This window comes from Paenibacillus sp. MAEPY2, assembly GCF_000499205.1.
Lineage (GTDB): Bacteria > Bacillota > Bacilli > Paenibacillales > Paenibacillaceae > Paenibacillus > Paenibacillus vandeheii.
The window spans coordinates 57,672-115,342 of the sequence record NZ_AWUK01000011.1 but is presented as its reverse complement, the minus strand read 5'-3'; the positions used below and the strand labels follow the sequence as shown (position 1 = coordinate 115,342).

The 57,671-nt window shown below is 42.8% G+C and carries 52 protein-coding genes (1 of these 52 only partly in view); 18 read left to right on the top strand and 34 right to left on the bottom strand.

From position 1 onward, the window contains the following. A protein-coding gene (locus P364_RS0110020) for an aldo/keto reductase (protein WP_024630000.1) crosses the window boundary here: on the bottom strand, positions 1 to 604 show its 5' portion. The gene continues 80 nt to the left of window position 1, outside the view; the window shows 604 of its 684 coding nt (coding positions 1-604); the start codon lies at positions 602 to 604; its stop codon lies off the left edge, out of view. Between the two features lie 354 nt (positions 605 to 958). Next, the gene (locus tag P364_RS0110015; protein WP_024629999.1) at positions 959 to 1,246 is read right to left on the bottom strand and encodes a winged helix-turn-helix domain-containing protein; all 288 of its coding nucleotides are present in this window, start codon (positions 1,244 to 1,246) and stop codon (positions 959 to 961) included. Between the two features lie 367 nt (positions 1,247 to 1,613). Between P364_RS0110015 and P364_RS0110010 the strand changes: the two genes are divergently transcribed. Next, positions 1,614 to 2,684 (top strand): SDR family oxidoreductase, encoded by a 1,071-nt coding sequence (locus P364_RS0110010; RefSeq protein WP_024629998.1) that lies wholly within the window; start codon positions 1,614 to 1,616, stop codon positions 2,682 to 2,684. 60 nt (positions 2,685 to 2,744) lie between these two features. Here P364_RS0110010 and P364_RS0110005 read toward each other — a convergent pair whose 3' ends face one another. Next, positions 2,745 to 3,116, bottom strand: coding sequence for a winged helix-turn-helix transcriptional regulator (locus P364_RS0110005; RefSeq protein WP_024629997.1), 372 nt, complete (start codon positions 3,114 to 3,116; stop codon positions 2,745 to 2,747). Between the two features lie 418 nt (positions 3,117 to 3,534). On the opposite strand from P364_RS0110005, the gene P364_RS0110000 reads away from it, so the two are divergent. Beyond that, positions 3,535 to 4,164, top strand: coding sequence for a LysE family translocator (locus P364_RS0110000; protein ID WP_024629996.1), 630 nt, complete (start codon positions 3,535 to 3,537; stop codon positions 4,162 to 4,164). 770 nt (positions 4,165 to 4,934) lie between these two features. Here the strand turns inward: P364_RS0110000 and P364_RS0109990 are convergent. After that, positions 4,935 to 5,204, bottom strand: coding sequence for a WGxxGxxG family protein (locus tag P364_RS0109990; protein WP_024629995.1), 270 nt, complete (start codon positions 5,202 to 5,204; stop codon positions 4,935 to 4,937). A 174-nt stretch (positions 5,205 to 5,378) separates the two neighbouring features. On the opposite strand from P364_RS0109990, the gene P364_RS0109985 reads away from it, so the two are divergent. Next, on the top strand, positions 5,379 to 6,224 hold the full coding sequence (locus P364_RS0109985; protein WP_024629994.1) for an MBL fold metallo-hydrolase: 846 nt from the start codon (positions 5,379 to 5,381) through the stop codon (positions 6,222 to 6,224). 198 nt (positions 6,225 to 6,422) lie between these two features. Here the strand turns inward: P364_RS0109985 and P364_RS0109980 are convergent, their stop codons facing one another. The 3 genes from P364_RS0109980 to P364_RS0109970 all read right to left on the bottom strand — a co-directional run bounded on the left by P364_RS0109980 (position 6,423) and on the right by P364_RS0109970 (position 8,667). Further along, the gene (locus tag P364_RS0109980) at positions 6,423 to 7,262 is read right to left on the bottom strand and encodes a manganese catalase family protein (protein ID WP_024629993.1); all 840 of its coding nucleotides are present in this window, start codon (positions 7,260 to 7,262) and stop codon (positions 6,423 to 6,425) included. A gap of 155 nt (positions 7,263 to 7,417) precedes the next feature. After that, complete coding sequence (locus tag P364_RS0109975) at positions 7,418 to 7,936, bottom strand: DUF3231 family protein (RefSeq protein ID WP_024629992.1); 519 nt, start codon at positions 7,934 to 7,936, stop codon at positions 7,418 to 7,420. 185 nt (positions 7,937 to 8,121) lie between these two features. Beyond that, positions 8,122 to 8,667, bottom strand: coding sequence for a helix-turn-helix domain-containing protein (locus tag P364_RS0109970; RefSeq protein ID WP_024629991.1), 546 nt, complete (start codon positions 8,665 to 8,667; stop codon positions 8,122 to 8,124). Between the two features lie 245 nt (positions 8,668 to 8,912). On the opposite strand from P364_RS0109970, the gene P364_RS0109965 reads away from it, so the two are divergent. Continuing rightward, positions 8,913 to 9,815 carry an MBL fold metallo-hydrolase gene (locus P364_RS0109965; protein WP_236642099.1) on the top strand — a complete coding sequence of 301 codons (903 nt, stop codon included), beginning with the start codon at positions 8,913 to 8,915 and terminating at the stop codon, positions 9,813 to 9,815. Between the two features lie 169 nt (positions 9,816 to 9,984). Next, positions 9,985 to 10,842, top strand: coding sequence for an alpha/beta hydrolase (locus P364_RS0109960; RefSeq protein ID WP_236642100.1), 858 nt, complete (start codon positions 9,985 to 9,987; stop codon positions 10,840 to 10,842). Between the two features lie 70 nt (positions 10,843 to 10,912). Here the strand turns inward: P364_RS0109960 and P364_RS0109955 are convergent, their stop codons facing one another. From P364_RS0109955 to P364_RS0109915, 8 genes are all read right to left on the bottom strand, one after another. Beyond that, the gene (locus P364_RS0109955; RefSeq protein ID WP_024629988.1) at positions 10,913 to 11,680 is read right to left on the bottom strand and encodes an SDR family oxidoreductase; all 768 of its coding nucleotides are present in this window, start codon (positions 11,678 to 11,680) and stop codon (positions 10,913 to 10,915) included. Between the two features lie 89 nt (positions 11,681 to 11,769). Further along, positions 11,770 to 13,251, bottom strand: coding sequence for a DHA2 family efflux MFS transporter permease subunit (locus P364_RS0109950; protein WP_024629987.1), 1,482 nt, complete (start codon positions 13,249 to 13,251; stop codon positions 11,770 to 11,772). 39 nt (positions 13,252 to 13,290) lie between these two features. Next, complete coding sequence (locus P364_RS0109945) at positions 13,291 to 13,941, bottom strand: TetR/AcrR family transcriptional regulator (RefSeq protein ID WP_024629986.1); 651 nt, start codon at positions 13,939 to 13,941, stop codon at positions 13,291 to 13,293. Between the two features lie 567 nt (positions 13,942 to 14,508). Next, entirely contained in the window at positions 14,509 to 15,348 is an 840-nt protein-coding gene (locus P364_RS0109940) for a methyl-accepting chemotaxis protein (RefSeq protein WP_024629985.1), read from the bottom strand. 365 nt (positions 15,349 to 15,713) lie between these two features. Beyond that, on the bottom strand, positions 15,714 to 17,453 hold the full coding sequence (locus P364_RS0109935; RefSeq protein ID WP_024629984.1) for an ABC-F family ATP-binding cassette domain-containing protein: 1,740 nt from the start codon (positions 17,451 to 17,453) through the stop codon (positions 15,714 to 15,716). 426 nt (positions 17,454 to 17,879) lie between these two features. Continuing rightward, the gene (locus P364_RS0109925) at positions 17,880 to 18,455 is read right to left on the bottom strand and encodes a dihydrofolate reductase family protein (RefSeq protein WP_024629983.1); all 576 of its coding nucleotides are present in this window, start codon (positions 18,453 to 18,455) and stop codon (positions 17,880 to 17,882) included. Between the two features lie 186 nt (positions 18,456 to 18,641). After that, positions 18,642 to 18,977: an immunity 53 family protein gene (locus tag P364_RS0109920; RefSeq protein WP_236642101.1), complete on the bottom strand. Its 336-nt coding sequence runs from the start codon at positions 18,975 to 18,977 to the stop codon at positions 18,642 to 18,644. A gap of 168 nt (positions 18,978 to 19,145) precedes the next feature. After that, entirely contained in the window at positions 19,146 to 19,787 is a 642-nt protein-coding gene (locus P364_RS0109915) for a hypothetical protein (protein WP_024629981.1), read from the bottom strand. A 301-nt stretch (positions 19,788 to 20,088) separates the two neighbouring features. On the opposite strand from P364_RS0109915, the gene P364_RS35210 reads away from it, so the two are divergent. After that, positions 20,089 to 23,115 carry an FG-GAP-like repeat-containing protein gene (locus P364_RS35210; RefSeq protein WP_024629980.1) on the top strand — a complete coding sequence of 1,009 codons (3,027 nt, stop codon included), beginning with the start codon at positions 20,089 to 20,091 and terminating at the stop codon, positions 23,113 to 23,115. A gap of 192 nt (positions 23,116 to 23,307) precedes the next feature. On the opposite strand, the gene P364_RS0109905 is transcribed toward P364_RS35210, so the two are convergent. Beyond that, on the bottom strand, positions 23,308 to 23,790 hold the full coding sequence (locus P364_RS0109905) for an HIT family protein (RefSeq protein WP_236642103.1): 483 nt from the start codon (positions 23,788 to 23,790) through the stop codon (positions 23,308 to 23,310). 337 nt (positions 23,791 to 24,127) lie between these two features. Continuing rightward, a complete protein-coding gene (gene gap, locus P364_RS0109900; protein WP_024629978.1) occupies positions 24,128 to 25,129 on the bottom strand; it encodes a type I glyceraldehyde-3-phosphate dehydrogenase in 1,002 nt (333 codons plus the stop codon). A gap of 107 nt (positions 25,130 to 25,236) precedes the next feature. Between gap and P364_RS0109895 the strand changes: the two genes are divergently transcribed. After that, on the top strand, positions 25,237 to 26,091 hold the full coding sequence (locus P364_RS0109895) for a helix-turn-helix domain-containing protein (protein ID WP_024629977.1): 855 nt from the start codon (positions 25,237 to 25,239) through the stop codon (positions 26,089 to 26,091). A 447-nt stretch (positions 26,092 to 26,538) separates the two neighbouring features. Here P364_RS0109895 and P364_RS38175 read toward each other — a convergent pair whose 3' ends face one another. From P364_RS38175 to P364_RS0109885, 3 genes are read right to left on the bottom strand one after another with little or no spacing between them, the layout of a single operon-like run. Continuing rightward, positions 26,539 to 27,081 (bottom strand): alpha/beta fold hydrolase, encoded by a 543-nt coding sequence (locus P364_RS38175; protein WP_236642104.1) that lies wholly within the window; start codon positions 27,079 to 27,081, stop codon positions 26,539 to 26,541. Beyond that, positions 27,078 to 27,443 carry an alpha/beta fold hydrolase gene (locus tag P364_RS38170; protein ID WP_236642105.1) on the bottom strand — a complete coding sequence of 122 codons (366 nt, stop codon included), beginning with the start codon at positions 27,441 to 27,443 and terminating at the stop codon, positions 27,078 to 27,080. The genes P364_RS38175 and P364_RS38170 overlap by 4 nt, the downstream gene beginning before the upstream one ends. A 28-nt stretch (positions 27,444 to 27,471) precedes the next feature. After that, the gene (locus tag P364_RS0109885; RefSeq protein ID WP_029880882.1) at positions 27,472 to 28,068 is read right to left on the bottom strand and encodes a DUF2239 family protein; all 597 of its coding nucleotides are present in this window, start codon (positions 28,066 to 28,068) and stop codon (positions 27,472 to 27,474) included. A 499-nt stretch (positions 28,069 to 28,567) separates the two neighbouring features. Between P364_RS0109885 and P364_RS0109875 the strand changes: the two genes are divergently transcribed. Beyond that, the gene (locus P364_RS0109875) at positions 28,568 to 30,331 is read left to right on the top strand and encodes a methyl-accepting chemotaxis protein (protein ID WP_024629975.1); all 1,764 of its coding nucleotides are present in this window, start codon (positions 28,568 to 28,570) and stop codon (positions 30,329 to 30,331) included. A gap of 357 nt (positions 30,332 to 30,688) precedes the next feature. On the opposite strand, the gene P364_RS0109870 is transcribed toward P364_RS0109875, so the two are convergent. The 5 genes from P364_RS0109870 to P364_RS0109850 form a co-directional block, all read right to left on the bottom strand. Beyond that, positions 30,689 to 32,191: an alpha/beta hydrolase family protein gene (locus P364_RS0109870; protein WP_024629974.1), complete on the bottom strand. Its 1,503-nt coding sequence runs from the start codon at positions 32,189 to 32,191 to the stop codon at positions 30,689 to 30,691. Positions 32,192 to 32,540: 349 nt separating this feature from the next. After that, on the bottom strand, positions 32,541 to 33,113 hold the full coding sequence (locus P364_RS0109865) for a hypothetical protein (protein ID WP_152532691.1): 573 nt from the start codon (positions 33,111 to 33,113) through the stop codon (positions 32,541 to 32,543). 263 nt (positions 33,114 to 33,376) lie between these two features. Continuing rightward, entirely contained in the window at positions 33,377 to 33,937 is a 561-nt protein-coding gene (locus P364_RS0109860) for a class I SAM-dependent methyltransferase (protein ID WP_024629972.1), read from the bottom strand. A gap of 184 nt (positions 33,938 to 34,121) precedes the next feature. Then, a complete protein-coding gene (locus tag P364_RS0109855) occupies positions 34,122 to 35,099 on the bottom strand; it encodes an aldo/keto reductase (RefSeq protein ID WP_024629971.1) in 978 nt (325 codons plus the stop codon). Between the two features lie 100 nt (positions 35,100 to 35,199). Then, positions 35,200 to 36,183, bottom strand: coding sequence for an aldo/keto reductase (locus P364_RS0109850; protein WP_024629970.1), 984 nt, complete (start codon positions 36,181 to 36,183; stop codon positions 35,200 to 35,202). A gap of 181 nt (positions 36,184 to 36,364) precedes the next feature. On the opposite strand from P364_RS0109850, the gene P364_RS0109845 reads away from it, so the two are divergent. Continuing rightward, positions 36,365 to 37,246 (top strand): LysR family transcriptional regulator, encoded by an 882-nt coding sequence (locus P364_RS0109845; protein ID WP_024629969.1) that lies wholly within the window; start codon positions 36,365 to 36,367, stop codon positions 37,244 to 37,246. Between the two features lie 167 nt (positions 37,247 to 37,413). Here P364_RS0109845 and P364_RS0109840 read toward each other — a convergent pair whose 3' ends face one another. From P364_RS0109840 to P364_RS0109815, 6 genes are all read right to left on the bottom strand, one after another. Further along, positions 37,414 to 38,490: a sensor histidine kinase gene (locus tag P364_RS0109840; RefSeq protein WP_024629968.1), complete on the bottom strand. Its 1,077-nt coding sequence runs from the start codon at positions 38,488 to 38,490 to the stop codon at positions 37,414 to 37,416. Further along, the gene (locus P364_RS0109835; RefSeq protein WP_024629967.1) at positions 38,471 to 39,166 is read right to left on the bottom strand and encodes a response regulator transcription factor; all 696 of its coding nucleotides are present in this window, start codon (positions 39,164 to 39,166) and stop codon (positions 38,471 to 38,473) included. Before P364_RS0109835 ends, P364_RS0109840 begins: the two co-directional genes overlap by 20 nt. 21 nt (positions 39,167 to 39,187) lie before the next feature. Continuing rightward, positions 39,188 to 39,766 carry a peroxiredoxin family protein gene (locus P364_RS0109830; protein ID WP_024629966.1) on the bottom strand — a complete coding sequence of 193 codons (579 nt, stop codon included), beginning with the start codon at positions 39,764 to 39,766 and terminating at the stop codon, positions 39,188 to 39,190. A gap of 21 nt (positions 39,767 to 39,787) precedes the next feature. Next, complete coding sequence (locus P364_RS0109825; protein WP_024629965.1) at positions 39,788 to 40,501, bottom strand: cytochrome c biogenesis CcdA family protein; 714 nt, start codon at positions 40,499 to 40,501, stop codon at positions 39,788 to 39,790. A gap of 48 nt (positions 40,502 to 40,549) precedes the next feature. Next, complete coding sequence (locus P364_RS0109820; RefSeq protein WP_152532690.1) at positions 40,550 to 41,245, bottom strand: hypothetical protein; 696 nt, start codon at positions 41,243 to 41,245, stop codon at positions 40,550 to 40,552. Between the two features lie 332 nt (positions 41,246 to 41,577). Beyond that, the gene (locus P364_RS0109815; RefSeq protein WP_024629963.1) at positions 41,578 to 43,701 is read right to left on the bottom strand and encodes a 5'-nucleotidase C-terminal domain-containing protein; all 2,124 of its coding nucleotides are present in this window, start codon (positions 43,699 to 43,701) and stop codon (positions 41,578 to 41,580) included. Positions 43,702 to 43,985: 284 nt separating this feature from the next. On the opposite strand from P364_RS0109815, the gene P364_RS0109810 reads away from it, so the two are divergent. The 5 genes from P364_RS0109810 (at position 43,986) to P364_RS0109790 (ending at position 49,093) form a co-directional block, all read left to right on the top strand. Continuing rightward, on the top strand, positions 43,986 to 44,555 hold the full coding sequence (locus P364_RS0109810; RefSeq protein ID WP_024629962.1) for a TetR/AcrR family transcriptional regulator: 570 nt from the start codon (positions 43,986 to 43,988) through the stop codon (positions 44,553 to 44,555). A gap of 7 nt (positions 44,556 to 44,562) precedes the next feature. Further along, a complete protein-coding gene (gene map / locus P364_RS0109805; protein ID WP_024629961.1) occupies positions 44,563 to 45,309 on the top strand; it encodes a type I methionyl aminopeptidase in 747 nt (248 codons plus the stop codon). Between the two features lie 291 nt (positions 45,310 to 45,600). Next, positions 45,601 to 47,205: an extracellular solute-binding protein gene (locus tag P364_RS0109800; RefSeq protein ID WP_024629960.1), complete on the top strand. Its 1,605-nt coding sequence runs from the start codon at positions 45,601 to 45,603 to the stop codon at positions 47,203 to 47,205. A 91-nt stretch (positions 47,206 to 47,296) separates the two neighbouring features. Further along, complete coding sequence (locus tag P364_RS0109795) at positions 47,297 to 48,187, top strand: ABC transporter permease (protein WP_024629959.1); 891 nt, start codon at positions 47,297 to 47,299, stop codon at positions 48,185 to 48,187. A gap of 15 nt (positions 48,188 to 48,202) precedes the next feature. After that, entirely contained in the window at positions 48,203 to 49,093 is an 891-nt protein-coding gene (locus tag P364_RS0109790; protein ID WP_024629958.1) for a carbohydrate ABC transporter permease, read from the top strand. A 70-nt stretch (positions 49,094 to 49,163) separates the two neighbouring features. Here the strand turns inward: P364_RS0109790 and P364_RS0109785 are convergent, their stop codons facing one another. Both P364_RS0109785 and P364_RS0109780 read right to left on the bottom strand, forming a co-directional pair. Next, positions 49,164 to 50,909: a cache domain-containing sensor histidine kinase gene (locus P364_RS0109785; RefSeq protein ID WP_024629957.1), complete on the bottom strand. Its 1,746-nt coding sequence runs from the start codon at positions 50,907 to 50,909 to the stop codon at positions 49,164 to 49,166. 22 nt (positions 50,910 to 50,931) lie between these two features. Continuing rightward, a complete protein-coding gene (locus P364_RS0109780; RefSeq protein WP_024629956.1) occupies positions 50,932 to 52,557 on the bottom strand; it encodes a helix-turn-helix domain-containing protein in 1,626 nt (541 codons plus the stop codon). 244 nt (positions 52,558 to 52,801) lie between these two features. Here P364_RS0109780 and P364_RS0109775 point away from each other — a divergent pair, with 244 nt between their 5' ends. The 3 genes from P364_RS0109775 to P364_RS0109765 all read left to right on the top strand — a co-directional run bounded on the left by P364_RS0109775 (position 52,802) and on the right by P364_RS0109765 (position 55,533). Then, positions 52,802 to 53,683 (top strand): AraC family transcriptional regulator, encoded by an 882-nt coding sequence (locus P364_RS0109775; protein WP_024629955.1) that lies wholly within the window; start codon positions 52,802 to 52,804, stop codon positions 53,681 to 53,683. Positions 53,684 to 53,792: 109 nt separating this feature from the next. After that, on the top strand, positions 53,793 to 55,073 hold the full coding sequence (locus tag P364_RS0109770) for a glycoside hydrolase family 27 protein (RefSeq protein WP_024629954.1): 1,281 nt from the start codon (positions 53,793 to 53,795) through the stop codon (positions 55,071 to 55,073). 241 nt (positions 55,074 to 55,314) lie between these two features. Further along, positions 55,315 to 55,533, top strand: a complete 219-nt coding sequence (locus P364_RS0109765) for a hypothetical protein (protein ID WP_236642106.1) — start codon at positions 55,315 to 55,317, stop codon at positions 55,531 to 55,533. A gap of 191 nt (positions 55,534 to 55,724) precedes the next feature. Here P364_RS0109765 and P364_RS0109760 read toward each other — a convergent pair whose 3' ends face one another. Next, positions 55,725 to 56,624, bottom strand: coding sequence for an AraC family transcriptional regulator (locus tag P364_RS0109760; protein WP_024629952.1), 900 nt, complete (start codon positions 56,622 to 56,624; stop codon positions 55,725 to 55,727). Positions 56,625 to 56,788: 164 nt separating this feature from the next. On the opposite strand from P364_RS0109760, the gene P364_RS0109755 reads away from it, so the two are divergent. Continuing rightward, positions 56,789 to 57,547, top strand: a complete 759-nt coding sequence (locus tag P364_RS0109755) for an SDR family oxidoreductase (RefSeq protein WP_024629951.1) — start codon at positions 56,789 to 56,791, stop codon at positions 57,545 to 57,547. Positions 57,548 to 57,671: the final 124 nt, after the last annotated feature.

Genomic DNA, 57,671 nt, shown 5'->3' with positions numbered 1-57,671 from the left:
ATCTTCGTCGCACCGGCTCCGAATCACGTTTCACTAAGTTATACAAGTTTTGCACGGAAGCGATCGGCGTGATTTTCTCCGCTGCTTTCAATTGGTCCACTGTGACTTCGCGGAGACCAATATGCCGTATTTTTCCTTCATCCTTTAAAACTGCAAGCTCACCAACCTGTTCTTCGAGGGGTACTTTGGGATCGATCCGATGCAGCTGCATAAGGTCGATACGCTCAATACCAAGATGACGCAGGCTTAGTTCCACCTGTTGTCGTATGTATTCGGGACGTCCGACCGGAAGCCATTCGTCCGGTCCGGGACGCGTGAGACCCGCTTTTGTGGCAATTACAAGATCCTCCTCATATGGATGAAGAGCCTTTTTAATTAATGGTTCAGCAACGAAAGGGCCATAGGAATCGGCGGTATCGATAAATGTGACGCCAAGCTCAACCGCTCGCCGCAGAACGCGCAGTGCACTTTCCGGATCTGCGGGTTCTCCCCATACGCCAGGCCCTGTCAATTGCATGGTTCCATATCCTAAACGATTGACCTGAAGATCCTTTCCTATTTGTATGCTGCCAGAAGCGGATGCCTTAATTTGTTGCTCTGACATTTTAATTCCTCCCTTTTTGAGATCTTTTCCTTCTTAGGTATTACGGATTCTTGCAAGATCCGGAGAACCCTATCCATATTGAACACCCGCGACCCTGCTATTAACCTTTGGAAATCATCATCCGTACTCCTTGAAACGTGCCGGAGAAGTTTAAATTTTGTCCAACAATCTCATAACACTTAGATACTTGTAAAAGTATCTCATTGATATTTGTTATTGTCAAGTTGTCTCTCAAACTTAATTTCGATTAACAATATATCGCTTGTAGACGTCCTCAAACGAACGCAAAAAACCCTCATGTTCCATGAGGGGGTCCAGATGAATATTTAAATTGAATTCAATTGGTATGTTTGTTCAATTCGCATCAATTTTCGAGAGTCTATCCAGATAGGTGCGAAGAGTATCGGATTGTAGAACGAGATTTTTAAATTTGCCTTCGCGTATGACATGGATTAACCCTGCCGTCTCCAACTCTTTAATATGGTGAGACATGGTCGGTGCGCTTACGTTATGGTTGGTTTGGAGTACACTGCAGGCAAGGGGGGCTTTCGAAGCGCCGATTTCTTTAAGCATCTGGTAACGTCTCGGCTCGGCAAGAGCACGGGAAATTAACGTAAACTGATGATCTGATAATTCAGTCATGAAAACTCCGCTCCTTTCTTGTGATTTCATCTGCTAAAAGATTGACACAATTATAGCACATTTCAAACTCTCAAAAAATCGATGGCGGTAACTTTACCCTCAAAGGCGGAATGAGATATTTGTGACGGAGCGATTCAGTTGGCTGCCCTATTAATTTTATTAAACTAGCGTTTCCCGTTAGCTTAATGAAATTGCAGCGAAGAATTTTACATTATGTAGCTCGTGTAGGATGTTCATGGGTACGCTCCAGCACCTACTACCTGCACATATATTACTTTTGAGTTCCTATATCACTTTGAGGTGCGTACTTCTCATCTCTCTTATTCTCAGCCACAATAATGAGCAGAAGAGAAAGGAGAAATGTCCATTGAAAACCGAACAATCTGTTCCCCATTACACTGCACTTGTCATAGGTGCTGCAGGTGTTATTGGAGGAAATCTTATTGATTATCTCATGACACTCCCGGAATGGAATATCATTGGTGTATCGCGTCGCGGAGGGAAAGATACTCCTAGATTACGTTATATATCGGCCGATTTACTAAGCGAAGCGGATACCAAGGCGAAACTGTCTGATCTAACGTCGGTTACTCATATTTTTTATGCCGCTTATCAGGATCGTCCAACCTGGGCAGAACTGGTGCAGCCCAACCTTGCGATGCTTGTCAATGTAGTAAATACCATCGAACCGATCGCACCAAACCTTCAACATATCAGTCTAATGCAGGGCTATAAGGTTTACGGTGCACATCTGGGTCCATTTAAAACACCCGCAAGAGAAACCGATGCTCATCATATGCCTCCTGAATTCAATGTCGATCAGCAGCAGTTTCTCGAAAATCGACAGCCCAAAAGCAACTGGACCTGGTCAGCCCTGCGCCCGTCTGTTGTATGTGGATTTGCACTCGGTAATCCAATGAACTTAGCTATGGTAATTGGAATATATGCTTCTATCTCTAAGGAGCTTGGTTTAGCGCTTCGCTTTCCGGGCAGGCCGGGAGCTTTTCATTCCCTTCTTGAAATGACAGATGCATCATTACTCGCTCGTGCGACAGTCTGGGCGGCAACCGATCCGCGCTGTGCCAACCAGGCGTTCAATATTACCAACGGTGATCTGTTTCGCTGGAATGAACTTTGGCCCAAAATCGCTGCTTTTTTTGAATTGGAAACGGCACCTCCACTCCCCCTCTCACTTGCAACAACGATGGCAGATAAAGAACCACTTTGGAATTCAATGATTGAAAAGTATGGTTTAATGAATACTCCCTATGGAGCTGTCTCTTCTTGGGCATTCGGTGACTTCGTCTTCTCTTGGGACTATGACTTTTTCGCAGATGGTTCCAAAGCTCGCCGTTTCGGATTTTACGAATTTGTTGAAACTGAAAGTATGTTTATGAATATATTTAAAGACCTACGTGAGCGCAAGATCATCCCTTAAAAGAATTATAATGCATAATAAGCCAATTCCTAATAATCAGGAATTGGCTTATTATGTTCTTCAAAGGTTAGAAGTCGGTGGTTTGAACAGGATTTTCCCTCGATCCCCATAAACCTTTTCTACATGTGTATCCCCCCATCTGCACATCAGATGAAGAATCTCTTTAAGACTCCACCCATATTCCGTTAACTCATACTCCACCTTTGGCGGAACTTGGTTATGGGAAATACGTAAGATGATCCCTGCCTCCATCAATTCATTTAGTTGCTGTGTTAACATCTTCTGTGTAATGGCAGGTATCAGCTTCATCAATTCCCCATTACGTTTTTTACCAAAGGTAAGATGGAATAAAATAACCGGCTTCCACTTGCCTCCAATCACTTCAAGAAGAGCTTCAACTGCCGTGTTATAAACTCTGATTGGTTCATGCATATCACATCCAGCCTCACTTCCAAAATAAATTAAAGTACAGGTACCCTTTGTTACATCATATAAAAAGTATTATATTAATGGTAAAAATCGGTGTCCTCCTGTAATTGTAATCTCCTTTATTCTATCACCCATTCGACTAATCTGTCCGTTAGCTTAAGCCACTAAAATAGCGACTTCAATCGGAATATGATTTTGTCCCTCGACAATTTAATTATCCCTTCAAAAAATAATCATTGCGAATCGTTCAGATAACGTTATATTCACAAAGTGAGTGAAGCCGGAACGTTTTTTCCTTTTATTTAGTCTATATCTCCGCTAAATTTCCTCCGGTTGTGTAATACTAAAATGTTATACATCCATCTTGTAATTATGATAACCTACCTTAGACATTATAGCTTCTATAGGGAGGCACACGACATTGATTAGTCTAGGAACATTAATTGCTTTTGGATTTGTATCACTGGGGATGGTCTGTTCTCCCGGCCCTAATATGATTTACCTGATCTCACGTTCCATTGCGCAAGGGCGTAAGGCCGGCATTATATCTTTGTTGGGGGTTATGCTGGGATTTGGCGTTTATCTCATTGCATCTATGCTGGGGCTAATCGCCATATTCAATACCGTTCCGATTATCTATACGGCAATGAAGTGGGCAGGAGCGGCATATTTGTTTTGGCTCGCGTGGAAGATGATTAAGCCTGGCTCTACGACTATACTGGAACCGACTGCTCTCCCAATGGAGAAGCCCAAAAAACTATTTCTGATGGGCTTCATCACCAATTTGCTTAATCCCAAAATCGCGGTATTGTATATTTCACTTTTACCTCAGTTTCAGAATCCTGAAAAAGGCTCGTTACTTGCACAAGGTGCAATTCTGGGCTTAACGCAAATTCTAATCAGTTTTACAGTGAACCTCCTTATTGTTCTTACAGCAAGCAAGATCGCCAGTTGGTTCGGAAAGCGCCCGACATGGCTTAAGGCACAGCGCTGGATCATGTCCGGTGTACTCGCTGGACTTGCCGTTAAGCTGGCTGTTCAGCGACGATAAATGACCTGTTTTGATTAGAATCTAACAGGCAACATAGTGGAGTGAAATAAAGGGTACAAAAACCTAGCTCTTCAGCTAGATTTCTGTACCCTTTGTGTGTTTTTTTACTTGCTTTACTATTACCATGAGTTGCTTTTTTTTATTGCTTTTCCAGCAACCTTTTTAGCAGCAGCTTTGACTACTTTTTTAAAGACTTCCTTTACAACGAAGACGATAACAAATAGTGTAAATGAATTATTATCATCGTCATCCACAAATGTAATAGGATTATTTAGTCCGTAGCTGTATCCATTTCGATTCAGCTGGTGACCTTGGCTTGGGACAAGACTTGTATTAATAAAATAAAACAGCCGCTAAAATAGCGACTTCAATGGGAATATGTTCTTGTCCCTCAACAATTTGGCCATAACGCTCCAGAAACCACCATCAGTATCGTTACTGGTATGTGATTCATTAATCAACACTTGTACCATCGTAATCTCCTATGTAACGAGGTCTAACGCCGTCGGGACCCCACTTTTTAACTGGTCGAGACTCAACCGTCTTTTGTGTATTCCTAATGAAACTTGTTACTTTAGATCCTCGCCAATTTTATGAAAGTTAGTCTAAAAGTGAACTATAGATTTTGAAAGGCTCGACTCATTCACTATCCTCCAAAAAGGCCCCATCCGTTTTCTGATGGGGCTCTTTTTGTTAAACAGATCAATCAACTTTCAACAATTATATTACATACGGAATTTAAACTTATTGTACTTGAAGTGAATTACTAATTATCGGTCTGAATGGTCAGGTACTCTTTTACGCATTCCAGCTAAACCTAATAATCCAAGCAAACCTAGCCATCCCCAGTCCATACGTTTACCGTCATCTGTTGAATTTGCTCTTACGGTATTTGGGTTATAATTGTTGCTGTTGTAATGGTATGTGTTATTGTCTCTTCCATCAACAGCAGCTTCATTCACATCGTGAGCAGATGCGGGAACAGCTAAAGTAGCCATCAATAATACTGAAACTACAGCAGTTGTTAATTGTTTTTTCATAAGACCAACCTCCTTTGATTGTGATGAGATTAAGTTCTCCCTAAAACCAAGACATTATTCCATGAATGATTATGGATCTGTAGTCATTATTTTGATGCCCTTATTTGTTGGAAATCAGCCTTTTTGGGAAAACTACCGCAAGGTTACTCAATCATGTTGAGGAGGATGCACCCAATGAAACAAGAAATGAATTACGGAACAGATTACAAACCTGTTCCTCTAACTTCAATGGGAAATGGGGTTGGGATTGAAGTATTGCCCGATTTATTTTGCTGCACTATTCAAATCGTCAATATCTGTTTAGTGGGTTACCCTGAATCTAACGAGTTCGTTTTAGTTGATGCAGGAATGCCAAAGTCAGCAGATGAAATTATCTCTGTTATTGAGACGCGTTTTGGTGTAAATAGCAAACCCCAAGCGGTCATTTTGACCCACGGACACTTTGATCATGTCGGCGGGTTAATAGAACTTGTCAAGAAGTGGGGAGTTCCCGTTTATGCACATCCACTGGAGATGCCATTCCTCACGGGGAAAAAGAGCTACCCTGAACCAGACCCTACGGTTGAAGGTGGTTTAGTAGCAAAGATGTCCGGTTCATTCCCAAATGATCCGATAAACCTTGGGAGCAGCATACATGCGTTACCTTCTGACGGAACTGTCCCTCACATGCCAGGGTTTACATGGATTCATACCCCAGGACATTCTCCGGGTCATGTTTCGTATTTCCGGAAGCGGGACGGAGCATTAATTGCAGGTGATGCGTTCACTACTGTGAAGCAAGAATATATGTATAAAGTAATCACCCAGGAGTTGGAGATCAGTGGCCCCCCTCGCTATTTAACAACAGATTGGAGAGCTGCAAAGGAATCTGTTCTTAAACTCAAGGAATTAAAGCCAGTCAGCGCTGTAACAGGTCACGGGTTGCCGATATCCGGTGAATTACTGACAGCAAGCCTGGAAAAACTGGTTAATGAATTTGATCAAATAGCCATCCCGGATTATGGAAAGTACGTTAATTAAACTTCCTCTTAGGATACAATTACAATAATCGCGACTCCCAGAGTGCCCCTGACCGTTCAGAATATTTCTAAACACCATAAGTATACTTATAAAAAAGTAAAACCTTAGAGAATACTGCATGTGCAATATCTCTAAGGTTTTTCTCTTTTAGTTATTTGGTACAGCGTGAGATTACTCTATTTTAAAGCTGTTACACTATTATTTATCAGAAGTTTTTCCATTCAAATCATGGTGAAGTTCTGTCGCCGGGATGACAGGCTCGTAAATTTGTCCTTTTGGAACAGGTTTGGAGATATACACGAAGTCTCCGGTTCCATCGGGTGCACTCCCTGTGGCCCATAAACCTTCACCTGATTCAGTTCCCTCAGAGAGATTCCAGAACTCATAAGCTTCAGGTTGGGATTCCTGTTCTGCCTCAGGTGGGAATGAAGCTGGTACAACGACTCCGTTCTTCTCCTCCAGTTCTTGGATCGCGGCCATCCATTGATATTGATGGTAACGGTCACGTGCCAACATTTTACGGAAAGTTGCACGGACCCCTTCATCGGTAGTCATATGATAGAGTCTAGCCACTTGAAGTCGACCCTGACTTTCGGCATGCAGGTTGGATCTCATATCTGCAAGAAGGTTACCACTTGCCACAATGTATGAACCGTTCCAAGGTACTCCGTTAGAGTTAGTAGGTAAACCACCCAGACCGCTTACAAGTAAGTGTTGGGGATTGATACCACCCATTATGGCTGCTGTAACGGGATCTTCAGCTGCTTTTTGTTGCTCAGCAGGGGTTGCCCCATCCAGCAACTGGCTAATCAATGCACAGAGCATTTCGACATGGCCGATCTCTTCCGTACCGATATCCATGAGCATATCTTTATATTTTTCTTCGCCCCGACAGTTAAACCCTTGAAAAAGATACTGCATCATAACGGTCATTTCCCCGAACTGTCCACCTAGCACCTCTTGGACTTGGCGTGCAAATACGGGATCCGGGCGATCTACTTTTACCTCAAATTGTAACTCTTTCTGGTGTCGAAACATATGAATCCCTCCATTAAGTAGTTGATCAATTTCAAAATGTATTTAACCTTCTCAAATGATTTTAAACAAGCGATTATAGCAAAAAGACCAAGAATGGAGGTCCCTCCATTCTTGGTCTCTGAATACAATCTAATCGTTTAGTAAAACATATTTACTTATGATTCGTCAGATTCGGGTCTTTTGATTTGAAGAGGTGGAGGCACTAGCCATCCTTTCTCTTTGTTCATTTGCAGTATTCTAACGCCTAGTGCCGTCTTGGTTACATGATATTTGGCAAATAATGCACCGATATCTTCTCGGATAGATTGCCCAATGACTTGACTCGCTGCAACTAGCCCTAATGAAGTATCGGCTGCCAGTTTTGCTGCAATTTCAGGATCCGTGAATCTAGCGCCAGCCGGAATATCATCCAATTTCACCGGAGGTCGTTCTGGCAACATTGGGGCAGGTGCAATGCCATTTTCGGTTAACAGGGTATCACATTCTTTAATTTCAAGTTTGGCTTGATCCAGCAGATCATCCAGAAGTTTCTTAAGATCCTTGTCACCTGCATGATTCAAGAATGCTTGATAACAGGAAACGGCTCCTTTGGCAACCATGGAGCATTGCCATACACTAAAAATTTCTCCATAATGCAGTGGTTCATTTTTGGGATTGCCACTCAAAATGCCCATCTTCAATTCTCCTCCTAATACGATGTCGTTACCCAGTTATGTTTCACCAAATCCAATCATTATATTCTTGTGAGTAACCAAACATTGGTTAAGGATTTCCGCTTCCGTATATGCCGGATATTCCTAATGAGCATAGTTCGGGGTTGCATGATTTAAACAATTAAATTAAGCGCTTTAATTTGAACTTAAAATGTTGGAGGCGTCGATACGGCAATGACCAGGGTCTCTCCTCGCCATACATTCTTATAGCTATGCGGCGTCCTAGCATCGTAATAAATACTATCTCCCTCTTCTAGCGTATATCTATCATTCCCAAGCATAAACTCCAAGCACCCCGACTGGACATACAGAAATTCCTCTCCTTCGCTGTGTCCTACACCAACATCACCAGAAGTGGCACCCTCTTCAAGAACCCCCCATATGGGTCCCATCTTATTTCTACTTCCCTCGCTAAGGGAATACCACGTAATACGTGATCCTTCAGAATGTACCAATGGTTTACGTTCGTTTTTTCTCACAACGATGCTTTGCTCTTTCTCTCCAAATAGATCAGTAAAATTAACATTCAACGCATTGGCAATCCTTTTTAGAACACTGATCGACGGATTCGCTTTGTCCCGTTCAATTTCGCTGAGAAAAGATAATGAAATGGAGCCTGCCTTTGCCACTTCTTTAAGTGTTAATTTCTGATTTTTGCGGGTATTTCTAATGACCTCGCCCATAGAATTCATCTTATATTTCTCCTACATATTCATTTTTTTCGCTGTCAGCGAAATTTACATTTGATAATAATCAAAATATTGAGTAATAGCAAGCTTTCTTACAAAGGTTTAATTTCGGTGTAAAAACGTTGATTTACCAGCATTATTGAACTAAGCTTTTAACAAAGCAGATGTGCAATTATCATCCCGGGACATTTACACATTATTCTTTTCCATATAGCATTTCATTTCCAGCGAAATTTTAAAGGAAGGCGATGAACCATATGACTAAGCTTCCTAAGATTTACACCGTAGGTGAATCTACTGTTACCCGAGTCACGGAAATGGTAATCAGTGGCGTTCCACCAGAAATTTATTTCCCAGGTACATGGGATCCCTCTTTTTTGGAAGCGAACAAAGAATCCTTCTCAGAAGGCTTGATTGATGAAAACTCTCAACTTATCGTTAGTATTGGCACCTGGGTCGTGAAAACACCCCAACATACAATTCTTATTGATACAGCGACAGGTAATGATAAAAACCTGCCACTGAATCCGGATCTTGCTAATCTGCATCTACCTTATCTCGAACGACTTCAAGAGGCAGATGTTACTCCAGAAGAAGTCGATTATGTGTTACTAACTCATTTGCATGTGGATCATGTCGGTTGGAATACAAAGCTGGTTAACGGAAAATGGGTACCGACATTCCCAAATGCAACGTACGTATTTCCTATTAAAGAACAAGAATATTACTCCAGCGAAGCGAGCCATAACAAAGAAAATGAAGCGAACTTCAACGTTTACGAAGAGAGTGTACTTCCTGTCATTGAGGCAGGCCTGACGGAAACAATCGGTCCAGAAGGCGGAAAATTTCTAGATATATTTACATTCATTCCGACTCCAGGTCACAGTATTGGTCAAATGTCCATTCGTCTTTCATCAGGTGATGAGGAAGCCTTGTTCGGGGCCGATATCATGCATCATCCCTTCCAAGTCATGAGGCCAGATTGGAATTCTATGTACTGTGAATTTGGTGATCAGGCTCGAATCTCGCGCCTCTGGGCTTTGGAATACATCGCCGATCGTCCAATTATTTATTTCAGTACGCATTTCCCAGAGAGTTCAGCCGGTTACGTCACTAGAAGCGAAGATAGCTTCAACTGGCATTTTATCTAATACAAGAAAGTGAGGGGAAAATATGATGTCTAACCATACATTCAACAAATCTATCTCCATTGTTTCTGAGATATTTAACATTGCTAGCGATACGCCGGGGATTGAGCTATCGGTCCTTAATAAACGTCCTGCATCTATGACTGTCTTCTCTAATGAGAAGACGATCGTCATGGTCCATGGTGCTACTTATCCAATTGGTAGCTTATATGATGTGGAGCTAGACGGTTTTACCTTCCTTGATTACCTCGCTAGTCACGGCTATGACGTCTATGGGGTAGATGTTCGTGGCTATGGTGGATCCACAAGACCGCCAGAAATGGATCAACCTGCCGATCAGAATCCTCCGCTTGTCCGTACAGAAACCGGCGTTCGTGACTTTGGCTCGGCTGTGGACTTCGTCCTGAAGCACCGCAATCTATCGAAGGTCAATGTACTTGGGATGTCTTGGGGCGGCACAGTGGCTGGAGCATATACAAGCCTTAATAACAACAAAGTGAACAAGTTAACTCTTATTGCCCCTCAATGGCTAAGCAATAAACCAATCCCTATTGATACTGGCGGCTCGCTTGGCTCTTATCGCCTTGTGCCAGCAAGGACTACTAAAGAACGCTGGTTAAGTGCTGCTCCTGAAGGGAAACGTGACACCTTGCTCCCTGACGGTTGGTTTGAGAAATGGGTTGTAGCAACACTGGCTTCCGATCCTAATAGCAAGAACGTACATCCTGAGCATATCCGCGCTACCAACGGGCCCATTCTAGACATACGTGAATATTGGACGGTTGGCAAAGCCTTCTACGAACCTAAAGATATCACCGTACCTGTACTCCTCATTCATGCGGAGTGGGATATTGATGTACCGTTAGATTTGGCTCAAAACTTCTTTACTTCCTTAACCGGAGCTGCATATCGCCGTTGGGTGGAAATCGGAGAAGGAACTCACATGGTATTGCTCGAGAAAAATAGAGTTCAGGCGTTCCAAGCCGTTCAATCTTTTCTAGACGAGAATTACACACCAGCGGGTCAATAAACAAAGCAAGCAGTTGCCAAGTGACAGCTGCTTGCTTTTGTATGAGGAATAATCTATGGATGTCTCAATGTTACAATTTATCGAGCATGTCTTTCATGAGATTGTACATTCTTGTACCCGTCTCGTCAATTTCATCTCTAGACATGCGCATCGCCTTTGCAGAAGTACCGTAACCAATTTCTTTCTGACCTTCTTCCAGTCCTTTGAATATCCCGTCAGCAAAAGCATCTAACGGTACTCCCTGCGAGTGTAAGCCCGCCCCTCCCAGATCTGTGTTCACTGCTGGAGGAACCACTTCAATCACTTCTATAGATGAATCTGTAAGCTGGTGTCTCAGACTCATAGTAAAGGAATGAATCGCTGCTTTGGTAGCTGAGTAAACCGGAGCAAACATCGCTGGCGTAAAAGCCAAGCCCGATGTTACATTAATGATCGTTGCTTTTTCTTTCTCAGCAAACAATGGTGCAAACAACATGGAAAGATGGATAGTAGCTTCCATATTAGTTCTAATTTCTTTACTGAAATAAGACCAATTGTCCTTTGCGTCTGCTTTTAAAATACTAAAGCGTTGTTGAATTCCTGCATTGTTCACTAATACATTGACTTCAGGATGATTAGTAGTTATCCATTCGTATAAATCTAACCGTTCGGATTCATTCGCCAAATCACATGCTCGAGTAATAACGTTTGGCAAGCTTTCTTTGGCTTTTTGTAAAGCTTCCTCACGCCGACCGCAAATAATGACTTGATTCCCCTGATTAATAAATCGTTCTGCAAAAGCCAGCCCGATTCCAGAACCCCCACCAGTAATAAGAATTGTGTTTCCCGAAAGTCTCATATATCTTCCACTCCTTCTAAATTAGAATCCAGATAAAATTACCCAAAGCACTTGATCCGTTATTTCTAATTCTGCCTTGTATTTAATCATTAATGCATCATAACTGAGGGATCTGTCTTGTTGTCTCCTTCCGTTGAAGCTTGCTTAGGTTTGCGTAGTAACAAGGCTAACAGTATTCCAGCCACCGCGATACAAGCAACTAAAAAGAATGTATCACCGAAGCCGTCGACTACTGCTTTAAGAGGGTTTGTTCCTTTACTCGCAGCACTAGCGTGCTCGGAGGTTCGCGACGTCAAATACGTTGTCAATACCGTAACAGCAAAGGAAACGACAATTTGCTGCGCAGCGGTCGTAAGCGAGGTTACTCGACTGACCAATTCGCGCGGACTTGCATTCATAACGTGAGTATTCAATGGCATCATATTAAAGCCCATTCCCAAACCCATGAGTCCCAAAGCGGTTAGAATCACCGGTTTACCTGTGTCTACCGTGACACCAGAAAGGATAAACATAGCTACGGATATAGAAGCAAGCCCAAACATCGCTAATGGCCTCGCGCCGAGTTTATCGAATAGTTTGCCGCTAATTGGCATACTGAGTCCTGCTAACAATGCCTGCGGTAGCAACATGATCCCGGTCTCGAGTGGAGTGTACCCTTTCACGTTTTGCAGATAGAGTGGCACCAAGACCATGACACCGAACATAGCGAACATAACCACCCATAAGAGCAAGATGCCGCGAGTGAAATCCGAAGAACGAAAAACACGTAATTCAAGCAGCGGTTGCTTTTGCACTAATGCGGAGATGATAAACAGGATTAAGGCAACGCCGCCAACAATCAGGCCTGTTAACGTAGAGACAGAAGTCCAGCTATTTCCACTTTCACTTATTCCGTATGCGAGCATTGCAAAAGCAATCGGTGCCAAAATCATGCCCATCCAATCCAGATGAGGCAATTTCTCATTCAGTTTCGATTTCGGTATGAGGAACACAATCAGAATAGTGGCCAATATACCGACAGGGAGGTTAATTAGGAAAATCCAGTGCCAGCTTTGGTACTCCACTAAGTAACCAGATAAGATCGGTCCTAGAGCCGGCCCCAACAGAATAGGAATCCCCAGAAATCCCATGACCGACCCACGTTTTTCCGGAGGTGCCAGACTAAAGACCATTGCCATGCCTACAGGAGCCACCATTCCTCCTCCCAAACCTTGGAGAACGCGGTATAAGATGAGTTCGGACGGAGTTTGCGCGATTGCGCATAATGCAGACCCTATTGTAAATAGAACGATGCTAATTAAAAAGACTCGTTTGGCTCCAATTCGATCCGAAAGCCATCCTGCAAGAGGAATAACGGCAGACATGGCGAGCGTATAACCTGTGATCGTCCACTTTATCGTGGGTAAATCCGTATTCAGATCCTTCACGAGGTTTGGGATGGCAACATTCATGGCAGTGCTATCTAGAATAACCATGATCATACCCGCAATAATGGCCAATAATTGCGGGATGATTGCTCGCAGTGAGAAGGACTCGGACGAACCGATGTTTATTTTTTCAACATTCCCCACAGATCATACCTCCTTCATTTGGTTTCATACTACCTTATATTAGTTTGCTGATGCATTCTTTCGAAAGCCTTCCATCATCATGCGTAGAGCATCTTCGATTTCATTCTCACTAAGGGAAGATTTATTCAATAATACGAAATGAGATGCAAATAACCCGCCGATATACGTCATGAACGTTATCCGGATCCGTTCCGTAGGGATATCAATTAGTTCTCCCCGTTGTTTGGCCGAATCGATTAGCGAAGATAGTCTAGGCGTTACAACCTCTGAAATGTAAGGAAGCAGATCACTTTTTAATTCCTCATTATAAAAGAGCTCTTTAACGAGAATTTGAAAAATTTCCTTATTTTCCGAAATGAATTCGTTACGATTCTTAAGGAAAGCTCTTAAGAAGGATTCAAAGGTTATCTCGGCACTGAATTGGCTAACAACTTTATCAATTTTGGAGGGGAATATTTCTTTCAAATTAGGAACAATTAGAGACAATAATAATTTATCTTTTGTTCCGTAATTTTTAAAAATACTCGCTTCCGACACCTCTGCTGCTTTAGCGATTTCTGCGGTGGAAGTGTTGGAATAACCCTTCTCTGCGAATAATCGAATCGCTTCTTCTACAATCCTTCTTTGTTTAAGAGTTTGCTCTCCTTTGTGCAATGTTTGGAATTCCTTAAACAAATTATTGTCAGTCAACGTATTACCTCCTTTCCCTATAATTCTGTCGAATCGCTAGTGAGTGAGTGGTTACTCACTTTGAATTAGTTATAACACCTGCCTATAACACTGTCAACCACAAAGTGAGTAATTACTGGGAATTTTATCCTCCATCTCCTTTAATATGAGTTAAGCATATACCTTAGGTCAGACCTAAGGTCAAGTCATGATAAATAAAAAAGAAATTGAATCGCTTTTCTCGAAGTATATGCTTGTCTAACTTCCAACAAAAGAGTGTATCTATATATCAAAGAAAAGCCACAAAATCAGCGCGGCTTATATCACCTTTGTTTGTTAACCACCACACACAATAAAAAATAACCCGTTGATTTAGTCCAACGGGCTTTAAAAACTCAATTTGTTTACATATTTATCAACTGATCTTTGAAACTGTATATTCTCTTTATCTGGGGTGCTCATAATAAAAATTGTAATCTTCTGAGATGTAAAAGAAACCATGGATTGAACTTCTTCTTTGATACGTTCATCCTGATACGGACAATTGCATCTAGATACAACATTTGACCAGGAACTGTCCTATTATACTTAAAAATTTCTCGAAGCTTCCAGTAAGCGATTCGACAAATCATTTAGACTGGCTAGTGTCTCTTCAATTTCCTTGAATTCCACAGACTGACGCAGCACCGTCGCATCGACCGTCGAGGTCTTGGAGAGAATCGTCTCTACCTTCTCCCTCATGCGGCCGATACGCTCTTCGGCTTGCTGTACCGCGTTCACACTATCGCCGGCCAGCTTGCGCACTTCATTGGCTACAACCTGGAACGTTCTACCTGCGTTGCCTGCACGTGACGCTTCAATACCAGCATTAAGCCCAATGATGTTCGTCTGCGTGGCAATCCTTTTTACCACATCGGTAATCTTCGTTGTCTCCAGAACTTCTTTCTTCGTTTGATCCGCTGAGTTGCTCATCGATTCCTGTGCTTCCCGAAGCTCTTTGGACGTTTCCAGCAAATTGTTTATACTTGCCGTAATTTGTGTATTGGCCGAGACGAGCAGTTCTGCCAAGTCAGACAGCTTGGACTGCCTAGCCAAGCTAACTCCGAACGCAATCGCGCCGACCACCTCATCGTTCTCATTGATTACAGGAATGGCAATTGTGCGCGATGGGATGCCAAACACTTCTTTTGGAATAGACTTGATGGCCATTTGTCTGGTTGTCATCGCAATTTCAATACCTTGACCTTTGGAGATTAGTGAACCGGGTTTTACATCCAATGGATTGCTACGGTCTGGCGAATAAAATATTAATTTCTCTTTGTCAGAGATAGCTAGCGCAATATCTTCTTTCTGGCAAAGCTCAGCAAAAAACGGCGCAGCTTTGAAAATACTCTCCAATAATTCAGAGCGACTTGCTGTGAGTTCCAATTAAACCTCTCCTCTGTACGCATAATAACTCCACTTTATGTACTCAAATAATATTGTACCTTTAAAATGTTATTTCATTGTTAAGCGCATTTTGTATACTTTACATACATATCGTTCTTCCGAGGGCCAATACATAAGACACGACGATCAAAATCGTTTACGAATGGATGATCTTAGTATCTGTATTTTCTTCACGAAGTTGGTACTGATATTTCCCTTTTGGCAAGAGCTATCAAGAAATCAATGCAGTAAAAAGACACTGATATATTATTCATCAGTGTCTTTTTATTGATACTTTTCTATCAACATCATGTTTCATCGTTGACTCAAACTAATTCACTTTAGCCCTTTTCGCTCTAACTAATTTAAAGCAACTTAATTATCTCTTCTAGCTCATCCACTAATACTTTTGCTAATTCAAAATTAGTATCTTTTAAAGCCAATTCTATTTTCATTTCAACTGATTTTTTTTGTTGTTCCGTTTCTAAATAGTCTCTATTAAAGTGACTCGCATAAATCATCTCTCTAAATTCTTCCATACTCATTTTTCTAATCGTTTTATCGTCAATGATTAAAACATAATCCATACCATTTACAACAGAATAGAAATCATGAGAAATCATGAGAATCGCACCTTTATAGTCCTCAATGGCTTTCTCCAGTGCTATTTGTGTATAGGTGTCTAAATGGCTTGTCGGTTCATCAAGAAGCAATACGTTTGCTTTGCTGGCAGAAATTTTAGCCAATTGAAGCAGGTTTTTTTCTCCACCAGATAAAGATTCTATCTTTTGATCAAGGATTTCTCCTTCAAAGCCATAGTTTGAAATATACGATCTGATCTCATCATACGTTTTAAACCCGGCATCGATAAATTCATCAAGTATCGTATTGGAATCCTCTAGCGTTTCGCCTTGAAGCTGAGACAAATAAGCCACTTTAACATCAGAATTGATTTCAATGGAATCATGATTATTTTTAAAGATTTCCCGAAGCAAAGTCGTTTTACCGGTACCGTTTGGGCCGATAATAGCTACTTTATCTGTAGATTTGATCTCAAAGTTAACATTTTCCAAAAGCAGCTCATCAAAGGAAACACTATAATCATGGACATTTACTACAACGGTGTCTTCCATTTCATGATCGATACCAAAGGTAATATCCGGCTGCTTAATATCAACAAATGGCGCTTTGATTCTACGGGCTTCCAATCTTTCTTGAAACCTAACTCTGGCTTTTAACGCTCTGCCTCTGGAGGCTTCCGAATTATACGTGGCGATCTCTCTAAGATTGTCGATGATGTGATCGTATCTCTCAATTTCTTCAGCTTCAGCAACCGCGATTTCTTGCAGCTCGATCTTAGTCTGAAGCAGCGAGAAGTTATAATCAATATATCGCCCATCAAACTCTTGGATCTCCGTGTTTTCAAGGTGTATAATTTTGTTGAAACAATGATTCAATAGATATCGGTTGTGCGTAACAACTAGCAGCATTCCCTTGTGGGAATTAATAAGTTTTTTAAGCGCATTTAGGTTCTCAAAGTCCAAAAATACATCGGGTTCGTCCATAATCATTAAGTCTGGACGATTAAGCATTTCCTTCATCACTTGAATAAGTTTAAATTCCCCACCACTCACGTCGGATATACTAAGATCTTTGAGCTTCATGAGGTTGGCCAAGTTTAGTTGCTTATTAATGGTGTTTTCGAAATTATCCCCATCCATCGAATCGAATGCGTCTAAAGCGAATTGAACCTTTTCCAGCAACGAATCCATATCTGATGTGGTTTCCATTTCAGCATAAATCGATGTAATTTCATCTTGTATCTTAATAAATTCTTCTCCGATATATTCAAAGACGGTCATTTCTTTCGTTTGGTCAACTTGCAAGAACTGACTGACATACCCGATTCTGCAATCCGGGTCTATCTCTAACTTGCCCTCGAACAAATATCTTTCCGGATCCATCAATATATCGATCAGTGTACTTTTCCCACTGCCACTTGTTCCTATAAAAGCGCAATGTTGTCCCTCTTCAAGGGTAAATGAGATGTCTTTATATAGTTCCTTTTGCGGAAATGAGAAGGATATGTTATCAACTTTTATCATAGTGTTACCTTTCTTTAAAACTAAAATGGTGACTATTTTTGAATGTCTTGTCGAACACAGACTTTTAGAGTAACACTGTTTACCCCCAAGTACAATCCATTTCTAGCCCTTACCCTCCCTTCGAGATTCTAATACTTTTTTCGAATGGTGGCTTGTTGGACGATTTTCAGAATCAACCATTGCTTACGACAATGAAGATCCATCAAAAACGATGGGAGAAAAAGCAACCTGGACGTTTATCCACTCCCATGAAAATACATCAAACAAAATCATGATGCTGTTCGAATCATTCCTGGAAATGCAGGAAAATGAACAAAAAAAGTGTATCCTGCCGCAATAGGGAGGCTACACTTTTTATTTGTGTAACATGTTAACCTTTGTATTTATCATTCAACATTTTTTGCGTTATCTACTTTTGAAGACAGGTCATCTAACCGTCTGGTAAACGAGGCCTATGGCTCCAGAATCAAATGTCTTGTTTTCGATAAGTTTAAGATTGATCTTCTCTTTGAGACCTTGGAATAACGGCAACCCGCTGCCGATCAGGACGGGAGAAATCGTAATTTTATACTCATCTATTAAATCAAGCTGCATTAGGTAGTGTGCGAGCCTAGGACTGCCGAGGATGACCATATCCTTGCCTGGTTGCTGTTTGAGCTTCTTGATCTCTACCTCGACATCTTCTTTCACCAGTCTGGAATTGTTCCATTCGACATTCTCCAGCGTCGTGGAAAAAACGATTTTGGCTGTCTTTTCAATCCACTCGGAGTGATTCAGTTCATGCTGCGAAGCTGATGGGTTCGAAGGCACAGATGGCCAGTAGCTGTACATCATCTGATAAGTCCCGCGTCCCCAAATGACTGTGTCGGCAGTACTCAGAATTTCTTGCGCGTGTTTCTCCAAATCAGCATCGTAGGAAACCCAGCCAATGTCCATTTCACCGTTTGGCCCTTCTACAAAACCGTCAAGCGATGCGTGCAAAAATAGAACTAGTTTCCTCATTTTCAGTTCTCCTTTGTTCATAGGGTCACTACATTAACTACATTATAGAACATTTCAGCTTGTGGTTTCTTATGGATTGCTAATAACACATGGAGTATTTTACGAACCCAGAAAAATCCTTACTTTAAATTCTACAAAACTGCCCGTTAACTTGTTCCCTACCAATAAAAAGACCTTGAAAGGCATTTAGCCATTCAAGGTCTCATCCTCTTCAGTTACTGCATAATTCTCCAAACTCGAAGCCCAAGTTTTAAAGGAATCTAGTATCTCTTCTAAATTTGTTGCTCCCCCTGCACCGTGAAACACTCCATCTCTCACGATACAATAGAACCAATCTTCTTCATTTCTCTCTTCTTCAATTGATTCAAACAGCACATCTTCTAAATAAGTATCTGTCAAGTCAATTTCGACAGACCAACCGGGATTATCCACAGTATCAATTTTCACACCGTATGAATGCTCCCAATCACCATTACAGTTTTCAAGATACCAGTTCTGAAGCCATTTTAATGTGTTCATCATATCTACCTCTTTTTCGGAATTCCCTCAGATCTATAGACAAGCCAAACCACTTTTCCATAGCTAATCTATCCACAAATTTCTCCATCATTCATTAATAAAATATTGATTGATCATGATGAAGATACTGTTACTCCATTATAACGAGAATACAATCCGCGACTGTGTCCATTATCGTGCTTGTTGCTCGTTTGTATAATACCTTTCATATTCTTTAGTCAGCATGTAACGCTCGACACCTTTGGAGGCATTCAACGCTTCCTTAGCGTGCTGGATAGCCTGATCGCGACGATTCAATTGGCGTTCTATTTCAGCAAGAAGTGCGGATCGCATCCATTGTCTTCTAATTGATTTCAGGTGCTCCCTTGCTTGTTCACTCTTCTCTTCCTCCAACAGTAAAAACGTCTCGTAATATGTAAGGTAATCGGATCTGCGCATTTTGAGTACCGCTTGCCGAACGGCAGTTATGTCCTTGCAATAAACGCCGTAAGCTGCCTGATATATCGCTTGCCTCGATTTTTTTGTTGTCTGATTTCTAAGTTTCTCCATCGTGATCTCGACTTCATCATCCAGTCTGTTGGCAGTCACATAATAAATATAAATATAGGGTGTATGATGATTTTTACGCAAAAAAGCTTCCACACGGTCCATCCGGGTTTCCCAAGCCATGGGGTAGATAACGAGAATCGTAAACGCAATAAGTGTGGCGACAAGCACAGTGCCCACTATAAGAAAAACAGATTGTTCGTTCCACAACATCACAAGCACAAATACAAATACAACGGAATAAAACGCAACATACCACTTGCTCATTCTCATCTTTCATTCCTTTCAGCATCTAAATCATGAAGTATCCATCACTAGGCTCACCTCCTTTATCACTCTGTCCATTACCCCGTAAGTGTATCAAGTTTGTCTCATTCTTTGTAATACAGATTCTAGGCTTAACGAAACCTTGATATAATGTTAACTTGCGTATGGGCTTCCCCATTCAATTGTAGCGAGGTGTTGATGTTTGAAAACCTAGCAGATTACTCTCTTGTTGTTGCTTCTGTACCATACTGACTTAGTGAATGATAGATTATAGAATTTATATACTAGAGAGGAACCTTTTATGAGAAAGAAGATACTCGCATTAACGGCCGCCAGTTTTGCTTTGGCCATATCCATTGCTCCATTTCAAGCCTTGGCTGCAGGTTCGAAGTTTCAATCTGTTTCCCCCTCGTATACTTTTCCGGGAAGTGTTCTGTTTAACTCCTCCTTTGCTGATTTGAATGGCGACGGTAAAACAGATGCCGTCTATGGGGATATTTCTCAAAATCGCCTTATCATCTTATTAGGCAATGGAGACGGAACATTCGGAGATACTCATGAATTAACAAATGGACTCAACAACCCGAGAGGGATCGTAGTGGAGGACTTTAATTTAGATGGTCATCCTGATCTGGCGGTAGTCAATTATGCTTCCGATACCGTCACTATCTTTAACGGTCGTGGAGACGGAAGTTTCGAATCTCCCATATCGTACCCAACGGGCAACGGACCAGTGAGTCTAACTGCGGCGGATTTGAACGGTGATGGTCAAATGGATCTGGCGATCGCTAACAACGACTCAAATCAGATCAGACTCTTTTTCGGCAACGGAGAGGGGACCTTCCAATCTTCAACACTCATTTCATCCGGAAACCATCCTCATCATATCCTTTCTGCTGACTTTAATCTTGATGGCCGACCTGATCTGGCAGTAGCTAACAATGGCTCAGAGAATGTTAGTATTTTTCTTAATAGCGGAGATGGTACGTTTATAAGGAAGGACTATGGTCTGCCAGGAAGTATGCCGACCAAGCTGATATCCAGAGACTTTAATGGAGATGGTGTCATCGATCTCGCTGCTGCAGACAACGGTCTGGATGGGGTATTCGTTTTAATCGGCGGTGCAGGAGGCGACTTCTCCCCTCCCTGTATATATCCGTCCGGTAACTTCCCGTTTGACATCACTGCTGGTGATTATGATGGAGATGGATCGCTTGACCTGGCCGTTTATAACCAGATGCCCTCCATATCAACCTCTATTTTGAACGGTGCCGGTGATGGTACGTTTTTCACAAAGGAAGACTTCCCGTTTTATGGTTTTTTAAATTCAGGGGATTGGAACGGGGACGGCTTAGATGACATCGCATATGCCAGCACGAATACCATCCATTTCTTGAACAGTCGCGCAGAAGGCGAACTTGGCTTTGATAATCCGTCATACTCCGTGAATAAGCATAAAGGTCAAGCTACAGTCACGGTGAGTCGTAGCGGGAGTAGTTACGGTCAGACGAAAGTACGGCTCAGGACCGTTGAAGGCACAGCGATTGCTGGCATTGATTTTACTTCAGTGGATGACGTGATCGAGTTTAATGCTGGGGAGATCTCCAAGTCTTATAAGATCCAGATTTTAGATAATAACTCATATTCCGGAGATCGTTCTTTTTCAGTAACTCTCTCCAATCCGACAAATGAAGCAACGCTTGGCAATCAAACGATCGCAACGGTAACGATTAATGAAGATAAATCCCCACCTGATGTGACGGCTCCCCACGTTGATCCAACAAAATTTTACGCTATAGATAACTACAGTGGCACACCGGATCAACTCGTTGGCTATGCAGGCGCAATCGACGAAGTTGGTGCAACTGTCCGGGCATACCCTTGGAACGATTTGGACAACGACGATGTTGTCGATGAGAAGGAGCTGTCCCCCCCAATCTTACTTGGGATGAGCAAAGCTGACGGTTCTGTGACTGCTACTGATATTGGCGATCTCTCTCCCGGTGATTACAAGTTTATCGTAACTGCAACAGATGATACTAACAATGAGTCGCCTCGTTCTGCTTCAGCTGCCGTGACGGTGACGCTAACTAATGGATTGGCACCGGATGTAACAATACCTGAATGGCCGGTGTATGCCAAGCTCACTGCTTCCAGTGTTACTAAAAACAGTGTAAGACTCCACTGGCCGGCTGCTTCAGATGATCGTGGTATTGACCATTATGAATTGACGCGAAATGGTGCTCCGATAGCAAAAGTTGGTGTTACAGAAGTGAACTATGAGGACAGTGGGTTAACCGCTGACATGACCTATACCTTCGCTATCCTCGCTGTAGACACTACCGGAAACAGAAGTCCAGCCTTGTCAGTAAACGTGAAAACCTTAGGCGAATCGACGCCATCAACGCCATCAACACCATCTTCACCAGTAGCCACGTCGAAACCGACAATGCCTGTCGTCTCGTTAATGGAAACCCGACTGAACAAGCTAGAGTTAGTCACAGGAACGAAAGCGCTCAGTCTGTCGCCAGTCTTCGATCCGAATGTTTTTGAGTACCAAGTCAAGACAACTGAGCCACAACTGAAAATAAATGCTGCAAGCTCTTCACCAAATGCTAGCATCTTTATCAAAGGTAAGGATGCAGAGGCAGACGGCAGCTTTTCTCTGAGATTAAATGAAGGCAAAAGCAAAATCGACCTTGTCGTGCAAGCTGAAAATGGATCAGTTTCTACGTACAGTCTATTCATTACTTACGAAGCTAAGACTTCTGACCTCACCTTTAAGGACATAAAGGGACATTGGGCGAACAAGAATATTGAGCAAGCTATGGCTCTCGGCATCGTGAAGGGGGATCAGCACGGAAACTTTCATCCTGATCGTACGATTACGCGTGCTGAATGGACCGTGATGCTGATTCGGACTCTTTCGATTGGTAATGACATTCAATTTTCTCCCCCTGAATATGATAGTTCTACCTTCGTTGACAGTGATAGCATCGCGTATTGGGCCAAGGAGTCAGTTGCTCAGGCTGTGGCTAGTGGCATCATTTCGGGATACAAAGATGGAACACTTCGGCTAACGAATCCCATTAGCCGCGCAGAGAGTGTCGTAATGCTCGGGCGGGCCATGAAATGGCAGACTGATTTGGATTTCGACTTGTCATACACTGACAATGCCAGCATCCCGAATTGGGCTAAACCGTATGCAGCCATAGCTCAGGAGAATCGTGTCATGACAGGAACAGACAGCAACCGCTTTGCTCCAAAAGCACAGCTCACTCGTGCTGAAGCTGCAACACTTCTCATCCGGCTTTCGGCGCTTCTATAAACCTAAAAGACGTCTTTTATCATTTTGAAGGATGATAAAGACGTCTTTTTATTGCAGCTGGATAGGTTAATATATTATTCGCTCCTATACGCTATACTTTCACCTCGGCTTCCTTCTTGGAAACAGACTGAACAAGCAACCGCTGCATGCTGTCCGGCGTCCCTTCATCGTTCCAATTTGATGCTACTGACCTTAAATGTTTTCCTTTATCCAAGAACGCAACTTATCAGCATAGAAAGAGCGTTCATCTGGATCGGACTGAGAACCCTTTGACATATAAAGTTGATCATCCACATATCTGGGGTAAACATGGAGATGATAATGCCACACGTCTTGATTGCCAGCAGGTTCATTATGTTGCCGCGTAGAAATCCCATCACATCCATATGTATTTTTCATTGCAAATGCTGCAAGCTGAGCCGCGCGGTGAATTTCAACAGCGTAATCCCCAGGAAGTTCAAAGATGTTCTCGAAATGTTGATTGGAAACAACAAGAACATGTCCTTTATTGTTTGGCCACCATTTGCTTGCTATAAATGCCGTTACCTTTTCATTCTGATAGATGATATCCTTTTGTTTGGTTCCCTGGTTAGGTCGCTCGATACCCCAAATACGACAAAATGGACATTCGTATCCTTCTGGCTTATGTGAAAACGATGCAGTCATCTTACTCATTCAACTCCTTTCATATTTTTCCAACCAGCTATTAGACGCAGGCAACTTCTGATCGTTGCGTTATTTTGCCCGTTAGCTTAATGAATTAGCGGATGAAAATTGATTAGCTACATGATTAATCGGTAATGGGAGCATGTACTCGTACCTCGGCATATTATCTCCTTCGTTCGGGTTACCAATCATGAATGGTGGAGCAAAAATAGATTGTCTCAACTCCTTCCACTACTTACATAATTAAAAGAGCCAAACCGTTAAGTACAGTTTGGCTCTTTTAATAAGATTACTCGGTATAGATATATTGATTCCGCTGCTGTTTTTATGAGATTTTGCAGTTCCATTACAATTCTGCTAGATATTTGGCGGTGCGAATCATTTGGCTGGTAAAGGAGTTTTCGTTATCGTACCACGCAGCTATTTTCACCAGGGTATCTGTCCCTAGTTCCGTTACCTTTGTTTGTGTAGCATCAAATAAGCTACCATAAGTCATGCCGATAATATCGGATGAAACAAGTTCTTCCTCTGTATATCCGTATTGCTCCGATTGGGACTGCTCCATTTTCTTGTTAACCTGCTCCGCAGTTACGGAACCACCCACGACTGCTGTTAATTCTGTCAAGGAGCCAGCCATAACCGGCACTCTTTGAGATATACCATCCAGTTTTCCATCCAAGGATGGAATTACAAGCCCTATAGCTTTTGCTGCCCCGGTTGACGTAGGGATAATGTTGCCGGCTGCAGAGCGCGCCCGGCGCAAGTCGCCTTTGGCGTGAGGGCCATCAAGGGTATTCTGGTCGTTTGTATAAGCATGTATCGTCGTCATAAAACCTTTTTTAATCGGTTTCAGTTCGTTCAGGTAATAGACCATTGGAGCCAGACAGTTCGTGGTACAAGATGCGGCCGAAACAATAGTATCCTCTTTAGTTAACGTGTGTTCATTAACACCATATACAATAGTAGGAACATCGTTGTCAGCTACGGTTGAGATGACCACTTTTTTTGCACCCGCCTCAATATGAGCTGTAGATGCTTTTTTTGAAGCAAACAAGCCTGTACATTCCAGTACCACATCAATTTTCAATTCTTTCCATGGGAGTTTACCGGGATCTCTTTCAGCATAAATCGGAATAGACACGCCGTTTACAATTATACTGTTATCGTTGTACTCAATTTTCTCATTATAACGCCCCTGCGTTGTGTCGTGCTTTAGTAAATGCGCAAGCATCTTCGGACTCGTCAGGTCATTAATGGCGGCAATCCGATACCCTTCCTCACCAAAAAGCTGCCGAAGGGCAAGCCTACCAATTCTACCGAAACCATTTATTGCAATGTTAATTCCCACTATAACAACCACCTTTCTTCATCTTAGGTCATATTATATCCCTGGAATCTTTGTGTTACACTGTTATAAGTGAATAGATTGACTATACTATCTGTTAGGAGAGCGCTATGCCGCAAATTGACCGCCACAAAGACAGAACGGTAAATATTGAGTTTGTTGCCGCCGAGGATTTGGAGTGTCTTCCCTATCCCGAACGACTTACATTAATCTTTGTTACATCCGGTAGCATCAACGGTATACTCAACGAACGACCAATAGCAGTTTCAGCACCTGCCGTTCTGTGTTTGTCCGAAGAGGATACGATACAAATTCTTAAGAAGCATAATGTCTCTGCGCAATCTTTCAGTTATCATCCCGATGTTCTTAATAGCGTCCCAATTTCTGAAACAGAAGACTACTTTCCAATCCATCCTAAAATACAAACAGGGCTTTCACTTTTTCAAAACAATCCAACACGCACCGGCGTACCTTTTGTTACCGAAAAAGCCTTTCCACAATTATTGGAGTGGTTTTTTGTGCTTGGAACAGAAGTTTATGCGCAAAGCGATGCAAGCTGGGTATGTAGAATAAAAAAATATCTCATTCAGATATTGGGTGTGCTTGAGAATTTGAACCTCAAAAATGAACAATCCCCTGTTGATTTAGTACTGGAATATATACACACCAATTATTCCAATAAAATCACCTTGGAAGACTTAACGAAATGCGCACACTTGAATCGAGTATCACTTAATAAGATGTTTCAGGAAAGATGCGGATATACAGCAATGGGATACTTGCTGTCGCACCGCTTGAAAGTTGCGGCGGATCTTCTCACCCATACAGGGATGAACTTAAACGACATTGCACGTGCCACCGGGTTTGAGTATGACACGTACTTCATCAAACAATTTACGGCTAAGAGAGGGTTGACTCCAACCGTATACCGTAATACCTCCCGCCAGTTCGCTACTTCTCAATAAAGATTGTTCATTAATAATTTGGCTAATTCTTGGCGGTATTCGGATTGTGAGTATGAACGATACACAACCTCCACCTTAAAGTCTTCGCCATCTCAACCGGAATATGTATGCTCCTTTTGCTTGTGTTTCGACCGCCGAGACTTAAGCTTTTTTTGCTTTGCATCAGGATAGTTTCCAAATCACCTGTTGCAGTTTATGTGTATTGAGTGATTTTTTGTTTAGGATCAATTTCTTGAAGCACGTGGTTCATGTCATTTTGAGGATCGGGACAAGAACTTGTACTTATAAAAAAAGAAGCCGCTATATTAGCGACCTCCAATGGGAATATGTTCTTGTCCCTCGACACGAGTCGGCGTATCTTTTTGTGCACGTCCACCGACCATCACTACTTTTTATTAAACATGCTTTATGGGCTGGGCGGTTTTTTATATCTGTCCTACAGCTCCTTCAAGAGATGTCACTTTTAATCTGCCGAGCTGTCCGTTCGATGCCATCAACAATCGTTTGGAACAGTTGCGGTGGCAGATCATGTCCCATGCCTTCAAGCAACATGAACACTGCACCCGATATGGCTTGCGCCGTATCTTTGCCACATTCGGGGACAAACATCGGGTCGTCTGCTCCATGAATGATTAAGGCTGGAACGTCTACTTTTGCGAGAAGCGGACGACGGTCGCCAGAAACGGCAATTGCTGCGATTTGTCGCCCAACACTGCCCGGGTCATAAGCTCGCTGAACTTCCTCTCGAATGAGTGAACGATACTCGTTCTCTTCAAACGGATAGCCGGTGCCAGCAATACGTTTGGCAAAAGCCAGGCTATGTGCTAAATATCCTTCCTCATCCTCCATCGGATTCGGTGCAGGCCGAGTCATCAACGCCATGACTTCCGGAGATGTTGGTGGAAGCTCGGGATTTCCTGTTGTCGACATGATGGAAGTAAGGGACAGAACCCGTTCAGGGTATTTGCTTGCTGCAAGCTGGGCAATCATGCGCCCATTGAGCGGCCAACGAAATGTGCCTTTTTGATCCCAAGGGCGTCGAGCAGTCCGATCGCATCGTTAGACATATCATCGAGTGTATATGGAATATCCGGGCGCTGTCCCGACATAAGTGTTTTGGCAAGTGCTTCAAAATCCAACGTAGCGTAATGGCTAAAGTGTGTGGATAGACCGGTATCACGATTGTCAAAGCGAATGACTCTAAATCCTCGCGTCGCCAACATCTCACAAAATGGAACTGCCCAACGGATCATCTGGGTTCCAAGCCCGGCAATTAGAAGAATGGCTTCGTGCGTTTCGTTACCATAGCTGTCATAGGCGAGATCAATTCCGTTTACTTTCAAAATATTCATTTTTGTTTTCTCCTTCATTTAAATGACTTTAGAATGCATTCTCGGCTAATGTTTTGATATGGTCTCTGATATCTGGTGTCCAATCGTCAATCAATTGGTAAAAACGATCCTGATTCCCAGCATACATTGCTCTCAAGGCCTCTTCGTGCTGAGGGAAATCGCCAGCCATTGCCGTCATAAAGCAATAACTTGCTTCTTGTGCCGCGCGAATCTTACTCTCATTTTCTCCAGAACGACGAGCTTCATCGACCAGTTTTCGCAAAGTTACAGAGGCTCCTCCGGGTTGAGATTTAAGCCAGTCCCAATGTCGTGGAAGCAAAGTAACCTCACCGGATACCACCCCCAGCTTGGGACGACCGACCCGTCTTGTTGGTGGTTCACTTTCTTCCGCATCCGGTGCATGGCCAGCCTGATTGCTCAACCGTTGAAGTACCTCAGCTGTTTGTCCACGAAAATCAATATCAATTGGTTTTCCAGTAAAATCGTCAAAGATAAGCAATTGGGCGAATTCCTTATCATTCAGAGTCTCCTTTACGATAGCAACAACGTGCGGCAATGTCCCTTTGGCAATGTTTTTTCTCCCTACAAAGGCAGTACAACTTATTTGAGTTGATTCAGTCCGCATACTACTCCTCCTTATTTACAGCCCTTTTTTAATTATTATATCCGGGTAAAAATAAAATATCAATATCACCCGGGTAAAATTATTCGATCTTGTAAATTCTTCGCTCCATTTCTAGAGCATCATCTCTACTCTATTTTGGCTTTAGAGACATGCTTATCTTTGAACGATCCAGCTGATGTCCATTAACCAATGGTAATGTGACTCTGTCAGATGATGTGCTTCATCCATGATTAAGATATTAAGATGACCCTTCTTAAATGAGATTTTTCGGCCTTTTCCTTTAGAAGATTGACTATGAAATATTTCCTTATGCAAAAGTTCAACGATTCTTTCAATTTCAAGTGAATTGGATGTTTCACGATAAAAAAATGTGTCCATCAGCATATTTGTATATATAAATCTAGGATTAGTCTTCATTTCCCTCTTCAATTTTACGATAAATAGTATGGGGTTATACGAATAATCATATTTTTTAACTACTTCCTAGGGGGAACAGAACGTGACAAAGACTCGCAAAAAAAAGATGGATTTAAGGTTCAAACTGTATTTGATCATTCTGGTTCCGCTACTGGCCATGGGCGGTCTAATCATGTGGACCACCATCAACTCCAGTGAAAATGCATCATTAATGACCATACAGTATAACAATCAGCAGCTGACAGTGAATACCGCCTCTCAACTAGGCCAGGAATCGGAATTAATCAAGACATTGTACTCTACTGCTTCGGAGGAGAGCAACGAATACAAAAGTCTTAGAGACGAACTCGTTAAAGTTAGGCTTCAATCGGGAGCCTTATATGTTTATATGTATAACAAAACTTCGGACGGGTGGATCTACACCGTGGATGGGGCGAACTGGGACGATACGGAATATAGCCCTTATGGGACAGCAATGGAATTCAACCCCCAGACTCAGGAACGCTTGTTAAACGGTGAAGTCGTCACAACAGGCATTGTAGACGATCCGACCTGGGGACAGCTATTGTCCTCCTTTACACCAATCAAGGATTCGCAAGGTACTGTTATTGGCTATCTGGGCATTGATATTTCTGCTAGTGCAGTGAATCAAGTCTCCGCGACATCCCTGAATAATGCTTATCGGACCATTATCCCGATTTTTGTGATTGTACTGATTCTATCTTTGGTCATGATGCTATTCGTAGTAAGAGGCATTCTCAGACAAGTACGCGATATTAAGTCAAGCCTCGAACAGGTTGCTGATGGGAATCTCAAAGTCGTATCTACACATATGACAAATGATCAGCTCGGTGATATCAGTGATTTGATTAATGTCATGGTTTCCCAATTGACGAACATTTTGATGGGAATACAGCAAGGATCCAATACGTTGCAGCAGTCCTCGAAAAATATTGCGGAAACGGCTCAAACGAACCAGCGTCAGACCGAAGAACTTTCCAAAGCAATCGAAGAAATTGCTATAGGGTCCGTGAAACAGTCCGAAGAGACAGAACACTCCGTCCAGCACTCAGAGAATCTCGGAAAAATAATGGATGAAGTAGGTTCATATGTGCAACAGTTTACCCATACTTCAGAGCAGTTATCTGCCGTGCAAGTACAAGTTACACGTGAACATGAGATTCTGCTTGAAAAGAGCCGAGAGAATGCGAAGCGTGTTGAGCATCAGCAGGAAATTTCCAGTTCACTGACGACTCAATCGGAACTCGCTTCCTCCATCAGCGGACAAATTCACAACATTTTAAAACAAACTCAAATTCTATCGCTGAATGCTTCAATCGAGGCAGCTCGCGCTGGCGAAGCGGGTAGAGGCTTTGCGGTCGTTGCTGGTGAAATGGGACAGCTCGCTCAGCAATCCGAACGTTCGATCCAGGAGATTGATGAGATCCTCAGTTCATTTGTTCAAGAGATACATCGTATGGGCAGTCATTTTGATGCGAATATGGTGGCGGTCAAGGAACAAGAAGAACAGATCGCTGATTGCCTCCAGACGTTCAGACAGGTTAGCCGCCTATCGACCGAGGTGCAGGAGCTGGCTCAACGTTTGGAAAGCCGGACGGTGGATATGCACTCTATTCGTCAGGAAGTGGAGCAGCATTTGAGCTATATTGCTTCCGCAACCGAGGAAACTTCAGCCATGGCCGAAGAAGTCACGGCCAGTGCTGTGGAGCAGCAACGGTCGGCCAACGAACTGTCGAACATCTCCGGGCAGCTCGCCAGCCTTGCAGGGAACCTCAAAACATATTCCGATCAATTTCAGATCGAAGTCCCTAAATCAGATTCATAATAATGAAGACCTCGTACAGACCGGTATCGATATATACATGTCGTGTTATCAGTAACGGGAATTATTTAGGCCATCCTTTTGCCGGATGGTCTTTTCTTTAATCTCGCTTTGTTCGACCAACGTTTCCCGTTAGCTTAAAGAAAAAATAGCCGACTATTAGACGTGGGGGTTCAAGTCCCTCTATACCCGCTTCTTTAGGCATGTTGTTCTGCTTGCAGACTTGTAAGCCAATTTCTTGTGTCTGTAAAAGCCAACCGCGTAGCGTTATGAGATAGGTATCGAAAAACTTCTGGTCGTATATGGAGATGAAGCTATTTTACGTGATAGCACATCAAAATCGGTAGCCTGTTCCGTAATTTATAATAGGGGGCTTGCGAACTTCACCTCCGGAAAGCGGCTATCCGGCCCTTTCATCAAGACTCCGCCTTGATTCTTCAGATTCATATCAAAGAAATCCAGCATATAGGCATTGATAACGGCGTTCGCTCTTTCTGGCGCAATCTTTCCTGTAATGCCCAGCATTTTAAATATCGGAGAAATGAACTGTACGTCGGTAAAATTTAAATGCTCCGAATTTGCGATATAGAGGAATTGTCCCCCAGAGTCGACCGATTCACGCATCCGTTCAAGCTCTACCTTTTTGTCTTCCGTTACTTGATCCATCCACTCTCTTGTGTTACCCATACGTTTAAGCTCTGCCTCCGTGTAAGCGTGGTTATCCATCACCATTTTTAATCTTTCGAATTCGCTTTCCGAGTTCATGAACAAAAACGGCTTTCGCAGACCCTCTCTGTCACGCAGTCGATAGAGCGCTCCATCCAAGTCTATTCCAACCGCGACTCGCGGATCGTAAGCAGCGTCATAGGCCGTTGCTCCGCCAATGGAATGACCGAACACCCCTACATGACCGAGATCTATCCTCCCTTTTAGATGACTTGGAATCTGTCCCGATTGGATGAGCTCGAATTGGTCGAGCGTAAATGTAACATCGTCCGTTAAAACTTTTCCCAACTTGTCACGATTTCTGCTTTCCGTCCGGTAATCGTGGTCAGGCGAGAATAAGTCGTTAGTAGTGCTGGTCGTGATTCGATCGTCCGGAAACTCGGTTGCAAATGTATTGTAGGTGTGGTCGATTACTGCCACGATATATCCGTGACTTGCAAGATTTTCGGCTTGCGACGTGTGGAGGAACCTGGAAGAGCCGAAGCCGGGATTCGCAAGGATCAGCGGGTATGAAGTTTGTGCCGGAGAGACTTCGGCCCCCGAATAAGCATGACTGGATACGTACTTCAGGTGTTGTAAAGTAAACCCGGGAAGGCCATAGTTCGCGGACATATAACGTAGAATCTGGGTATCGGGAATAAAGGGAGCGGACTTGCCGGTGCCAGCTTGACCCGGATACCATACCTGAACCATCAATTCTCTCTTACCACCTCTGGTTTCGCCGAAAATCTCTTCCCTATTTGTATCCACGAAATGAAAAGTTTGCGTTCCTACCTTAAATTCGCCTGTCGGTTCAGGCAGTTTAAATACAGGAAAAGCATACATGAGACCTGCTGTTACGAACAGCATTATCGCTATAGCGGTATAAGCTGAACCCAACATGAATCGTGGGATTCTTGTTGGGCCGTTTTTTTTAAAATAGCTATAGCTTGAAATGGCTGCAAAAATGATGGTTATGCAATATGGGAAAAATAGCTGAACTCTGTATCCTTCCATCGTCCAATGAATGACAAGTACAAATGTGGCGATCCCGCTTGCAACGAATACTGGAATTCTACGTCGTCCTTTTTTTAACAGGATTGTCAAAGCAAACAAGCCGATGCTTGACAAAAAAAGCAACAGTTCAAACAGCCTCATGTCAATTCTCCTTTAAAGAATTTCTATTTTCGTTTGTTCCAATATTATCCTTGCCAGACTACCCTAAGCTATCGATTCAACTTACATCAACCTTACAATTTTGTAATTCTACCTTGCGGTATGGAGGACACGTAAAAAGGTGGAATTGATGCATACCAGCCTATGCATATTTAGATCACCCTCTAAACGGTAATGATACAGTTCTTGTCCTCAGCTTTGGACAAAAACTTGGTTCCTTAAAACAAAAAAAGCCGCTATAATAGCGACTTTTAATGGGATGATTTTCTTGTCTCTCGACAACTGTATAATTAACGCCTCTTCAAACTCGATGCCCTTTATTTAGCCAAACTTAGCCCTTTTTCTTTCTTGCTCTCATGACAAAGATGGAAATTGCCACAACTACTATTGCAACGACGATATACAAATCAATATCATGCTCAAACATAAACCACATCTTGTGTTCTAAGTTTACTTGTTGTTTGGGTTGAGATCCTTCGCCGAATAGTTCAGTTGCTTGGTTAAGGTTATTCATTTCGATTGTCGAACTGCACGGACTACTGCTTAATTCGCCATCCCCTTTGCTAATGTATATCAAGTATTTGTTGCCTTTCTTGAAATTAAAACCCCAAGTGTAGTCAGTTGCGACAATGATTTGAGAGTCCACCTCAGTATTCCAACTTCTCTCAACTTCCACTAAAATATATCTGATTTTCTCTTTTGTCCCTGTCAATCCCTCTTGCTTCAAGTCGACCTTTATTTGCTTTACTTCACCGTAAACAGCTCCACTATATCTCTCTAACGATTCTTGAGGGCTACCTGGCTCGGCACAGGACAAAGCTTTAGCATCTTGTCCATTTGATAAAAAAAATACGGTAGTGAAAAAAAATATTAACGTGAATAAACGAATTTTCAATTTTTCCACCTACTTCTCATCATGTTATTTCATACATCTTTATTAACATTTTTAACAGATGAAAAGTTGCACTAATTTACCCGTTAGCTTAATGAATTAGCGTGCAAAAATTGATTATATATGTTACCTCTTTCACGGTTACCTGAGCCAATTCCATTTCTATGGCTTTATTCTTTATTTCAACAGGATATCAACAGGCTGACATCCTCTTGTTGCTTCAATGCAAAAACACCTCCAAAAGGATCAACCCTTTGAAAGTGTTTTGAATTTTTTTATTTATTCTTCTGTGCAATAATGATATAGACAGGTTGGTTAGCCACTTGCGTTGGTGAATGAATCGTATCCATAACAGAAAAACCGGCCTGAACGATTTTCTCCTCCATTTCCTTCGATGAATCCCTTGGACCCTTAGCCAGCTCTGACTTCTCTAATTCAATACATAAAAAGAGCCCTTTGTCTTTTAAAACTCTGTGGATTTCACTCAAGGCCACCGAAAGTGGTTGAACCTCATGTAACGATATTGAAGCAACAGCTTTTTCGAATCTCTCGTTCTCTAATGGCATCTCTTTAATGTTTGCGGCAGTGGTTTCAATATTGGTTAACCCTTTTTCCTTAGCTTTTGCCTCTAGATACTGTAAAATTTCATGATCGTAATCAAACGCAACTACCTTTTTCACATATTTAGCAAAAGAAAAGCTTATATAACCCGTACCAGCTCCAATATCTAATAGTTCGTCCTCTTTATTAAGCTGTATAAACTCTAATAACTCCTCTGCTGGGAACCTCTCAATATTCTCCAAGTTCTTAATTTTACTTTCTAGTTTTGATTTCATTTTTTATGCTCCTCTTTTACAGATAATATATATCTGCAATAACTATAATATAAGTAATAAGCTTTGTAAATAACAATGTTTATTTTAGCCAAACCTCAATGCCCGGGATAATCTAATCGGTAATCAAAACAAGTTCTTTCCTTCGACATATATTCATTATGAGCGGGGTGTTTCCTTGAATCAATCATAGCAGTTCTTCTATTTCTAATCTTTGACCATGAACTGTAACCTGATTTAATGCCATCTCTAAGTCCCTAAACTCTACCTCTGTTAAAGAAACATTGCAGGCTCCGAGATTTTCCAAAATGCGCTCCTTGTTTTTCGAACCGGGAATCGGTACGACATGAGGATATTTGTGAAGCATCCATGCCAGCGAAATTTGGGCATTCGTTGCTCCCTTTCTAGACGCTACATCACTGATTATTTCAAGCAGCGGTTTATTTGCAATGATATTTTCCTTCTTCATCTGTGGTACCCACTTGCGGACATCATCTCCCTCGAATTTTGTATCTACGTTAACCTTGCCAGATAGGTATCCACTAGCAATCGGGGAAAATGGTACAAATCCGATCTTATTCTCTTCACAAAGTGGAATGATATCTTTTTCAAAGTTTCGCTCCATCATTGAATAAATACTCTGTACAGCAGTAAGCGGTGTAACCGCATGTGCTCGCATCATTGTTGTAGCAGACAGCTGAGAAACACCCCATCCACGAATCAATCCTTCTTTAATCAGCCTGCCCATGCATTCAGCTACATCTTCAACAGGAATATCCGGATTCACTCTGTGAAGATAATACAGGTCCATATAATCCGTTCTGAGTTTGTCCATTGATGCTACTAAATGACGTTTTACGGTATGATATAGTGACCCATCTTTTTCAGGTTCTTTAGTGTCAATATGCAGCTTAGTTGCTAGAACAACATCCTTACGAAATGGCTCCAAAGCCTTTCCCACCAATCTCTCATTGTGTCCCAGATCAAACATCTGACGTCCATAACCCTCCGCAGTATCAAAGAAAGTACAGCCAACATCATATGCTTGATGAATGGCCGAAATACTGTATGATTCTTCCGGCACAGCACCGTAACCGTGGCTAAATCCCATACACCCCATACCCATTTCTGAAACCTTAAGATCTCCAATTTCTCTCATCTTCATAATAAACTGCCTCCATTTGTTTTCCATGTGCTCATTACACATATTAGATTACATTTTCCTCAATATAATTTCGGTAATGACCGCTATACAACGACCTCCATTATTTGCCTGTTCTCCTCTTCTCAGCTTCTGGATAGCGATGGCCTACAATTTGAATCTTGTCTATCTCTTTATTGATTACCATCATCTCCTGTTCGGTGAAGACGATATTTCTTGCTGCAACATTTTCTGAGATTCTATTAACATTTGTTGTCCCTGGAATAGGAACAATATAGGGTTTCTGAGCAAGAATCCATGCTAGTGCAACTTGCGCTGTGGTTACGTTTTTCACCTCAGCCAGTTTATTCAAATAATCAACAATCACCTGATTCGCTTCCATCGCTTCCTTAGTAAACCGCGGAAGCTCGCCCCTGTTGTCGTTCTCTGTGAAAGAAGCATTCTTGTCTAATTTCCCGGTAAGAAATCCACGCCCAAGGGGACTATAGGCTACCAAGCCGATCCCCAATTCTTCGAGTACGGGGAAAATGTCGCTTTCAATTTCTCGCCACCAAATCGAGTATTCATTCTCCACTGCAGTCAGTGGTTCAACGCTATGTGCACGACGAATCGTTTCAGCGCTTGCCTCTGACAACCCCCAATGAAGGATCTTTCCTTCTTTTTTCAACTGCTGCATGGTCAAAGCCACTTCCTCAATGGGAACCTTGGGATCTACGCGATGGATGTAGTATAAATCGATATAATCCGTTTGTAATCTTTTTAATGAACCTTCAACCGAAAGGTGAATTGATTCTGGTCGGCTGTCAAGCTCATTCGTTAAACCAGTGATCTTAAAGCCGCCTTTCGTTGCAATCTGCACCTTACTCCGCTGCCCAACAAGCGCCTCACCAACAAGCTCCTCATTTGTGTAAGGCCCATAAACTTCCGCTGTATCCAACATTGTGATGCCCGCATCAATAGCTGAGTGTACAACGGAAATCATTTCGCGACGATCTTTTGCCGGTCCCCGATGGTAGTTTAGTCCCATACATCCAAATCCAACTTCAGAAGTTTCCAAACCGTTGTTTCCCAGAATTCTTTTCTTCATAATCGTTTCCTTTCCTAAGCGTTTTTTTAAATCGTAAATTTGTGTGTTTTATATACTCTCATGGTAATTTCCAAAGTGAGTAATTTCTAATGCTTATGGTGAATGTTTTATCATGCCTAATATGTATCGTATAATACTAAGTAAACAATTCATCAGATGAAATACGGAAGGATGATATGAATTGGATATTCGTGTGTTTAAGTATTTTTTAACGGTGGCTAACGTTGGTAACATTACAAAAGCAGCAGAAATCCTTCATATTACACAGCCAACTCTAAGCAGACAGCTTATGGATCTTGAAGAAGAATTGGGTACTCGTTTATTTATACGTGGCAAGAGACAGATCACACTAACAAATAGCGGACTTTTGTTTCAGCAAAGAGTAAAAGAAATTGTTTCCCTCTTGGATAAGACAGAAAGGGATCTGGTGGAACAAAAAGATATGATTGGTGGAATTGTTTCTGTGGGTTGTGTAGAGTCCACTGTATCCCGAGCTTTGCCAGAGCTGTTAGAGGAATTTTCTAATCAACACCCCAGGGTACAATATGAATTATATAGTGCAGACGGAGATGACATTCGGGAGAAACTTGACCGGGGAAATATAGATATCGGAATATTACTGGAACCGATTGAAACAGCAAAATATGACTATATTCGATTACCTCATCAGGAAAAGTGGGGAGTTCTGATGAGACGTGATGATCCTCTTGCCCAGAAAAAATATGTTCGTATCCAAGACATCCTTTCCTTGCCCTTGATTATACCCCGACGTACAATTGTACAAAACGAAATTACAAGCTGGCTTGGTGTTGAGAATGATAGCCTTTGTATCTATGCATCCCATAATTTATTGACGAATGCGATGCTGTTGGTGGAAAGGAAACTTGGATATGCCATCTGTGTGAGTGGAGCATATACGATCCGGGAAAGTAATAGCACTTGTTTTGTTCCTTTTGAACCTGAACGAATAACGACTCATGTCATCGCCTGGAAAAAAAATAAGATTTTCAGTTCAGCTACTGCACACTTTATCCAATTTATAAAGGAAACCTATCCTTCGTAATATTCATTATCGATACTGCAGTGGACTGTATCTTACAATTTCGGCAATCGGTACAAGTGCTTTTCCACGGCTCGCAACACGAACTTGCACCGATAAAAAAGCCGCTATTTTAGCGGCTTTCAATAGGATCATATTTTAGTTTCTCTATAGATGTTTTGGTATCTTTTTTACTTTAAAGGTACAGTAAACCAAAAGGAATGCTCATTTCCTTTTGACTGCAATCCTACTTGTCCACCCTGCTGCTCTATAATTTCCTTCACTAAAGATAAACCTAATCCTGAACCTCCTGAATCCCTGCTGCGGGATGAATCTACCCGGTAAAATCGCTCGAATATTAGAGATTCATGTTCTACAGGTATCGGTTGGCCTAAATTCTTGACGGTTATTTGATAGTTTGACTCTTTCCGCTTCCCTGTAATCTCAACCCATCCACCCTGATCATATTGCAGTACATTGGTCAGAAGATTATGCAGTACCTGTTTAAGACCGTCTTCATCTCCTACTACTTTCGCTGCTTCAGTCTTGAGATCAATAATGACCCCTCTATTCATGAACTCCAATGAAAAGTGATCCACACAGGATTCAATCAGCTTTTCTATAGAGAGTACATTCATCTTATTCTCATTGGAAATCTTCTTTCCTTGCCACACATTCAATTGGTGTAACTGCTCAACTAAACGGGTAATGCGTATGGATTCTTCGTGAATGGATTCGAATAGCTCTTTATTGCCCCGAATTACCCCCGTACTTAAAGCTTCCAAATATCCGTTTATATTCGTTAATGGGGTCCGCAGCTCATGTGCCATATCAGACAGCATTTTTTTTCTTAAATCCTCCACATGTTTCAATTTCATACTCAATTGATTAAAGTCAGCCGTTAACAGACCAATTTCATCGTGAACACGAATGGATAAGGGGTTTGGCATTTCCCCTTGAGCCATTTGCCGAGTTGCATGACCCAATTCCTTAAGCGGAAGAATCAACTTTTTTACTAAAAAGTAGTGGATGAACGCTGCAATCAACACAGCTGTCAGACTTGCTTTGATTAAAAAGGTCTGCATCGTTTGAGTGAAAATGGCGCTCTCTTCTGGAGTCACAGACGGGGAATTAGCAAACAACAGACATGCATAGTCTTTTACCGAAACCCCTGCGAGCCAAATGGCAATACCAATAACCGCAACATTAATCAGTGTGAATTTCCACATGATGTTGATTCGAAATGGATTATTTTTGAAAAGCGACAAAGCGATACCCCATTCCTCGGATCGTTTCGATTAGTTCATTATCTCCATCCCACATCAGTTTCTCTCTCAATCTACCTATATGAACATCGATCGACCTTTCTGTTACAGCCTTTTCATTATTGGGATACAGTTCATCAATGATCTGTTCCCTAGTTAGAATTTGATTGGGGTGCACCATTAGAAAATACAAAAGACGGAACTCATGCTGTGTCAGTTGAATGGTTTCCCCTTTATAATGCACTTCACCCCGTAACTGTTTGATGGTTACTCCGCGGTACGTAAGTTTGCTACAACGCTGGCCCGTCCTTCGCAAAATGGATTCTACTCGAGCCACCAATTCACCCGGACTAAACGGTTTCGTTACATAATCATCAGCTCCCGATTTCAATCCTCCAATCCGGCTATATTCCTCTACTTTAGCTGTTAACATAATAATAGGTATTTCTTCCTTCAAATCTGCACGGATGCTCTTGCAGACTTCTTCCCCACTTATTTTCGGAAGCATTAAATCCAGAATAATAAGACAAGGGTCATATTTTTTAAAAGCATCTAGAGCTTCCTCACCGTCACCCGCTTCAAATACGTCATACCCCTCATTTTCCAGGTACAGGACAATCAGCTTTCGGATTTTCACATCATCTTCTACAACTAAAATTCCGGTTCCCTTCACAGCCATTCCCAAACCCTCCATAGTAACTTAGCGAATCTCTGAAACAAACTTTTCCATCATTTCATAATTCATTGGACCTGAAACTTTTTGCTGAATAATGCCCTGCGAATCAATGATTATACTTGTAGGGAGTGCATATACCTGATAGATTTCCCCTACTTTGTTTTGCTCATCCAATACAACCGGGAATGTAATCCCATATTCTTTTAAAAAATTAGGAATGCTGTCTAAACTCTTCTCTGAAGATGTCATATTTACAGCAATAATTGTGGCCTTTTCATCTTTATACTTCTCATAAAATTTTTGCATATCCGGCATTTCAACTCTACAGGGTGGACACCAGGTTGCCCACATATTGACAATCACCTTTTGTCCTCTAAAATCAGAAAGCTTTAACTTCTCACCATCCGGTGTATTTAACTCAAAGTCTGGTGCAATGTTGCCTTGATTAATACCCACGGTTAGGGTGGACATATCCATTCCCTCTACTACTTGTTCACTGTTAGCCAGGCTTGCTTGACGTTCATCCTTTTTCTTCATTGTATCGTATATCCCCCATGCAACCAATCCGATCAGAATAACAACGACGACTATATTTTTTTTCATAGGAACAATCACCCTCTCGTATTAGAACATTGGCGCGAAGGAAGCAAGCCATGCACTTAATTTTTGCAGTTGGCCCGTAAATAACAGCAAGCCCATCGCGATTAAAATCCAGCCATTCAGCAGCGCCAAACGTGGTAGCCATTTATTTATTTTTCTCATGATACCCTTAGATTTCGTAATCAAGATGGATATCAATAAAAAAGGAACTCCTAAACCCAATGAATAAAACAATAATAAAAAGATTCCATTGAACATCGTTTCAGATGATCCAGCCAACAACAAAATTGAAGATAAAGCCAGACCGACGCAAGGAGTCCAGCCCGTTCCAAAAGCAACTCCCACGACAAATGAATTCCAACCGCTTCCGTTCTTTGGAGTTTTGGTTTCTCGCTGCTTTTGAAACATGAGAAAACGAAGATTTAAAATCCCTGCAATCTGTAAGCCGAATATAATAATGAGTAGTCCGCTAAGCTTTTCTAGCAACCCTCGATTCGCAGCGAAAATTTGTCCAATCATACTTGCGGAAGCACCCATAAGTAGGAAAACCACAGTAAAACCGAGGATAAAGAGAGTAGAACGAATCATCAAAGTTCTATTGGATACACTTGTTTTCTCCCCACTCCCATAAGAGCCTGTAAGATTCGCAAGATAAGCAGGCAAAAGCGGAAAAATACAGGGTGAAAAAAAGGATAATGCCCCCGCCGTTATAGCAAATAAAATTGAAATATTGTCCATTTGTAATTCCTCCAGCAAAGTATTCCCAACAACCATAACGCAGGATTGTTAAGATTCATTAAAGCTCTCTTTTGTTCTAACGTTGTGAATAGTCAAACAACATAAAGCAATAGCCAAATAAACAAGCTGCTCACTAGATAATCCTAAGAACACTACTACAGAAAAGCTTTTAAAAAAGCCACTTAAAATCTGTCCGATGCTGAACCAAAGAATAAGTTGATTGATCTCTTGCGGCTTTTCAAAGCTATCTTTTCTGATATACATCCAAATCAATAGTATGCTTGCTAAAACAATTTGACTGAGTTCATACAAAAATGATAATGGTATCGGATCGTTAAAGATGAGCTGGAACAATGAATAGAACGTTTTATAAGATAATAAGCCTGCCCCCAATACTGCCGCATACATCCAAAAGGTAATTCTGCGCTTATAACTTTGAATAGATACGAAGATAAGAACTACAATTACTGATAACAAGATCCCGCGCTCACCCCCAGTAAAATAAAGAATATAGGACGGGTTATTTAAAACAGCGACGGGATTAAAAATAATGACACTAAACTTCCAAATCAAGAATGCCCATAAAAGAACATTGGTTATATCCTCTAAAATAGGCTTGCTTAAATCACTTTTTCCCTTCAACCAATATTTCATGGCTATATAAGCTGCAAGTGCAGAGAACGCCATCGCGATCCAATTGTATTTAATTAACAGCGGCCCCCAAACGATAGCTTCTTGCATCATGTTTCCCTCCCCTTTTTTACAATTACTTTCTACTCTACAGCCCAATTGTTAAGATTCGTTTAACTAGAATAAACCTACTTTCAGGCATCAAGCCTATTAGTAGGTGCGGGATATGTATCGTGTAATACCTTTGAATCTCAGTCCAAAATAAAAGTAGCATTCACCATAGATTAGCTATATTCATGGAAAATGAAAAAACACATTCTAATTTGGTATATTGCATGCTCCTGGATAAACCTTTCATGAGTTGAGGTTTATCCATAGGAGAAAGCTTATTCACCAATAAGAATGTGTTTTTCGTGTCTTAGTATAAGGTTTGAATAATTTCTAAATTATGAAGCCTTTGCTGCAACAGCTTTTTGAATCAAAGCTTTAGAATCGTTATTAGAAAGACCTTGTTTAGGTTGAAGCAGGTTTTTCTCTGTTGCACTAAAAATACCTTTGTCAATCAGTTTTGCCATAGATTTAACCGCATAGGTAGAAACGGTTTTTCCATCTTCAAAACCTGCAATGATCGCAGCAGCATTTTTATCAGAAGCTTGATCGTTCAACAATTTAGCAAGAATAGTAGCAGCCTCTTCACGAGTGATCTCACGATCAGGATTGAAGTTACCACCGTAGCCTTGAATGAATCCAGCATGAGTAGCTTCTGCGATTGCATCTGCATATGCAGCGTTAGCAGCAACATCCTTGAATGCAGGTGCTGTAGCTACTTCGTTAAGTTTCAACAGGTCTACTAGAGCACTTACAAATTCAGCACGGGAAATGAATTCTGTTGTTGCAGGTGTTTCTGTTTGCTCTGTAGGTGCAGCCAGATTCGTGATCCGTCCTTCTGTTTTAGCTTGAATAGCGCCGCCTTTATACGTATCTACAATGTACTGGTAGAATACATCCAGATCGATAGGACCTGCTAAAGATGATTTGGCATCCACTAGCACTTTATAGTTATCTCCACCTGCGGCCATAAAGTTGTTAACGACAGCCGTATATGTTTTTGCAGGATCAATAGGTGTGCCATCTTCAAGACTAAGACTAGTAACACGTTCTGCAACTGGCTTATTGAAGTCTGCAGTATATTTCAGGCCAGAGATCTGTAGAGTTTTAGTGTTTGGTGTACCGTCAGCATTGGTACCCCATTGTTGCTGCAACAAAGTTTTAATTTGTTCACCAGTCAACTCCAATTTCACCAGAGTGTTGCCAAAAGGTTGGATTTTAGCAAGATCAGCAAAGGTCACATCGCCTTTTGGCAGATCCGCACGAATACCACCTGGATTCATAAATGCAAAGTCAGCAGCACTTGCCTTATCACCAAAGTCTGCTTCACGCATTGAATCTGCAATGAGGTTGCCAAGAGCGGCTTCGTTATTATAAGCATCGGTACGAGTAACAGAACCATCTGTTGTACCTACTGGCTTCGTCAGTTCAGGATGCTTGTCCAATGATTTTTTAATAATAGCTAAAGATTCAGGGTCTTCTTTTACACCCTCTTGGAATGTTGTTGTAATGGTAGCTGATTTCTCAGTGACATCCCCGGTAGCAGGGTCAATCATCAGCTTGATATCTTCAAATGCTGTACCATAGGAATAAGCCTGAACGATCAATTTTCCGTTCACTTCACCGTTAGCTAAAGCGTGATTGTCACCTGCAACGATAACATCAACAGGGGAATTTGCTGGTAAAGCTTTTGCCAGGTCAGCCGCTTCGCCAGTTGTTACACCTTCTTTGGTTGTTGCTGGATCATGCGCCAAGACAACGATCGTTTCTACACCTTGATCTTGCAATTCTTTAGCATATTTATTCACTGCTTCAACTTCTTCTTCTGCGCTTAGGAAACGCACGCCTGCTGTACCCGATGGGGATACTTTAGCAGGTGTAGCCTTCGTCACTAATCCGATAAATCCGATTTTGACTCCGCCCAATTCTTTAATTACGTATGGCTTAATCAATGTTTTGACGGTGGAGGTTTCAATGACGTTTGCATTGACATAATCAAATTTTGCACCAGCATGAGTAACCTTGCCTTCTTTTGGATCAAGACCACCAAAGATTTGTGCTTTTAATGCAGCGATACCTTGGTCGAATTCATGATTGCCCAGTGAAGCTACATCAAAGCCCATCATATTCATCCATTCCATCGTAGGCTCGTCACGATCCAGAGATGAAACTGGAGCAGAGGCACCGACAGAGTCTCCATTATGGAAGAGTAGGGAATGTTCATATTTTGCTTGAGCTTCTTTTAGATAAGTTGCAAGAATTGGAGCAGATCCCGCCTTTTTATCACTAATCACCGAAGTCGTATCTAACTGACCATGCAGGTCGTTGATTCCGATCAAGTGTACTTCTACATCTGTGCTTGCAGCAGAGACAGGACCTACTGCGCCTAACAGTTGGGAAAGTAATAGTGCAGCAGCGGCTACACGGATCGTGCTTTTACCTACTTGTTTCTTCCATGACATGAGTTTTAAAACCCCTCTCGAATTTTCGTTCCTGAGATATTTTAACATAAGTAAATACATTAAAATCATAGAATATATCAAATCTATGTAAAAAAGTTGAAAAAATTTATAGAGAAGAAACATACCTCTATCTGGCTCTACACTAAAAATTAGTACTAGAGTCCTTCCGGAATACAGTAAAGCCTTTCATCGAACACCAACAGATCTTTTGCATTTCTCCTCCCCATGCGTTATTATCTTTTTATCGACATATTTGCAGGTCTAAACAAGGAGGTTCTCACACCATGTGCCCGCGTACCAAAGAACAAAATGAACTCATACGTATACAACGCAGAGAACAGATCCTGGATGTCGCCGCTCGCTCCTACTTTCGTACGGGCGGCAGCTTTGATATTCGGGATGTTGCGCGCGAGGCAGGGCTTGGTTACGGCACAGTGTACCATTACTATCCCAACCGGCATTTATTAATAGAAGATGTGTTGGGAAGCGGCTTCGAGCGATGCGAACAGGTTATTGTGAAATGGGCAAAGATCGGTGACAGGCAGTTATTAACGTATTGTAAAGCGCTGCTGCAGCTGTGGCAGTTAGACGCCCGCGCATATCTCGTCTACAAAATGGCATCGGAACATTTTACAGGCTTGCCTGAGAAGGATCGACACCACGCCAAGAAACGATTTACGGAACGGCTGTACGTTCCACTCCAATCGAGTTCCCAGTGCGAAGACGACAGCATCGACCATATGCTTGCTGTGCTAATCGGCTGTTATGGGATGCACTACTATGCAGGCAATTCTAACCTGGACGTCGATCGAATCGCCCGACTCGCTATGCAAGCTATTACGAAGGAGACCTGATACGAACATGATCATCTTAAAAAGCAAGCATGAAATTGAATCCATCCGCAAGGCATGCCAAGTGGTGGCTGAATGCCATCGTACCATTGCCCCACTCATCAAACCGGGCATCACAACGAACGAAATTGAGCGCATATTTGAGGAGATTATTTTGAAGCACGGCGCCAAGCCATACGAGAAGGGCTACAGAGGCTATCCTTATGCGACCTGCGCATCCGTTAACGACGTGATCGCGCATGGCTTTCCTAACAATAAGCCACTTGTGGAAGGTGATATCGTGACGATCGACACGGTCGCGGAGCTCGACGGCTGGCTCGGCGATTCGGCCTGGAGCTATGCGGTCGGACAGATCTCGCCCACGGCCGAGAAGTTGATGCGCGTCACGAAGGAATGTCTTGACCTGGGTATAGAGCAGGCGCGGCCTGGCAATCGACTCGGCGACGTGACAAGCACGATTCAGCGGCATGCAGAATCACACGGCTTTGGCGTTGTGCGTGACCTTCTCGCCCATGGCATCGGCCGTGACCTGCACGAGGAGCCCACGTATATGCATGTCGGCAAGCCCGGAAAGGGCGTACGTCTCAAGGAAGGTATGGTGTTCACAATTGAGCCGATGATTACCGAAGGCACCTACTTCATGACAATCGATTCGGACGGCTGGACCGCACGGACGATGGACAACAAGCTCGCAGCCCAATACGAGCATACGATCGCCATCACGGCTGAGGGTCCACAAATTCTGACCGCGCAATAGAATAGTTTCTTATAACAATAAAAATGAATTAGAAGCCGACCACCCAAATGGTCGACTTCTTTTTTTTCGTATTCTTCGGAATTAGCTTCCGCTAGGCACAAACGTAGTCAAAAAAGATTTATTGAAAGTAAAAAAAGTGCACGTTCCTCTTTTTCCAACTCTCCTCATCAATCAAAAAGTCAAAAAACGTACTGGTTCTGGTCAATAACTTTTATATCACGTGTCCCCTTTCTCGTTTACACTATTTTCAAGCTATTGATATTAAACTATCGCGAAAAAGGGGGAAGTAATATGAACAAGAAAACCAAAACTTTAGTGTTGTCATTATTCATGTCGACCTTATTACTCGCAGCCTGTACAAATGGAAGCAGCACCGAGCAAAGTTCAACCAATACAGACCCGAATGACAACGAGGGCGGAACAACTACCATTCACACGGTGACGTCAGAATACACTTCTGCGAAATATCCGAAGGGCGACGATATCACAAATAATGTGTGGATTAAGCGATATAAAGACAAGTTTAATATCGATGTCAAAACAGACTGGGTTAGCGATGAGTACGATACCAAATTGAATTTGGCTATAGCATCGAACGATCTTCCCGATGTATTCAGGGTGAATCCATCCCAATTAAGGCAGTTGGTCGAAGCGGATATGGTGATGGATCTGACCGATGTCTTTGAGCAAAACGCTTCTGATCGTCTCAAGGGTTACATGGAAGCGGATGCGGACAGTTATGAGTCAGGAAAGAAAGACGGTAAGCTGTACGGAATACCACAGATGCACTGGGGATTAATTGAACAACCAGACTTCATCTGGATTCGGAACGATTGGAAAGAAGAACTGGGGCTCCAGGATCCCAAATCTGTGGAAGACATCAAGAATGTCGCACTGAAATTCATGGAAAAGCATGGCGGCTATGGTATTGCGGTTGACCAGTCGTTGGATTATCTCAATCTGCTCGCTATTGCGTGGAATGCGCATCCAGATCTGTGGATGGAGGATACCAGTGGAAAACTGGTGTACGGCTCAGTGCAGCCTGAGATGAAAAATGCGCTGGCTGAGTGGTCAGAATGGTACAAGCGAGGCATCATTGATCCGGAATTCGCAATCAAAGACTTTAATGCGATGAATGCCGATATCGTAGCCGGTAAGGTTGGTATACAGCCTTATTACCAGTGGTGGGGTTATAATCCGGGAGTCGATACGGTATCCAATCTGGGTAAGGATGCCATCTTCTACCCTTATATCATCCCTACCATCGATGGAAAGGAAGCCAAGCAGTCCATCTTTTTCGCCAACAACAATTATATCGTCATGAAAAAAGGATTCAAAAGTCCTCAAGAAGTGATAAAAATTTTGAACGACTATGCTTATATCGTAGATGAAGGCAATGGCAAGGAATCCACAGAAACGTTATCCGCTCTGCTGGACAATGATATTGCTCATGTGGTCGGAGCGTTCCGTGTACTTAATCCGAATTCCGACTACGAGCAATTTGAGGCTGTGTCAGCCGCCCTTCAATCCAAGGATACCAGTGGACTTACGACTTCGGGAATGTGGCAAAAATACAATAACAGTGTTGAATTTATGGAGAATGCAACACCAGGAGCAGTCGGTGATTATTTGCAGCAAGGAGCTCCAAAGAATGCCTATAGTCTTGCTAAGAAAGTGCTTGATAGTCAGAACTACACGAAGACAGCCCTATGGGGTGTTACACCGGAGGTACTGTCGAGCTATGGCACAACCTTGGATGACATCCTGACGGAGGGCTTCACCAAGATCATTATGGGTAGCGAAAGTATCGATTATTTCGATGTTGTCGTCCAGAACTGGCGAGCAGCAGGGGGCGATGAAGCAACCCAGGCAGTCAATGACGCCTACGGAAAATAAGAATGCTGTTGTCAAGAGGGGATGAGTTATTCTCTCCCCTTTTTGGTAGCGGTTACACGCCTATTAAAACAAGAACGGAGGAGGAACAGGAATGCTGAAAAAGTGGAAGCAGCAGAGTCCCTACCATTTAATGTTGATCCCAAGTCTGGTATTGGTCTTCATCTTCAGCTACATCCCTTTTTATGGACTTATTATTGCGTTTCAGAAATACAATCCGGGTCTCGGCTTCAATTCACCATGGGTAGGATGGGACAATTTTTCACACGTATTTAGTCAGCCGAACTTCGTAAGGACGATCTGGAACACCTTATACATGTCCGTCTTCAAGATTATCGGAGGCATTATCGTGCCCGTTATATTTGCATTACTCCTTAACGAAGTACTGAATAGCGGAGTAAAACGTACATTCCAAACCCTGGTATATATTCCGAATTTCCTATCTTGGGTCATTATGGCTGGGATCATGCTGGACATCCTTAGCTCCGATGGCATCATTAACACATTTCTGGGCGTATTCGGGATTGCACCTATATCGTTTCTTGGCACACCATCCATATTCCCATGGACCATGATCGTCAGTGATATCTGGAAGGGCTTCGGATTTGGCACGGTTGTTTACCTGGCAGCCCTGACCAGCATTGACCCTGGACTTTATGAGGCCGCGGTGATTGACGGAGCCAAACGCTGGAAGCAGACCATTTACATTACCTTACCTCTGCTCATGCCAACGATTGTCTTAATGACTGTGTTGTCGCTTGGTAACGTGCTCAATGCTGGTTTTGACCAAATCTATAATCTTTACTCCCCTGTCGTCTATCAAACCGGTGATATCATTGATACCTATGTATACCGTCTGGGAATTCAGCAGGCACAGTATTCGATTGGTACGGCTGTCGGATTATTCAAATCCATCATTTCCAGTGTTCTGGTTGCCGTATCGTACGTTCTGGCCTACAGGGTAGCCGGCTATCGCATCTTCTAAGGAGGAACTATCTTTATGATCTATGATAAAAGTATGAGCAGGCGATTGTTCCATATCCTAAACTACACGATATTGCTTCTAATCTCTCTACTGTGTATCCTGCCGTTTATCAATCTATTGGCTGTTTCGTTCAGCAGCAGTGCGGCTGTATCTGCTGGTAGTGTAACGTTCTGGCCCGTTGAGTTCACGACCAAGGCCTATGAATTCGCCTTAACTGGAGGGTCATTTTTTTCTTCTCTCTGGGTTGCCATTCAAAGGACCGTTCTCGGAACAATGGTCAATCTTGTTTTAATCGTGCTCACGGCTTATCCACTTTCCAAATCGAAACAAAAATTGATGGGCCGCAATATCTATATGGGATTTTTCATAGTCACAATGTTATTTAGTGGAGGATTAATTCCAACCTATCTCGTAGTAGTCAAAATGGGGCTGATTGATTCGATCTGGTCTCTGATCCTGCCTGGAGCTCTCCCCGTATTTAGTATGATTATTCTAATGAATTTCATTAGGGCCTTGCCAGAGGAAATTGAAGAATCAGCCATTATCGATGGTGCCGGGCCAGTACAGGTATTGCTTCGTATTCTACTCCCGCTCCTCAAGCCCGCTCTTGCTACTGTCGGTTTGTTCAGTATCGTCGGCCATTGGAACTCATGGTTCGATGGTATCATCTATATGAACAATCCAGCCAATTATCCATTACAAAGTTACCTGCAGACTCTCCTGCAGAGCTTTGAGCAAATCATGCTGAAATCTGGATCCGATTATACTCAACTACTATCCATGATGAATGCCAGAACTGGTCGCGCCGCTCAAATGTTCTTGGGTGCCATTCCGATTTTGCTCGTGTATCCGTTCCTGCAAAAATATTTCACCAAGGGCTTGGTCCTCGGTAGCGTTAAAGGATAACGCAAAAGGCTTGCAGTCCAAACTGCAAGCCTTTTGCGTGTGTTCACCTCATATTACCCCAAGCACAATGCTACTTGTTTTCTGATATAACAGGCAGCAGAATGGTGAAGACCGTACCTTTTCCAATCTGACTATCTACTTCTATTCCATAGGGCTTGCCAAAATGAAGCTGAATGCGCCGCTGCACATTATGCAGACCGATTCCTGTGGTTCCGGTGCTTGCTTCAAGCTTATCTTCCCTCAAGTTCAGGATCATATGATGATCCATACCGACCCCATTATCGCGGACTTCGATCGTAATATCACTGCCCTTCGGTTGAATCCGAATGGTAATGACTCCGCCTTCCTCGAGTTCGGCCAGACCATGAAAAATCGCGTTCTCTACAAGGGGCTGAAGGATCATTTTGGGCATACGATAATCCATAAGGCTATCCTCAATCTCATATCTCATCTGAATACAATCATAGTACCTGACATTCTGTATCGTTATGTAATTCGCTATATTATCGATCTCCTCACGAATCGTAACGAGAGTTCCATCGGATCTTGTCGCATAGCGAAGCATCGAGATGAGTGCATCTGTCATTTCCACGATTTTATCAGCCTGTTGCATGGATGCAATCCATTTCACCGATCCAAGTGTGTTATACAAAAAATGAGGTTTGATCTGATCATGGAGAGCTCGCATCTCAGCTTTGGCTTTTTCTATTTCTTCCTGCTGCATACGTTCGACCATCCGCTTCAATTCATGCGACATCTTGTTAAATCGAATCGATAAGTGGCCTATTTCGTCTCGTGAGCGAATATGTTGCACTTGTTCAAACTGCCCCTTTTCGACCAAAGCGATGTTACGAAGGAACTTCTTAATGGGAGTTGTGATGACATGAGATAGAAATATGGATAATACGACAGCAAATAGAATCATAACAATAGCCAGCGTCACCAGATTACGGCCCAATATTTTGCCGTCGGCAGTCAGCTCATCCAAAGGCATGTATAAGTAAGTTGTCCATTTTTGCTGACTAAGGGGATTGGTCACCACGACATTCAATGATTCAGGTGGACGAACGTTGTCCCGAAACAGTGTGCCGATTAATCGGTCATTCACGTTATATACAATCTTGTCATTCTCATCGATGATCATGAATCTGGAGCGTAGCCCCTCCTGTAAGTTGCGATTGACGATTTCAATAAATTTTATATCAATACTGACGACGATCACGCCAAGCAGCTTCCCGCTAGACACATCATGAATTTTCCGAGCGTGCGAGACTGCCAGAATTTTATTCTGCAACTGCTCATCTATTCGGGTTGTCAGCGTGATGGTTCGATCTTCATCATGCAAGAACTTTTTAAACCATAATTCGTTCGCTACTCTAAAGTTTGGGTCAATAGGCTGGTTAGGACTGACAAACAGATCTTGTCCCCCGTTCAAATTGTAGAGGTAGATGGAGAATACGCGATCTTTCATCATGATATAATTCATCAGAATATTGTATGCAGCAATCTCATGCTGTTCATCACCATCGCGGAGGAAATCCTGGATCGGAAAGCTTCCCTCATGTGTTGCAGACAGGTTATTGCTCAGTCCATTGCTGGCAAGCAGCGAGATTTTTTCAATCTCTTTTAGAAACTCGTCAATGCGAATGTTTGTCTGCTTGGCCAGATCGCTGAGCAGCTTCGTATAATTCTGTGCCAATAACCGTTCAGAGGAGTAATACGAATTGATCGTCATTACAAATACCGGAAGTATAATGACCGTTATACATATCACCATGATTTTGTACTGGATTCGAAAGAGTTGGGTATGCCTCATAGGATGCACCTCTATTCATGGATTACATGGATCCCTGCTGCAGTCGTTCTCGATATTCCTCTGGAGAGTGGCCCACCGTTTTCTTGAAAATCTTGCTGAAATAGGTGTAGTTATGATACCCCACTTTATCTGCAATTTCATACACTCTCAATTCCCTGCTCATTAGGTAGGCCTTCGCATGTTCAATTCGAACTCGTGTCAAGTAAGAGATAAAATTCTCTCCCTTATCCTGCTTGAACAATCGGCTGAGATACGAGGGATTGACATTAATTTGGCTAGCAATGCTTTGCAACGAAATATCCTCGGCATAATATTTATCGATTAACTCAATGGCCAGGTCTGTGTAGGTAAGCTCCTGCATAAACTGAGAATCTGTTTTAAAGTAGTACGCAATATGAGCCAGAATATCTTGATGAATATCCTCCCAATACTCACCCTTCAGAACGATTTCGTAAGGAGATTTCTCGGTAAAGGAAGGCTTAGTTCTATCTGTAGCCCGTGACACATGGGAGTGTATTGTTTCCAACACCATGATGTACTGCCTGCGAATACTGTTCTCATCCGCTCGTACCGTCTCCAGTTGGGAACGAATTCCTTCAAGGAAATCCGCCGCCTTTTTGTTGTCTTTACTTATCCATAATTTCAGAAAATCTCGTTCTTGCTCCGGGTTCAGTATCCCATTCACTTCTTTCCGAGCTGGAGCTCGAATTACATCCTCGTAGTACAGGATCTGGTTGCTGCCTGTGAAGAAACCCTGTCTTAAGGCGGACTCGGCTTCTTGGCATGCCTTTCTAATACATTGAAAACCGGAAACGATTGTACTTACACCCGCTGTAAGCGACAGGTTCATAAAATCCCTGATTGAAGACAGAAGCTTATTACATAGTTTATTTAAGTCCGTATGCACAGATTTACTCTCAGGAAGTAGATTGACTATAACCCAATACTCAGACGAATTCTCAACGAAAATTTCTTTCTCCCATTTCGATGGAATGATTTCTTCCATAATATTGAGTATAGAAAATCGGAGTAGTTTCTCCCCCTTCTCCACATACTTCCTCTTCGCATCCTCGTAATAGTTCACTATGAACTTGATGACAACCAGCTGATCCGATCTTATACGAAAATGCAGCTCCTCAGCTTTGGTGACGATGTCCTTTTCACTTATGAATCCGCTTATAACATCTTGAAAGAAGCTATCCTTTAGATGCCTCAGGCTCTTCGAATAATCTTGTGCCATAGTGGGGATGTTTGTCGGGTTAACATGTTCGCTTTGCAGTTTCTGTTCAATGGTAGTCAAGAGTTCGATAAGGGAGGTTTCTGTAATCTCGCTTTTGATCAAGTAGTCAGTGGCGCCTAGTTTTAGTGCCGTTTTCACATAATCAAATTCGTCAAAGTTACTTAGGATGACATACTTACAGGTTTTCAGTACCCTGGAGGACTCTTGTATAAGCTGCAGCCCATCCATAGTCGGCATCTTGATATCCGTAATGATTAGATCGGGAGTCACTTCAAGCGCAAGCTCCAACGCCTCTTTTCCATTCCCTGCTTCACCAACAACATAGAAATTGTGCTCTTCCCAATTCAGCATGGAACGAATTCCAACTCGCATGAGTAATTCATCATCTACGATCATCAGTTTGTACATGAAATCCCCCGATTTCGTTAGTCATATACTTGTTCTGATCTTTCCCACGTTACCCAAACAAATCTGGCTTGTTTCGGTCTCTCAATTCATTGAGCAAGCTGCTAATATTTCATATAATCAAACTAATTCCTAAGTTTTATACAATAGTAATAGAGAACGGCTTCAAAGAACACCCTTTAATTTTAAGTTTAGATTATACATAACTTGACCACTATTCATATTTACTACAGCCAGGAGGACGTTTATGAACATTCCCAAAGGTACATACGGGTTTCGGTTTGCCGAAGATAAAGAGCTCCAGCTGTGTGTTTTGTTTGCAGCCGGATGTGATTCTATAACCGATCCTTCTTATCTATGGGATGGATTGGAGCGTACGGATGGCCCACTTCTGTTATTCCAGTACACGACCTCTGGCGAAGGTGTATTTGAGTCGAAAGGTGAAATTCACCGTGTCACCACAGGACAAGCTTTTTTGGCCGAAATTCCAGGCCCGCACCGCTATTATTATCACTCGAAATCGAAAGAGCCGTGGGAATTCCTGTTCCTGCTATTTCGCCCCAATCTGATTCTGCCCCATTGGCAAAAGTACCTTCGTGAAGCAGGAGAAGTCCCCTATCTTCCCATTGATGGTGCACCAGTCCAATTGCTGCGGATGATTGTGGCTGATGCGGCAGCAGGCAGGATCACAGATCCTCTGATCGCTTCATCTTGCGTCTATCAGTTCATGACAGAACTGGTCAGATTACAGAAAACAAACCTACGGAACAGGGAGAACTGGTCGGAGAACATACAACGTGCAGCCGAATTTATAGAGCAAAACTATTCCAGGATGATCAGCATGGATCAACTTTCTGAGCACGTTTCCCTATCCAAATATCACTTTATACGTCGCTTCTCATCCAGCATGGGCTTGACACCAGGAGCTTATCTAACTCGCATACGTATCGAAAAGGCTATGGAACTGCTTCGCGGGACGCCCCTTAGTGTTGAATCCATCGCCGAACGTGTCGGATACTCCAGCGGAAGCTATTTTATCAAAGCATTCCGTAACTTAACCGGTCTTACACCGGGTGAATTCCGAAGTGGCGGAGAAAGTCTTGCTTATCGTAAACTGTTCTTCGACTAACCGCAATATTGTGCTATTGATCCTTTAAGATTACTGTGGATAATTAATAAACTCCTATACTATGATGAAATAGTAAGAGCAATAATTTATTCAGTAAAGGAGTATTACCATGAAGCATATACTTGCGGCATCAACACCGCCCCTTGGCTGGAACAGTTGGGATTGCTATGGCGCGGCTGTAACCGAAGAGGAAATCCGTGGCAACGCGGAATATATGGCAGAACATCTCAAAGATTTTGGCTGGAGTTACATTACTGTCGATATTCAATGGTACGAACCCCATGCAAATTCTTCGCAATACCGTCCATTCGTTCCGCTGATAATGGATGAATATTCCCGTCTTTTGCCTGCGGAGAACCGGTTTCCTTCTGCTGCAGGTGGAAAAGGGTTTAAGCCATTAGCTGATTACGTACATAGCCTAGGACTTCAATTTGGCATTCATATCATGCGCGGCATTCCGCGTCAAGCTGTCCACGCTGCTACCCCAATCCTGGGCTCTACAGCAACTGCACGCGAAATTGCTCATACGAACTCTATCTGTCCATGGAATACGGATATGTACGGTGTGGATTCTTCAAAAGAAGGAGCACAGGCTTATTACAATTCTCTCTTTGAACTTTACGCTCAATGGGGCGTTGACCTGGTGAAGGTGGACGACATTGCCGCTTCCAGACTATACGCAACTCATCAACCGGAGATTGAAATGATCTCCAAAGCGATCGAGCGCTCAGGGCGCCCTATGGTACTGAGTCTTTCTCCAGGACCAGCCCCGGTAGAACACTCGGAATTTTTTGCTGAACATGCCAACATGTGGCGAGTTACAGATGACTTCTGGGATCTTTGGCCGCTGTTGCTGGATATGTTCGACCGCTGCCGGACATGGCAGGGCGTCCCTCAGGCAGGATGCTGGCCGGACTGTGATATGCTTCCTCTGGGACATATTGGGATTCGTTCTGTAGATGGCGGTGGAGCAGATCGTTGGACCCGATTCACGCATGATGAACAGTTGACTATGATGTCACTGTGGAGTATTTTCCGTTCTCCGCTCATCTTCGGTGGTGAACTGCGGGACAATGACGACTGGACACTGTCACTGCTGACCAACCGTGAGGTTCTTCGTATGCACCGAGAGAGTTATGGAGCCAGAGAAGCGTTGCGGAAAGAGGATCTTATTGTATGGACAGCTCAAAACGCTGAAGGTTCCTCTTATGTCGCTGTGTTTAATATTAGTGAAAACCTGCTTCAACTGGAAATGAACTTTGCGGAAATCGGCCTTTCCGACATTACCAAAGGTACTGAACTTTGGAGCAGAGTGCCTGCTGAATTTACAGAAAATTCGCTCCGTGCCACTGTGCCACCCCATGGTGTACGACTCTATCAATTTTATTAATTCCGAGCATGGCCCAAAACGTAACCGGAGCAAGTCTTGCAAGCGAAAAGAAATACTGTATCGTTTTTTTAGACCGGACGGACGATCGGTTTTTCTGTCCAGACGTTAAAAAAACCGCTGACAGCCGTCAGCGGTGCCTGTTTTCTGCTAGAACTTCTGCAGTTATGGAGAATAGAACGTCCATTGCATTCATAGGAGCAGAGGTTAAGATTTTAGTTAATACATAGACTTAGGAGGCTTCATGATGAATAACAGTCCTGTACCTTGGCGAGAAGTTTTTACAGACGAAGCCGCTCACACCATCACGGGCAATGTGAAGATTTACGAGTCATTCCCGATTCCACAATTGCAGACGGAGCGTAGAGTTTGGATTTATTTACCTAAGAGTTATAACGGGATACTGGAGAAACAGATTCGAGTTGACGTTATTCCTGGTGGAACACATCACGAATCCACATAGGGCGTGCTGTTTCCTGAAGTGCATCGATGGCTGCTACAGCCATAGGACGTATATACATAAGAAGAAACCTCCTTCCTGTGAATGAACACAAAACTCTCCACCTTTCTTGAAGATTTCTTACCTAATCGTTCTAGTCCTGTTCTTTATTCCTTTCTACAACGCGCTTTGATGTCACAAAGCGATTCATTCACCTACCCTTTACTTAGCGAATCATGCAGGTGTTGAACATCGCTCATGGGGGGCCGCCCGAATAATCGTGCGTATTCTCTGCTGAATTGAGAAGGACTTTCGTATCCAACACGAAATCCTGCCGTTGCTGCATCCAGGCCCTCCGTGAGCAGAAGCCTTCGTGCCGTTTGCAGCCGGATTGTTTTCTGATACTGCAGTGGGCTCATAGCTGTTACCCGTTTAAATTGCTTATGAAAAGTTGTAGGGCTCATGCTAACAAGAGCTGCCAACTCTTCGATTATTAGCGGCTCCGAGTAATCTCTGTTGATTAGATGGATGGCGCTTGAAATACCCTGGGCATAACTTCCTAACACGGAAAATTGCCTAATGAGCGCCCCCTGCTCTCCCTGCAGCACTCGATAAAATATTTCCCGGATGAAGAGCGGTGACAGCATGTCAATATCCTCAGGCGTTTCTAACAATTGGACGAGGCGCAGCATCGCATCCAGCAAGGGAGGGGTTGACGAATTGACCAGAATGCTTCGCCCCGATGTCTCTCCTCTCTCCTTTGGAGAAGGGTTATATTTCTTGTTTATATCTACAATGACATCCGGATTGAGCGTCAGGGCTAAACTTAAATATGGCTTTTCCTTCGTAGCCTCAATAATTTTCCCAATCACTGGCAGATGTACAGATGTCACCATATACATACCCGGATCGAGCAGGAAGCTCTCTCCGGCTAACGCCGCCGTTTTGGAACCTTGGACAATCACGTACAGCGAGGGCCTGTTGATTGAATGCGTGGGTTCTGATTCCCTGGACACACGTCGGAAGCAGAGCTCAGGAATCGCTGTTGCGTGCACACCATCGTTCGGCGCAAGCCGTGCAATTTGACGAGCTAATTCAGAAACATATTGATTCAAGACGGGTTCTCACCTCCTTTTCGTTCAACCTTGTAAAAGTATTATAACCCAAGATCCAGACAGGAATAGGCAAGGATTGCGTAAGAATAGTCTACTTGGGTTTACTAGATTTTTCTTATCATGAGACAGGTAAGGAAAATATTAAATGAAAGAAGGATCCGGTTATGAAAATGAAGGATGAATTGATGTCAGGAATCAAAGGAAAAGTTATTGCCATTACAGGATCAAGCCGTGGAATTGGCGAAGCAGCAGCCGTCCGACTCGCGGAGCTTGGAGCAAAGCTGGTTATTGGGGCGCGGAGCACGGATCGCCTTAAAGACATCGTGGAACGAATCGAAAGCCTCGGCGGAGAAGCGGTATATGTACAAACGGATGTAACAAGCCGCGAAGATCTGTCCAATTTGGTACAGCTGGCCTGCGAACGCTATGGTAAACTGGACGTGCTCATCAACAATGCAGGTATAGGCCCGATCTCTCCATTAGATGATCTTCGCGTCGAAGATTGGGAAGCGACCATTGACGTTAATACGAAGGGCGTTCTGTACGGAATAGCCGCAGCGCTGCCTGTTTTCCGCAAGCAAAGCCTGGGGCACTTTATAAACATCGCCTCTACTGCTGGATTGAAGACCGTTGCAAATCAGGTTGTTTATTCCGGTTCCAAGTTTGCTGTACGCGCAATTTCTGAGGGTCTCCGGCAGGAAGCCGGCGATCACATACGCGTTACGACCATTTCGCCAGGTGTTGTGCAGACCAACTTTATCGATGGGATACCCAATCAGAAAATAAAGGATCAGCTAGCTTCGGTTAGAGACGGGCTAGGATTACGGCCGGAAGCCGTTGTCAGTGCGATCGTTTATGCGATTGAGCAGCCGTCCGATGTGGATATTAACGAAATCGTCATCCGTCCCACGGCACAGGTGTAGAGCTAAAAAGTCCCAATTAACTTCACTTTAAATAGTGACCCGGTACACGGAGTAGCTGGGGGAAGCAACTTGGCCGCTTTCGATCCCCTTCTTCTTACCGCGAATCCAGTCTATTAACAAATAA

Coding starts and splice junctions, on each gene's coding strand:
- P364_RS0109970 (WP_024629991.1), bottom strand. CDS start 8,667: ATGAATTCTATGGGCGAGGTCATTAGAAATACCCGCAAAAATCAGAAA.
- P364_RS0109850 (WP_024629970.1), bottom strand. CDS start 36,183: ATGAAGAAAAGAATTCTGGGAAACAACGGTTTGGAAACTTCTGAAGTT.
- P364_RS0109965 (WP_236642099.1), top strand. CDS start 8,913: ATGAACCATATGACTAAGCTTCCTAAGATTTACACCGTAGGTGAATCT.
- P364_RS0109830 (WP_024629966.1), bottom strand. CDS start 39,766: ATGAAAAAAAATATAGTCGTCGTTGTTATTCTGATCGGATTGGTTGCA.
- P364_RS0109935 (WP_024629984.1), bottom strand. CDS start 17,453: ATGATAAAAGTTGATAACATATCCTTCTCATTTCCGCAAAAGGAACTA.
- P364_RS0109975 (WP_024629992.1), bottom strand. CDS start 7,936: ATGGGCATTTTGAGTGGCAATCCCAAAAATGAACCACTGCATTATGGA.
- P364_RS0109915 (WP_024629981.1), bottom strand. CDS start 19,787: ATGAGCAAGTGGTATGTTGCGTTTTATTCCGTTGTATTTGTATTTGTG.
- P364_RS0109775 (WP_024629955.1), top strand. CDS start 52,802: ATGAACATTCCCAAAGGTACATACGGGTTTCGGTTTGCCGAAGATAAA.
- P364_RS35210 (WP_024629980.1), top strand. CDS start 20,089: ATGAGAAAGAAGATACTCGCATTAACGGCCGCCAGTTTTGCTTTGGCC.
- P364_RS0109835 (WP_024629967.1), bottom strand. CDS start 39,166: ATGGCTGTGAAGGGAACCGGAATTTTAGTTGTAGAAGATGATGTGAAA.
- map (WP_024629961.1), top strand. CDS start 44,563: ATGATCATCTTAAAAAGCAAGCATGAAATTGAATCCATCCGCAAGGCA.
- P364_RS0109765 (WP_236642106.1), top strand. CDS start 55,315: ATGATGAATAACAGTCCTGTACCTTGGCGAGAAGTTTTTACAGACGAA.
- P364_RS0109780 (WP_024629956.1), bottom strand. CDS start 52,557: ATGTACAAACTGATGATCGTAGATGATGAATTACTCATGCGAGTTGGA.
- P364_RS0109990 (WP_024629995.1), bottom strand. CDS start 5,204: ATGAAAAAACAATTAACAACTGCTGTAGTTTCAGTATTATTGATGGCT.
- P364_RS0109795 (WP_024629959.1), top strand. CDS start 47,297: ATGCTGAAAAAGTGGAAGCAGCAGAGTCCCTACCATTTAATGTTGATC.
- P364_RS0109815 (WP_024629963.1), bottom strand. CDS start 43,701: ATGTCATGGAAGAAACAAGTAGGTAAAAGCACGATCCGTGTAGCCGCT.
- P364_RS0109980 (WP_024629993.1), bottom strand. CDS start 7,262: ATGTTTCGACACCAGAAAGAGTTACAATTTGAGGTAAAAGTAGATCGC.
- P364_RS0110015 (WP_024629999.1), bottom strand. CDS start 1,246: ATGACTGAATTATCAGATCATCAGTTTACGTTAATTTCCCGTGCTCTT.
- P364_RS0109860 (WP_024629972.1), bottom strand. CDS start 33,937: ATGAAATCAAAACTAGAAAGTAAAATTAAGAACTTGGAGAATATTGAG.
- P364_RS0109985 (WP_024629994.1), top strand. CDS start 5,379: ATGAAACAAGAAATGAATTACGGAACAGATTACAAACCTGTTCCTCTA.
- P364_RS0109820 (WP_152532690.1), bottom strand. CDS start 41,245: ATGATGCAAGAAGCTATCGTTTGGGGGCCGCTGTTAATTAAATACAAT.
- P364_RS0109920 (WP_236642101.1), bottom strand. CDS start 18,977: ATGATGAACACATTAAAATGGCTTCAGAACTGGTATCTTGAAAACTGT.
- P364_RS38170 (WP_236642105.1), bottom strand. CDS start 27,443: ATGAATATTTTGAAAGTAAACGGAATTGATCTCGCCTATGACAGCTAT.
- P364_RS0109790 (WP_024629958.1), top strand. CDS start 48,203: ATGATCTATGATAAAAGTATGAGCAGGCGATTGTTCCATATCCTAAAC.
- P364_RS0110005 (WP_024629997.1), bottom strand. CDS start 3,116: ATGCATGAACCAATCAGAGTTTATAACACGGCAGTTGAAGCTCTTCTT.
- P364_RS0109885 (WP_029880882.1), bottom strand. CDS start 28,068: ATGCGGACTGAATCAACTCAAATAAGTTGTACTGCCTTTGTAGGGAGA.
- P364_RS0109800 (WP_024629960.1), top strand. CDS start 45,601: ATGAACAAGAAAACCAAAACTTTAGTGTTGTCATTATTCATGTCGACC.
- P364_RS0109825 (WP_024629965.1), bottom strand. CDS start 40,501: ATGGACAATATTTCAATTTTATTTGCTATAACGGCGGGGGCATTATCC.
- P364_RS0109755 (WP_024629951.1), top strand. CDS start 56,789: ATGAAAATGAAGGATGAATTGATGTCAGGAATCAAAGGAAAAGTTATT.
- P364_RS0109960 (WP_236642100.1), top strand. CDS start 9,985: ATGGTCCATGGTGCTACTTATCCAATTGGTAGCTTATATGATGTGGAG.
- P364_RS0109905 (WP_236642103.1), bottom strand. CDS start 23,790: ATGAGTAAGATGACTGCATCGTTTTCACATAAGCCAGAAGGATACGAA.
- P364_RS0109895 (WP_024629977.1), top strand. CDS start 25,237: ATGCCGCAAATTGACCGCCACAAAGACAGAACGGTAAATATTGAGTTT.
- P364_RS0109870 (WP_024629974.1), bottom strand. CDS start 32,191: ATGAGGCTGTTTGAACTGTTGCTTTTTTTGTCAAGCATCGGCTTGTTT.
- P364_RS0109925 (WP_024629983.1), bottom strand. CDS start 18,455: ATGAGGAAACTAGTTCTATTTTTGCACGCATCGCTTGACGGTTTTGTA.
- P364_RS0109855 (WP_024629971.1), bottom strand. CDS start 35,099: ATGAAGATGAGAGAAATTGGAGATCTTAAGGTTTCAGAAATGGGTATG.
- P364_RS0109955 (WP_024629988.1), bottom strand. CDS start 11,680: ATGAGACTTTCGGGAAACACAATTCTTATTACTGGTGGGGGTTCTGGA.
- P364_RS0109785 (WP_024629957.1), bottom strand. CDS start 50,909: ATGAGGCATACCCAACTCTTTCGAATCCAGTACAAAATCATGGTGATA.
- P364_RS0109810 (WP_024629962.1), top strand. CDS start 43,986: ATGTGCCCGCGTACCAAAGAACAAAATGAACTCATACGTATACAACGC.
- P364_RS0109770 (WP_024629954.1), top strand. CDS start 53,793: ATGAAGCATATACTTGCGGCATCAACACCGCCCCTTGGCTGGAACAGT.
- P364_RS38175 (WP_236642104.1), bottom strand. CDS start 27,081: ATGATTGCCCAGCTTGCAGCAAGCAAATACCCTGAACGGGTTCTGTCC.